Genomic DNA, 45440 nt, shown 5'->3' with positions numbered 1-45440 from the left:
GAGGCGGGCGAGGCTCCGCAGGAGGCGCGTGGACCCCGGCCCGATCGCGGCCCGCGCCGCGACCGCCCCTTCCCCGGCAAGGGCGGCCCGCGCCGCGAGGATCGGGGCGACCGTCCGCAGGGCGACCGCCCGCCGCGCCCCCAGGGCGAAGGCCCGCGCCAGGAAGGGCGCCGCGACGACCGCCCCCGGCGGGACGACCGGCCGCGCCGCGACCGCGACGACCGCTTCGGCAAGGGCGGGCCTGAGACGCGCACCTTCCACGAGGACCGTCCGGCCACCACGGCGGAGGACAGCCCCTTCGCGGCGCTGCTGAAGCTGAAGCTCAAGTGAGCTAGCGCGGAGGCGGATGGCGGCGCAGCGCTCCTCCAGCGCCCAGGCGCCGCGTCCCGCGCGGGGCAGGGGGCTTCCGTGTCCAGGAGGGGACCTCGGTGCCCGGCTGGAACAGCCGCAGGGCGAGAAGCAGGGGAACGAGCGCCCATTTCATCCGGCTCGCGCCGCAGGATCCTGCGTCGCGAAGCTGGACGAAGCCGGGCATCCCCGGGACAATAGGGGCGCATGGTCCCTGGGCAGGAAGGGGGCGCATCCCCGCTGGGGAGCAGCGCCGCGTGACGGAAGTCCCGGAGGATTTCCTGCGCCTCGACGCCTGGCTCTGGCATGCGCGCGTCGCCAAGACCAAGGGGGCCTGCGCCCGGCTGATCGAGGCGGGCGGGTTCCGGCTGAACCGTCAGACCGTTTCCAAGGCGCATGCGCGGGTGCGGGTGGGCGACGTGCTGACCTTCGCGCTGGGCGAGCGGGTGCGGGTGTGGCGCGTGCTGGACCTCGGCGAACGGCGCGGCCCCGCTTCCGAGGCGCAGGCGCTGTATGAGGAGATCGCGCAGGAGGGCTGACCTGCGCCCGCTGGACAGGCCCCGCGCGAGGGTCCAAATCACCCGCCATCGCCGCCTTCCCGGAGTGCGCCCGTGACCTATGTCGTCACCGAGAACTGCATCAAGTGCAAGTACATGGACTGCGTGGAGGTCTGCCCCGTGGACTGCTTCTACGTGGGCGAGAACATGCTGGTCATCCATCCCGACGAGTGCATCGATTGCGGCGTGTGCGAGCCGGAATGCCCGGCCGAGGCCATCCTTCCCGACAGCGACGACCGCGCGACCCCCTGGGCGGAGCTGAACCGCGACTACGCGCAGAGCTGGCCCAACATCACCCGCAAGGGCGAAGCGCCGCCCGACGCGGATGAATGGAAGGACAAGCCCGGCAAGAAGGCGCTGTTCAGCCCCGAGCCCGGCAAGCCCTGAGGGCAATGTCGCGCCGGGCGTGACCCGGGGCGGTTTTTGTGCTACCTTGGCTGGATGGCATGGCATGGTCCGGGGCAACCGGACCGGCCCCCCAATCCGTTCGGCACCCAAGGAGCAGAGAGCCCCATGGCCACCGCCCGCAAGGCCCCGAGCAAGACCGCCAAGGCCCCGCCCCCGCCATCCTCCCGGCGTCCCAAGCCGATGGCGCGGGCTGCCGCGCCCAAGCCTGCCACGAAGCCGGGCAAGCCGGCCAAGGAAAAGCTGAAGGCGCAGGCCGCGCCCGCCAAGGCCCCGTCGGCCAGGGCCCAGCCGGCCCCGGCCACCAAGTCCCCGGCGCCGAAGGCCGCGACGCCCCGGCCCACCCCGCCTCGCCCGGCGGCGAAACCCGCCGCCCCCGCCACCCGGACCACCCCGGCCAAGAGCGCCGCTCCGAAGCCCACTCCTCCGCACCCCGTCACCCCGAAGCCCGCCCCGGCCCCGCCGAAAGCGGCTTCGGTCCAGTCCAAGGCAGTTTCCCCACCCGTGACCCCTCCCAGGAAGACCGAGGCCCCTTCCCCCAAGCCCGCCCGCAAGGCCGAGGCGCCGAAGAAGCCCGAGGCGCCGATGCCGGAAGCCCCGGCCGCCGAGGCCGCGCCGCCTGAGGCGCCGCCCGCGCCGCGCCCCACCATCATCGTCGCGGCGCCGACCGGCCCCGCGCGGCCCGGCATGGGCCGCCCGGGCGCGCCGCCCTCCTTCGCCGTGCGCAGCCCCGGCCGTCCCGGCTTCGCCGAGGGCCAGGCCGCGCCGCCGCGCCCGCCCGCCGCCAAGGTGGAGCTGAAGGCGGGCGACCATGTCGTCTACCCGACCCATGGCGTCGGCCAGGTGCAGGGCATCGAGACGATCGAGGCCGCCGGCCACGCGCTGCAGATGGTCGTCGTCACCTTCGAGGAGAACCGGATGACGCTGCGCGTCCCGGTCAACAAGATCCCGACGGCCGGGCTGCGCAAGCTGTTCACGCCCGTGGAGTTCGAGGCGGCGATCGACACGCTGAAGGGCAAGGCGCGGATCAAGCGCACCATGTGGTCGCGCCGCGCCCAGGAATACGAGGCGAAGATCAACTCGGGCGATCCGATCCAGATCGCGGAGGTGGTGCGCGACCTCCAGCGCAATGCCGGCCAGCCCGACCAATCCTTCAGCGAGCGGCAGATTTACGAGCAGGCGCTGGAGCGTCTGGCGGCGGAATACGCGGCGATCGAGAAGATCGACAAGGCCGAGGCCAGCGAGCGCCTGGTGGCCTTCGCCAAGTCGGTTTGATGGCGCGCCCCACGGTCGAGGACACCGTCGCCGAGCTGGAGGAGAACCTGTCCTTCTTCGACGAGGAGGATGACCGCTACCGCTGGCTCATGGAACTGGGGCGGGAGCTGGAGCCCCTCGCGCCGGGAGAGATGGTGGAAGCCAACCGCGTGACGGGCTGCCAGTCGCGCGTGTGGCTGGTCAGCGGGGTCGAGGACGGGCGGCTGCGCTTCCGCGCCGCCAGCGACGCCGCCTTCGTGCAGGGCGTGCTGGCCATGCTGCTGCGCATCTTCGACGACCGCCTTCCGGAGGAGATCCTGGAGGCCGATCCCGGCTTCCTTGGGCGGCTGGGGCTGAGCCTGTCGCGCCGCAACGGCGCGCACGCGGTGTTCGGCCGCATGGCCTCGGCGGCGCGGGCGGTCCAGGCCGCCGGCTAATCCGGCTCAGCGGCGCCGGGACGCCGCAGCGTTGCCGCGCGGGATGTTGGTGGCCAGCCATTGCTCCAGCCGCGCGAAGGACTGGCCCAGGGCGGCCCGCATCGCGGTGGCCTCGTCCGAGGGCTCCGTGCCAGAAACGGGAACCTCGGCCTCCACCACGGTCTGGGCCAGGACCTGCGGCGCGGAGATCGGGTTGGCGCTGTTGCGCAGCAGCAGCGCGCCCATCCCGGCCCGCGCCACCGTGCCGAAGCGTTCCAGCCGCGTCAGCTCCGCCTCCAGCACCAGCGGCGCGGCGAGCCGCGTCCCCGGTGCCGCCACGGCGGGGAACAGGCCGCTTTCCCGCAGCCAGTCGCGCAGCGCCGACTCCGCCAGCTCCGCCGGCGGGCCGACCCATTCGTCATAGGGCGCGACCTCCAGCGAGTGATCGGGACGCAGCCGCCGCAGCCCACGTGAATCCAGACCCGGCCCCGCGGAAACCGAGCGCAGCAGCAGCGCCTGCCCCTGCGAGCGCCGCGGCCGCCCCTCGCGCTGGGGATCGAGGGCGTAGCGCCGCGTCTCGATATAGGGGCGGCTCGGCAGGACCGAGCAGCCCGAGAGAAGCAGGAGCAGGGGGAGGTGGCGTCGGTTCATCGTCTCCGGTCCGGCGGTGGCGGCGCGCCCAACAGCAACTGGGAGGGTGAGCGCCGCAGCGCCTCCGTGGTTTCGCGCAGGTTGGAAGTGGCGGCGCGAAGGTCGCGCAGGATGGGGGCGAGGTCGGCCTGCACGTCGCCGATCGTCGCATTGACGCGCCCCACCGTGCGCGGCAGCACCTGCGTGGTCCGGCGCAGATCGGCCATGGCGCCGTTGAGCGCCGCCAGCGCCTCGCGCACGTCGCGGCCCTCGGTCAGGCCGCGCACCCCGGCGGCGGCGCCACGGATCTCATCCACCGCCCCGGGCAGGTCCGCGCGCTGCGCCTGGCCGCGCAGCTCCGAAAGCAGCGCCGAGGCGTCGCGCAGCACCGCGGTGATGTCGCCCTCCTGCACGCGGGAGCGCAGATCGGTGAGGAGGCCGTTGAGGTTCTCCAGGATGCCGGTGACATCCACGTTCTCGAAGCGGCGCAGCAGCGTCTCCGCCGCGCTCTGCACCTGGGCGGTGGTGGAGGGCTGGGCCGGGATCACCGGGAAGCGCGGCTCCCACGGCACCCAGCCGGGCGGGAAGCGCTCCGGGTCCACGTAGTCCAGCTCGATGTAGACGACGCCGGTGATGCCCTGGGTGGCGAGGCGGGCGCGCAGTCCCTCGTTCACCGCATCGGGCAGGCTCGGGATGTCGCCGACCCGCGACAAATCCACGGCGAAGCGGACGAAGACCAGCTGGAAGCCGCTGGCGAAGGCCTCGCCGCGCGTGCGGCGATACTCGGCCGAGGCGAGGCCGATCTCCGTCACGCGCCCCACCTGCACGCCGCGGTACCGCACGGGCGAGCCGGTCTCGAGACCCTGCACGCTTTCGCGCGAATAGGTCTCGAAGACGCTGTCGCCGCTGCGCAGCCGGTCGCCGGTCAGGAACAGCACGACGCCGGTCAGCAGCGCAGCGCCCACGAGGACGAGCGCGCCGACCGAGGCCTGGATGCGCCGCATCGACGGCATCTACAGGGCCTCCCGGTGAAAGAAGGCGCGCACCGTGGGATGCGTGGATTCCTCCTTCAGCCGCTTGGGGTCGCCTTCCGCGATCATGCCGCGCGCCTCCTTGTCCAGCATGATGCAGCGATCCCCGATGGCCAGGATGGATTGCAGCTCGTGCGTCACCACGACAAAGGTCGTGCCGGTTTCCCGCGCCAGCGAGAGGATGAGTTCGTCGAGGCCCGCCGAGGTGATGGGGTCGAGCCCCGCGCTCGGCTCGTCCAGGAACAGGATCTCGGGGTCGAGCGCCATGGCGCGGGCGATGCCGGCGCGCTTCACCATGCCGCCGGAGATCTCTGCCGGCAGGCGCGTCGTGGCGTCGCCCAGCCCGACGAGGCCGAGCTTGGAGCCCGCGACCAGGGCGCGGGCGTCGTCGGGCAGGGCGGTGTGCGCCTCGATGGGCAGCATCACGTTCTCCAGCAGGTTGAGCGAGCCGAGCAGCGCGCCCGATTGCCACATCACGCCGATGCGGCGCAGCAGGTCGCGCCGCGCCTGTCCGGCCAGCCGCGCGATCTCCTCCTCCAGCACGGCGATGCGGCCCGCGCTGGGCGGCATCAGCCCGATCAGCAGCTTCAGCAGCGTGGACTTGCCGCAGCCCGAGCCGCCGAGGATGACGAAGATCTCGCCGCGCCGCACCTCGAAGGACACGTCCTGGAAGACGGTGTTGGTCCCGAAGCGCATGGCGACGTCCTCGGCCCGGATCACCGCTTCCGTCATCACCAGCCCAGCCGGAAGAAGAGCACGGCGAAGAGGCCGTCCAGCACCACGAGCGACACGATGCCGCCCACCACCGCCATGGTCGCCGCGTCGCCCACGGCGCGCGGCCCGCGCCCCGCCGAAAGCCCCGAGCGGCAGCCGATATAGCCGATGACTAGGCCGAACACGGCGGCCTTCGCGAGGCCGCCCGTCACGTCGCCCAGGCTCAGCCATTGCCGCAACTGGTTCGCCACCGCGACGGGCGGGTAGCCCAGCGTCGCCATGACGATGCCCATGCCGACGATGCCGGTGACGGTCATCACCAGCGCCAGCACCGGCATGACCATCATCGCCGCGGCGACGCGCGGCAGCACCAGCCAGGCGACGGGGTCGAGGCCCATGGTGCGGATCGCGTCCACCTCCTCGTTCACCTTCATGGTGCCAAGCTCTGCCGCATAGGCCGAGGCGGTGCGGCCCGCCAGCACGATGGAGGCGAGGAGCGGCCCGAGCTCGCGCGCCAGCGAGATGCCGACCAGCTGCGGGATGAAGATCTCCGCGCCGAACTGGCGCATGGGGATGGAGGACTGGAAGGCGAGGATCACGCCGATCAGCACGCCCAGCAGGACGCAGAGCGGAAAGGCGCGCGTGCCCGCCTCGTCCAGGTGGCGCACCACCTCGCGCCAGCGCAGGCGCCAGGGGCGCAGCGCGGTGGCGCTGCCCGCCAGCACCGTCTCGCCCAGGAAGCGCAGCCTTTCGCGAAGCCCGCCGGCCTGCGCCACGAAGGGCGCGCCGATCTGCGCCAGCCAGGGCAGGGGCTTCGGCGCGGCGGGCGGCGAGACGCGCTCGAGCCCGGCGCGGAACCGGCGCAGGACGAGGCGCGGCGCTTCCGCCTCCGGCTCCCGCCATTCCGCGCCTTCGCCCAGCCCGGCGAGCAGGGCGGCGCCGGCGGAGTCCATCGCCTCCACGCGCCGCGCATCCACCACGAAGCGCCCGCGCGCCGCGCGGTGCGCCGCCTGCCACGTGCTGGCGGCGGCGGCGGCGTCGAGCCGGCCGGAGAAGCGCAGGACCGGGACGCCGTTCTCCGTGTCCGTCTCAAGCATCAGGAGCGCAAGGCGTGCAGCAGCACTGCGGTTGCGGCGGCGACGTTGAGACTTTCCACCAGATCGGAACCCTGAAGGGTCACGCGCGCCCCGCAGGCCTCCAGCGTGCCGGGCAGCGGCCCGCCTTCCTCGTTGCCGAGCACGAGGGCGATGGGCTTGCTGCGCGGGATGGATTCGGGCGGGACGCCGCCGCGCGCCACGGCGGCGACGGCGAGGAACTGGCCCGACAGGCGGCGCAGCGTGGTGGGGAGGTCTTCGGCGCGGAACACGGCCAGGTGCTCCAGCGCGCCCTCGCTGGTGCGGAAGGCGGCGTCGGACAGGTCGGCCTGGCGCGCATCGCCGGAAAGCAGCATGGCGCGGGCGCCGAAGAAGGCGGCGGTGCGGGCGATGGCGCCGAGATTGTGCGGGTTGCCGATCCCGTCCAGCACGGGCAGCACCCGCCCGGCGAAGAGCACGGGCGGCGGCGGCATGGGCAGGGGCTCCGCCCTTCGCAGGGCCGCCAGGGCCATGATGCCGCCATGGTGCTCCGTCCCGGCGAGGCGCGCGAGGCGGTCCGGCGGAACCTCGTCATAGGGGCGGCGGTGGCGGGCGAGGTAGCGGCACAGCGGGCCGGCGACAGGGCGCCGCGCCTCCACGTAGTTCAGCGCCAGCACCTGCTCCGGCCGGCGCAGGAACAGGGCGCGCACGGCGTTGACGCCGCAGATGCGCTGGAAGTCGCGCTGCGCCGCGCGGCGCTCGGCGGGGTGGCGCTCCTCATGCATGGGCGAGCAACGCGTCGGGAACCGGGATGCCGTCGCGCGCGGCGGCCTCGCGCAGGGCGTCGCGGCGGGATCCGGGCAGGCGCACCCCCTCGTCACCCAGCATGGCGGAAACCAGCGCCTCCATCCGGTCGAGGAAGGCATCGGTCCCGGCCAGGGCGCCGGGGTCGATGGCCAGCAGGGCGTGGCCCAGGCGCGGCGGGTTGGGCGAGGGGGCGAAGAAGCTGTCCGCCTCGAAGCCGAAGGCGGCGCCGCCGAGGGCGACGCAGAGGATCTCCACCACCAGGGCCAGGGCCGCGCCCTTGGTGCCCCCCATGGCCAGCATGGCGCCGTCCAGCGCGGCCTTCGCGTCGGTGGTGGGTTGGCCCGCGCCGTCCAGCGCCCAGCCCTCCGGGATGGGGCGGCCTTCCTTGGCGGCGACCATGATCTTGCCGCGCGCCACCTCCGACAGGGCGAGGTCCACCACGAGCGGCGCGGCCGCGCGGCGCGGAAAGGCGGCAGCCACCGGGTTGGTGCCCAGCAGCGGCCGCTTCCCGCCCGGCACCGGCATGGCATAGGGCGAGTTGGTGAAGGCCAGCGCCACCAGCCCCGCCTCGGCGAGGCGCCGCACCGGAAGGGCCATGGCGCCGGCATGGTGGCTGTTGGTCACGGCGACAAAGGCGACGCCCTGGGCGCGGGCGCGCTTCTCTGCCTCCCGCTCCGCGAGGTCGAGGGCGGGAAAGGCAAGGCCGTTCCCCGCATCCACCAGTGCCGCCCCGCCCTTCTCGCGCACGACGCGCGGCACCGCCGCCCCGTCGGCGCGGCCTTCCTGGAGAAAGCCCGCATACTGGGCGATGCGCGACAGCCCGTGCCCGCCCTGCCCTTCAGCCTCGGCCGCCACGAGGGCAGCGGCGGCCGAGCGGGCCATGGCGGGGCTGGCCCCCGCCGCCTCAAGGGCGCGGGCGGCGAGGCGTTGGGCTTCGGCGAGGGGCAGGCGAACCATGCCGAAGCTTCAAGCGCGGATGCCGTCCCGCGTCCAGCGTCAGGCGTCGACCCGGATCCCGGCTTCGCGCACCAGCCGCCCCCAGCGCTGCACCTCTTCCGTCAGGAATGTCTTGGAGCGATCGCTGTCCCAGCCCAGCACGTCGAACCCGCCTTCCTCGGCGCGGCGTCTGGTGTCGGGGTCGCGGATCGCGGCCAGGGTGGCGCGCTCGATCTCCCCCAGCACCGGGCGCGGCACGGCGCTGTTGGTCAGCATGGCCGTCCAATTGGTCATGGCAAGGCCGGGCGCACCTGCTTCCGCCACGTGCGGGATGTCCGGGACGAGGCGGTGCCGCTCCGCCCCGGTGATGGCGAGGCCGCGCAGCCGCCCGGACTGGATCTGCGCCAAGCACTCCGGGAGGTTGGACACCATGAAGTCGAGATTGCCGGCGACGAGGTCGGTGACGCCTGGCGCGCCGCCGCGATACGGCACGTGGGTGATGTTGCCCCCCGCTTCGGCGACGCGGCGCACCAGCTCCAGCCCCAGATGCGGCGGCGAGCCATTGCCGGAAGAACCCGCATTGGTCTGCCGCGTGCGGACATGCTGCAGGAAATCCGGCAGGGTCCGCAGTGGTGAGTTGCTGTTCACCACGATGACGAGGGGCAGCGAGCCCAGCAGCGAGACGGGGGTGAAATCCTGCTCCAGCCGATAGGGCGCGTTGGGGAAGAGCGAAACGTTCACCGCATGGGTGAGGGTGATGGCGAGCAGCGTGTGCCCGTCCGGTGGCGACTTGGCGGCGGCATCGGCGCCGATCAGCGCGTTGCCCCCCGCGCGGTTTTCCACCACCACGGGCTTGCCCCAGGCCTCGCCGAGGCGCTGCGCAACGAGGCGCGCCATGATGTCGGTGAGGCCAGCCGGGGTGAAGGGCACGATGTAGCGGACTGCCCGGTCCGGGAAGTTCGTTTGCGCCCGCGCCGCAGGGGCGGCCAGGGCGAGGGCCGGCAAGGCGAGAAGCGTTCGGCGGTTTGCACGCATTGTCTTGTAGATTCCTCCTGGGGAAAAACAGCGATTTTCTGTCGTTGATTGGAGCCGGGCCTGCCGGCTCTTGTCCAGCCTAGCGCCTCCTGGCCTGATGCAGGCAAGCAGGAAGGACGCGCCCCATGGATTTTCCCCTCCCCGAGACCACGCCGGATGCGGTCGGGCTTGACGCCGCGCGGCTGGAGCGGATGTGCCGGCGTGTGGAGGCCGACATCGCGGAGGGGCGGCACCCCGGCGCGCAGCTGGCGGTGGCGCGGCATGGGAAGATCGCGCTGTTCCGCAGCTTCGGCGAGGCGGCGAAGGGCCGTGCCGCCACCGACGAGACGCTGTGGCTGCTCTACTCCAACACCAAGGTGGTGACGGCGGCCGGGCTCTGGGCACTGGCGGAAGACGGGGTGATCTCGCTGACCGACCCCATCGCGCGGCACCTGCCGGGCTTCGAGGCCGGGGGCAAGGGCGACATCACCTTCGTCCAGCTGCTGACGCACCAGGGGGGCTTTCCCTCCGCCGCCATCCCCGAGGAATGCTGGGAAGACCCCGAGGCGCTGCGCCGCACGGTCTGCGCCTTCCCGCTGGAGTGGGAGCCCGGGTCGCGGGTGCGCTACCACCCAGCCTCGGCGCATTGGGTGGCGGCGGCGGTGATCCGCGCCGTCGCCGGGGAGGATCATCGCGAATTCCTGCGCCGCCGGCTGATCGCGCCGCTGGGGCTGGAGCGGGAGTTGTTCGTGGGCCTGCCGAAGCGGGAACAGACCCGCGCCGCCGACATGCACGACCCGGACGGGACGCCGCGTCAGCCCGAATGCGGTGCGGCGCATCGCGCGGCCGGCGTGCCGGGCGGCGGCGGCTACGGCACGGCGCGGGCCATGGCCGCCTTCTATCAATGCCTGCTGGCGGGCGGCGCGCCGATCCTGTCGCGCCGGGTGATCCAATACGCGTTGCGGAACCGTACGGGCGACCGGGTGGACGAGTATAACGGCATCCCGATGCATCGCGGGTTGGGACCGCATCTGCGCGGCACCACGGCACATATCCGCGGCATCGGCACGCTGGCGCACCCCGACAGCTTCGGCCATGGCGGCGTCGGCTCGTCCTATTGCTGGGGCGACCCGGATTCCGGCGTATCCTTCGCCTTCCTGTCCAACACCCGCGCGGACGAGGAATTCCACGTCGCCCGCATGGAGCGGCTGAGCAACATGGTGCACGCCTCCATCAGGGAGTGAGGAGGCGGACGATCCCATCGAGCTGGTCGAGGTCGCGATAGGACAGGACCACCTGCCCACCCTTGCCGCCATGGCGGATGCTGACCTTCAGGCCGATCCGCATGGAGATGTCCCGCTCCAGCCGGCGCGTCTCGGCATCAGGCTCGGCGCGGGGCGCGCGGGGCGGCACTTCGCGAGAAGCGGCCAGCGCCTCGGCCTGGCGCACGTTCAGGCCGCGATCCACCACCGCCAGGGCCAGCGCCTCCGGATCGCGCGCCGTGAGCAGGGCGCGGGCATGGCCGGCGGTCAGCGCCCCATCGCGCAGGAGGTCGCGGACGCGCTCCGGCAGGTTGAGCAGGCGCAGCGTGTTGGCGACGTGCGGGCGGCTCTTGCCGACGATCTTTGCCAGGGCGTCCTGCGTCAGGCCGAATTGCTGCGTGAGTCGGCCATAGCCCTCCGCCTCTTCCAGCGCGTTCAGGTCCTGGCGCTGCAGGTTCTCGACCAGGCCGGCGGCCATCGCCTCGCGGTCGGAAAAGTCGCGCACCAGGGCTGGGACCTCGTGCAGCCCCGCGCGCTGCGCCGCGCGCCAGCGACGCTCGCCGCCGATGATCTGGAAGCGCGACGGATCACCCTTGGCAGGCCGGACCAGGATGGGCTGGAGGACGCCATGCTCGCGCATGGAGGCGGCGAGTTCCTCCAGCGCCGCCTCGTCCATCGCCTCGCGTGGCTGGAACGGCCCGGGCTCCATCGCCGAGACGGAAAGGTTGCGCAACCCGGTGCCGGGCGTGGTGGCGACAGCGGAAGCGGCCTCGCCCAAGAGGGCCTGGAGACCCTTGCCGAGGCCGCGCGGCTTCTGGCTCATGCCGGTGCCCCCTGCCTGAGGCGCGCGCGGTGGCGGCGCACCAGTTCCGTGCCCAGCTTGGCATAGGCCTCGGCGCCCGGGGAACGCGGGTCGTAGAGCGTCACCGGCATGCCGTGCGAGGGCGCCTCGGAGACGCGCACGTTGCGCGGGATCACCGTGTCGAAGACCTGCTCGCCAAACACGCCGCGCACGTCGCCCGCCACGGCCTCGGAAAGGTTGTTGCGGCGGTCGAACATGGTCAGCACGATCCCTTCCAACCGCAGCGCCGGATTGAAGCCGCGCCGCACGCGCTCCAGCGTCTGCACGATCTGCGACACGCCTTCCAACGCGTAGAACTCCGTCTGCAGCGGCACGAGAACGGAATCGGCGGCGACCAGCGCGTTGAGCGTGAGCAGGCCAAGCGAGGGCGGGCAGTCGAGCAGCACCCATTCGACGCCGCGAAGCGCCTCCGAGCCGGAGGTCAGCGCCCGGCGCAGGCGGGCCTCGCGCCCCTCCATGTCGGCCAGTTCCAACTCAGCCCCGGCGAGGTCCGGATCGGCGGGCACGACGGAAAGATTGGCGATGGCGGTGCGGCGCGTCACCTCGGCCAGGGGGCGACCTTCCGTCAGCAGCGCGTGGCTGCCTGGCGCGCGGTCGGAGCGCGGCAGGCCAAGGCCCGTGGAAGCATTGCCCTGCGGGTCGAGGTCAAGCAGCAGCACCTTGTGCCGCAGCGCAAGCGCGGCGGCGAGGTTCACCGCCGTGGTGGTCTTGCCCACGCCCCCCTTCTGGTTGGCGAGGGCAAGGATGCGGCAGGGTTTCGGGTCAGGCACCGGCAGGGCGGATCTCGCTGAGGCGGAGGAGGACGGAGTCGGGCGCGGCGCGGCTCGGGAACCGCTCCACCCGCATCAACCAGTGTGGCGCAGCCTCCGTCAACTCCGCATCGACGTTGCGGCCCTTCGGAAAGACCGCAATGCCGTCGGGCGCAAGGAGGCGATGGGCATGGCCCAGCAAAACGGCAAGCGGAGCCAGGGCGCGAGCGGTCACGGCGGCGAGCGGAGGCAGTTGGACGGCCTCGATCCGCGCAGGATGGACGGTGACATGCGGCAGGTCGAAGCGCCGCGCCGCCTCCAGCAGGAAGGCCGCCTTGCGACGGTCTGACTCGACCAGATGGAGTGGCGCCCTTCGCATCATCGCGATGACGATGCCTGGCAGTCCGGCCCCAGAGCCGAGGTCGGCGGCGGGGCCGTCAACCGGCAGGAGCGGCAGAAGCTGCAGACAATCTTCGATATGACGCGCACGCAGGCTCGGGACGTCGCGTGGGCTGACGAGGTTGATGCGCGGGTTCCATTCGCGGATCAGTGCCTCGTAGGCCTCCAACGCCCCCCCTGTTTCACGTGAAACGCTTTCAGGCTGTTTCACGTGAAACAGTCCCTTGTCGGCGGAGGTGGACGGCGAGTGCGGCAAGGGCAGCGGGCGTGATGCCCGGCAGGCGGCCTGCACGCCCCAATGTGTCCGGCTGGGCGCGGCTGAGGCGATCCTGCATCTCCCGGGAAAGTCCAGGAACCATGGCAAAGTCAAGGCCCCGGGGGATCGACGTCCGCTCCTCGCGCGCCAACCACTGCCGCTCCTGCTCCTGCCGCTCCAGATAGGGTGCATAAAGCGCCTCTGCCTCCAGCCAAGTCCGAACGCAGCCGTCCAGATCGCGAAGCCAGGGGAAGAGGCACTTAGCCGCCTCAGGCGTCACGCCGGGCAGCGACAGGGCCTCCAGCGCGCTGCGGCGGCGGCCATCCTGATTCACCAGGGCGCCGGCCGCGGAAAACTGCGTCGGCGTTGCCCCTTCCTGCCGCGCCCGTGTCAGCGCCTCCATGCAAGCCGCCGCGAACCGGCCGTGCGCGGCTCTCCGCTCCGATCCGATGCAGCCCCAGGCCTCGCCGTGGTGCGACAGGCGCATCGCCGCATTGTCGGCCCGCAGCGCAAGGCGATGTTCTGCTCGGGCCGTCAGCATGCGGTAGGGTTCGCTGACGCCGTGCAACGTCAGGTCATCCACCATGACGCCCGCATAGGCCTCGCCGCGCGCGAGGACCGCTGGAGGTTCCATGCTGCCGCCAGCCCGGTGCGCAGCGTTCACGCCAGCGAGCAGCCCCTGCGCTGCCGCTTCCTCGTACCCCGTCGTGCCGTTGATCTGCCCGGCCAGGAACAGGCCGACGAGGTTGCGGCATTCCAGCGAAGGATGCAGGGCCCGTGGGTCCACATGGTCGTATTCGATGGCGTAGCCGGGGCGCAGGATCACCGCGCGCTCCAGCCCCGCCATGCTCGCGATCATCGCCGCCTGCACCTCTTCGGGAAGGCTAGTGGAGATGCCGTTGGGATAGACGGTGCGGTCGTCGAGGCCTTCGGGTTCCAGGAAGATCTGGTGGCGTTCCTTGTCCGCGAAGCGCACCACCTTGTCCTCCACCGAAGGACAGTAGCGCGGACCGACCCCCTCGATCCGCCCGCCATAAACGGCGGAAAGATGCAGGTGTTCGCGGATGATGGCGTGGGTGTTCGGGTTGGTGTGGGTGATACCGCAGGCGACCTGCGGGTTGGTGATGCGCTGGGTGAGGACGGAGAGCGGCTCCGGCACCGCATCGCCCTCCTGGCGTTCCAGCGCCGCCCAGTCGATCGTGTCGCCATCCAGTCGCGGCGGGGTCCCGGTCTTTAGGCGACCGAGTGGCAAGCCGAGCCGCTCCAACGTCAGCGCCAGCCCGACCGAGGGCGCCTCATCTACGCGCCCGGCCGGAATGCGCTTTGTCCCGACATGGATCACGCCGCGGAGGAAGGTGCCGCTGGTGATCACGGCAGCCCCGCAGCGGATGCGTCGGCCCGATGCCGCCGCAACGCCCTCCACGCGCCCGTCGCGCAGGATCAGGTCCTCGGCCGCGTCGGCCTCGCAGGTCAGCCCGTCCTGCGCCGCCAGGAGCCCCTGGATGGCCGTGCGGTACAGGGCACGGTCCGCCTGGGCGCGCGGCCCGCGCACTGCCGGCCCCTTGGAGCGGTTGAGCAGCTTGAAGTGGATGCCGGCCGCGTCGGCCGCGCGACCCATCAGCCCATCCAGTGCATCCACCTCGCGCACCAGATGACCCTTGCCGATGCCGCCGATCGCAGGGTTGCAGGACATCTCGCCGAGGCGCGCGAGGTCGTGCGTCAGCAACAAGGTGCGGGCACCGCAACGCGCGGCGGCGGCGGCGGCCTCGCAGCCGGCATGCCCTCCGCCAATCACCACCACATCATACGCCGCGTCCCACATGGGCGCGGCATCTACCACATTCACTTGCCGATGCAGAACTCGCCGAAGACCTGATCCAGCACTGCTTCCACGTCCACGCGCCCGGTCAGCCGCGACAGCGCGCGCAGCGCCGCGCGCAAGGCTTCGGCGCGCAATTCGGGCAAGGGCGCCGTTTCCAAATGGGCAAGCCAGGACACCGCTTCGCCGATCGCGGCGCGGTGGCGTGGACGGGTGAGGCCCGCCGCCTCGTTCATTCCTGCCAGGCGCGCCGCCTCCCGCTCCAGCGCCGCGCGCAACAGCGGCAGGCCCTCGCCCGTGGTGGTGGAGACCGGCAAGGCACCCGCGAGCACCGGCGGGCCGAGGTCGCTCTTGCTGCCCACCAGCAGCGCATCCTCGTCGCGCAACGAAAGGGTCGCGGCGTCCGGGGCGGTGTCGGCGGCGAAGACCAGCAGGCGCAGGGCCGCACGCTCCGCACGCGCGAGGGCGCGGTGCACGCCCTCCGCTTCGATCTCGTCCGACGCCTCGCGCAGCCCAGCCGTGTCGGCCAAGGTGACGGGGACGCCGCCCAGCACCAGCCGCACCTCCACCACGTCGCGCGTGGTTCCGGCGCGGGCGGAAACGATGGCCGCCTCGTGCCCCGCCAGCGCGTTCAGCAGCGACGACTTGCCGGCATTGGGCGCACCCAGGATGGCGATGGACAGCCCTTCGCGCAGCCTTTCCTCGCGTGCGGACTCCGCCAGGGAAGCTTCCAGCTCGCGCCGCAGCGCTGCTGCCTCCGTCGTCACCCGGATGTCCAGGTCGTGCGGCAGATCCTCGTCCTCGAATTCGATGAAGGCTTCCTGGCGCGCCAGGAGACGCAGCAGCTGCCCCGTCCAGGCGGCCTCGCGCGTCGCCAGCCCGCCCTCCGCTTGGCGCAGCGCTTGACGCCGCTGCGCCTCCGTCTCTGCGCTGACCAGATCGGCGATGCCCTCGGCCGCGGTCAGGTCCAGCTTGCCATGCAGGAAGGCGCGGCGCGTAAACTCCCCCGGCTCCGCCGGTCGGGCACCGAGATCGGCCAGGGCCTCGGACACGGCGGCCACCACGGCGGGGCCGCCATGCAGGTGCAGCTCAACGGAGTCCTCGCCGGTGAAGGAGCCGGGGCCCGGGAACCAGAGCACCAGCGCCCGGTCCAGCGCCTCGCCGCGGTGGCGCAGCCGCCGCAACGTCGTCATGCGCGGCGCCGGCAGGCGTCCGGCCAGCGCTTCCAGCAACGCCGCGCTGCGCGGGCCGGAGATCCGCAGCACCGCCACCGCCGCCCGCCCCGCACCGGAGGCGAGGGCGAAGACGGTGTCAGGCGACATGCGTCTCCGTCAGCATCAGCCGCGGCACGCGCCCGCCCTTCACGAGATGCGCCTCCAGCACCTCGTCCACCTCCTCGCGGGTGCGGACCTGGTACCAGACGCCTTCCGGATAGATGACAAGGGTGGGGCCGAACTCGCAGCGATCCAGGCAGCCCGCCTGGTTCACGCGCACGCCTTTCAGTCCGAGTTCCTTGGCGCGCGCCTTCATGTAGTCGCGCAGCGCCTCGCTGCCGCGCGCGGCGCAGCTTCCGCGCTTGTGGCCGTCCGGCCTGCGGTTGCAGCAGACGAAGACATGGGCACGGAAGAAGGGGGGCGGGTCGGGCTGGTCCATGCCCCGATCTAGGTGCGGCGGCGTGTCCCGCCCAGCCCCGGCCTCCGTGTTCCTCACGCTTGACGCCCGGTGGGCGGCAGTGCTGCATCCGTGCCATGCCGCAGCTGTCGCTCCACACCCCGCTTGGCGAAATCACGGTCACGGAGGAGGAGGGCGCCATCGTCGCGCTCGACTGGGGCCGTGGGCGCGACCAGGAAGCGACGCCCCTCCTCGAGGCGGCGCGCGACCAGCTCCACGCCTATTTCGATGGCGAGAGGACGAGTTTCCAGTTGCCCCTCGCGCCCCACGGCACCGCCTTCCAGCGCCGGGTCTGGGCGGCTTTGTGCCGCATCCCCTCCGGCACCACCTGTTCCTATCTGGAGGTGGCGCGGGAGGTCGGCTCGGCCCCGCGCGCGGTGGGTCAGGCCAATGGCCGCAACCCCATCCCCATCATCATCCCCTGCCATCGGGTCATCGCCGCGGATGGCGGCGCGGGGGGCTATTCCGGCGATGGTGGGTTGGATACCAAACGATTTCTCTTGGCCTTGGAGGCCCAATCCTTGTCCATCACACGGGGAACCCCGGCATGAACCACGCGATCCGCATTCACGAAAATGGCGGCCCCGAGCAGATGCAGTGGGAGGAAGTGCCGCTCCCCCGTCCCAAGCCGGGCGAAGCGCTGGTGCGTCAGCACGCCGTCGGGTTGAACTACATCGACGTCTACTTCCGCACCGGCCTCTACAAGGCGCCCGCCCTGCCGGCGACGATCGGCATGGAAGCCGCCGGCGTGGTCGAGGCGGTGGGCGAGGACGTCAGCGAAGTCGCAGTGGGTGACCGCGTCGCCTACGCCACCGGCCCGATCGGCGCCTATGCCGAGGCGCGGACGCTGAAGGCGGATCGTCTCGTCAAGCTGCCGGACAACATCAGCTTCGAGCAGGCGGCGGCCTTCATGCTCCAGGGCATGACCGCGCAGTACCTGCTGCGCTCGACCTACCGAGTGAAGGAGGGGGAGACGATCCTGGTCCACGCCGCGGCGGGCGGCGTCGGCCTGATCATGTGCCAATGGGCCAAGCACCTCGGCTGCACGGTGATTGGCACCGTCTCGACCGAGGCGAAGGCGGAGCTGGCGCGCGCAAACGGCGCCGACCACGTGGTGCTGGCCGGCGAGGACCTGCCGGCGGCGGTGAAGCGCATCACCGGCGGCGCCATGCTGCCCGTGGTCTATGACAGCGTCGGGCGCGACACCTTCATCCCTTCGCTGGACTGCCTCGCGCCCTTCGGCGTCATGGTCTCCTTCGGCAACGCGTCTGGCCCGGTCCCGCCGGTGGATATCGGCATCCTTGCCGCCAAGGGGTCGCTCTTCCTGACCCGGCCGACGCTCGCCACCTACACGGCGAAGCGCGAGGATCTGGTCGCCGCGGCGCAGGACGTGTTCGACGTGGTCGGCTCGGGCGCGGTGAAGATCGCCATTAACCAGCGCTACCCGCTGCGCGAAGCCGCCCAGGCGCATCGCGACCTGGAGGCCCGGAAGACCACCGGCTCGACCATCCTTCTGCCGTAAAATTTCCGGCGGCGGCGAAACCCGTCATTCGGGGGAAAGATACCGGTAGCGGTAGCTTTCCCCAAACCCCATTCCGGTGTTGAGCGCGATGGACGCGTCATTCGTCGCGCTCACCTGCAAGTATGCGTGGGTGCAGCCCTGCCCGATGGCCCAGTCGGCGCCGGCTGCCACGATGCGCCGCGCCAGGCCCCGCCGCCGCGCCTCCGGCCGCACCGCAAGGTCGAAGATGCCGCAGAGCGGACCGTCAGCCACCACGAACAGGCTCGCCGCATCCTCCGGCAGCAGCCAGGCGCAGGGCACGGTCATCAGCGCCGCGCCTTCGCGCTTCTCGCGCCGACGCGCTTCCACTTGATGCTCCGCGGTGGCCAGCACGGCCATCCAGCGCTCCTCCGGCGCGGCCAGCACCTCCAGCGCCGCCTCCGGTCGCGCGACGGGGGCGAGCGGACCGTGCAGCACCAGGGATTCGTCGTATTCTCGCCATCCTGCCTCTCGCGCCGCCTCGACGAGGCCGGGCGGGTCGAGCGGCGTGGAGCGCAGGCGTGGGCGGATGCCCCACGCGCCATGGAAGCGCCGCACCTCCTCCAGCATCGCCGCCGGGTCGGAGACGGGGTCGGGAGAGAGCGAAACGGCGGCATTGGCGCGGCCGGTCCCGCCATGGAAGGCGCGCAGCACCAGCGGCCCCAGGAATCGCAGGCGCGGAGCCGGGACGGCATACAGCGTGGCGCGCTCGATGGCCAGGATGAGGCCAGCGAAGGAAAGGGTCGAGTGGATCGCGGGAGGAACTGGTGGCACGGCGGGAAGATGAAACAAGCTTGATGCAACCGGAACCCCTCCTGTGACATTATTGTCTCAGACGCGGGGTTGCCGTCGCTGCCCTCTCACTCTCCAGCGATCTGGCGCACTGCACCCCGATATGCCTGGCATCCCGCGTCGCCCTTCCTCCGACGATCACGTTCCGCCCTGGGGCCTGCGCATGCAGCGGGACCGCCGAAGCGGCCCCGCACGCCTTCAGTAGCGGCGCTGCGGCGTGGTCAGCACGCCCGTGGCCGCGCCCACCGCGCCGCCAGTCACCGCCCCGATCGCCGCACCCGAGCCGCCGCCGGCCAAGCCACCAACCGCCGCGCCCGCGCCCGCGCCAATCAGGCCGCCGCCGGCTGCGCGCTGGCCTTCGCTATAGGGGTTGGTGCAGGCCGCGGTGCCGAGAAGGGCCACCAAGCCGCCCGCCATGCAAAGCTTCTGGAACATACACATCCTCCAATCCAATGCTGACCCGGCAGTGAGCCGGCGCCTGGGGGCCTAACGCAGAAAGCCGCGCCAGGGCTGGCGCGGCTTTCCCGATACGGCCGGAAGGAAGGCGTCAGCCGCCCATCAGCCGCCTTGCGCGGTGGCGGCGAAGGCGAAGTTGTCGAAGGAGTTCTCGGCCACGCGGAACCACTGGAACAGCTCCGCGCGATAGGGGCGGTAGCTTTCCCAGATGGTGCGGAAGCGCTGGTTCTGCCCGGCGAGCTCGGCCATCAGCGCCTCGTTGGCGCGCCAGGCCGACTGCATCACCTCGCGCGGGTAGAAGCGCAGCTGCGCGCCCCCGGCGACGAGGCGGCGCAGCGCCTGCGGGTGCAGGTGGTCGTAGCGGCTCACCATCTCGCTATCCGCCTCGGCGCAGGCGATCTGCAGCGCGTCCTTGTAGAGCTGCGGCAGCGCCTCGTAGGCGCGGCGGTTGGTCATCATGTGCAGCCGCGCCGCCGGCTCGAACCAGCCCGGGGCGTAGTAGAAACGCGCCACGCGGAAGAAGCCCAGGCGCTCATCGTCGTGCGGGCCGGTGAACTCCGTCCCGTCGATCACGCCGCGCTCCAGCGCCGGGTAGATGTCGGCCGGGGCGGTGAGCTGCGGCGCCGCGCCCATTGCCTGGAAGACGCGCCCGGCGAGGCCGGAGATGCGGAACTTCAGCCCCTGCACGTCCTGCAGGGAGCGGATCTCGTTGCGGAACCAGCCGCCCATCTGCGCGCCCGTGTCGCCGGCCGGGAAGCCGACGATGTTGTAGTCGGCGAAGAGCTGGTCGGCGAACTGGTTGCCGCCGCCGTGGCGCAGCCAGGCCGTCAGCTGGCGGGTGTTCAGCCCGAAGGGAACGGCGGTGAAGAAGGCGAAGCCCGGCTCCTTGCCGATATACCAGTAGGAGGCGGTGTGGCCGCACTCGATGGTGCCGTTCTGCACCGCGTCCAGCACCTGCAGCCCCGGCACGATCTCGCCGGCGGGAAAGGGCGTGATGCGGAACCGGTTCTCCGTCAGCGCCGCGACGCGGTTCCCGATGCGCTCCGCCGTGCCGTAGAGCACGTCCAGGTTGCGGGGGAAGGAGGATTGGAAGCGCCAGCGCACCTCGGGATGGGTCTGGGCGACGGCAGGGGCCGCCAGGAGGGCGGCGGGGGCGGCCGCGGCGGCGGCGCCCAGGACGAGACGGCGATTCATGGAATTCGGTTTCCTCCAGGCGGGACGACTCGCGCCGCATTACCGAAATCCGCGTCCGCCCGGAAGGGCGTGCGCAACCGCGTCTCGGCTTCCCTCGTTCGGGCGGTTCGATACACCATGGTGGACAAGCAAGACGTGAAAAGCGCCCTTTCTCCCGAAACCCTGCCTCATGGCGACCCTGCTGAGGAGCAGGTCGTCGCCGACAGCCTGTCGCCCGACGAAATCCGTGACCTGATCGAGGAATGGATGGGCTAGAACGGCCCCCGCTTGTCGCGTCCCGGCATCCCTTGACGCCTACAGCAGCAGAACCCGCCGGAAATCATTCCAACCAGAGCCCCAGCTTGGTGCCGCTCTGCGGAGCGGGGTGCTTCGCGGCGGAAGCGAGTCCAGCCTTCCTGGTCGCATCACGCGCGGTGGCTGACATCGTGCCTCGAAAGGAGCGCGCGGCTTCTCGACGCATTGCCCTGGCCTAGAGGCGGGTCCGTCAGGCGAACTGCCTTTTCGTGACTCCCGCAGCGGCTTGTCTTTTGTGAGATTCGGCGCGCCCACGGCGGATCATCGCTGGATTACGATTATTCGCAAGGATGGAGTCGGATTTCTTTACGGTCCTCGCTGAATGGCTGGCTTGATGGGTTCAACTCCTTGCAAACCCTCGATTCCCGATCCTGGCACGGCTCTTGCTTAGTCTTCGGCATAGACCAGTCCACGCGACGCAGCCCAAAGCTTCGGGCCTGCCGGGAAAATTTGGGAGACTTGAAATGAACTTTCTGAAGACAGCCGCCTGCGCCGCTCTTCTGGCCACTTCCTTCGCGCTGCCCTCGCACGCCTCGCTGATCTATGCAGGCACCATCGATCTCACCGGCACGGGTCTCGGCAACGTGCCGACGGTTCTCACCCTGCAGTCGCCTGGCAACAGCACGTCCGAGACCGGCGCTGTCAGCTGGAACGGCACGCAGGACGTCCGCACCGGCGACGCCCTGACCGGCGCCTCGCAGACGAAGACGGTCGCCATCGGCAGCCTTGCCCCGATCACGGCGGCGGATCTGCGGATCGTCCTCAATGCCCAGGAGCCCGGCAACGCCGCTGCGAACAGCATCACCCTGTCCAACCTGGTGATGACCATCTACAGCTCCACCGGCACCGCCCTGTGGAACTCGGGCGCCTTCGCCTCGGTGGACTTCCCCCAGACCTTCACGGGTACTGGCAACTCGGGCTTCGCCTTCCGCCTCGATGCGCAGCAGGCGGCCGACGCCCAACAGTACTTCAACGACGGCACCAACCGCATCGGCCTGCTGGCGACGCTGAACAACGCCACCGGCGGCCCGGAGACCTTCTTCGCGCTCTCCCTGGCCGCGCCGACCCCGGTTCCGGCTCCTGCTGGCCTCGCCCTGCTGGGCGCCGGCCTGCTCGGCCTCGGCCTGGTGCGCCGCAAGGCCGTCTGAACAGTCCCCCCCGCTGGACCCTCCCCCCGGGGGTCCAGACAGAGCGCTCCGGCCCCACAAGGGCCGGAGCGTTTTTGTTTGGGGGGCCTCAGCCCCCCGGCCGCCATTCCCGGTGATAGGGATGGTTCGCGCGGATGCATTGCGCGCGGAACAGCTGCTCCGCCAGCAGCGCCCGCACCAGCAGATGCGGCCAGGTCAGCGGGCCGAGCGACAGCGCCGCCTCTGCCTGCGCGGTCACCGAGGGGTCCAGCCCCTCCGCGCCGCCAATGGCGAAGCAGACCGGCCGGGCAGTTTCCTCCCAGCGGGCGCAAAGCCGCGCCAGCGCTTCGGAGGAGGGTGCCTGCCCGCCCAGATCCAGCGCGACCAGCAGGGCGCGCGGCGGCAGGGCGGCAAGGATGGCCTGCGCTTCCCGCGCGCGGATCTCGGTCGGCGCGCCCCGCCCTTCCGGAAATTCCTGCAGGGTGAGGGGCGGACGCAGCCGCGCATTGTACTGCGCGAAAAGCGCCGCCTCCGCGCCGGCCTTGAACCGCCCGACGGCGAGGAGGCGCGCCTTCAGATCGGCGACACCTCGCCCGGGCCCGCCTCGCCGAGCGGGGAGTCGGGGCCCCACATCTTCTCGAGGTCGTAGACCAGCCGCGCCTCCGGCTTGAACAGGTGGATGACGAGGTCGCCCGCGTCGATCAGCACCCAGTCCTCGCTCGCCTGCACCGCGTCCTTGCGCAGCTTCAGCCCTTCCTTGCCCAGCGCCTCGTCCAGATGCGCGGCCATGGCCTGGATCTGCCGGTCGGCGAGGCCGGTGGCGATGACCATGCGGTCGGTGAAGGAGGCGCGGCCGGTGACGTCCAGCACCGTCACGTCCTCGGCCTTGTCGTCCTCCAGGCTCTTCACCGCGGCGACGACCAGCCGGTCCAGTCGGCCGGGATCGGCGGGCGGGCCCTTGCGTCGCGCGGCGCGCGGGCGAGGCCCCGCGGCGGAAGCGGCCTTGGTGTCCTTGGCGGGGCCGGGCGCGGGCTTCGCTGCCTCCGGCTTCGCGGCGCGGCTGCGCGGTGTGGCGCGCACATCGGCCGTGGTGGGGGCGAGGCGCGCGCGCTCCGGCTTCGCCGCCGTCTTGGTCGTGCCCGCGCGCTTGGCCGGCGCCTTGGCGGTGGCCGTCCGGCTGGACTTCGCCTTGACGGCCTTCGGCCGCCCGGAAGGCGTTCGGCTGGCGCCGGCCTGCTTGGCGGGCGCGGCCGCGGGCCTCGCCGTGCGCGACGCGCTCGGCTTGCGGGGCTTCGAATCGTCGGTGCTGCGCGCCATGCGGCCTCCCTGACCTCGTGTCTAACCTAACGCGCCCGAGCGGATCGCGGTGGCGGAAATGCTGCGCTCGGCGGCGGGCACCAGCGCCCATTCGCCGCCCTGGCGCAACAGCGCCGGTGGACGGCGCCCGTGCCGCAGGACGGAGGCGACCGGACCGCGCAGCGCCCGGCGCGTGTAGCCCGGCCGGGGCAGCACCGCCAGCGGGGCCAGGCGCAGCACCTCGCGCCAGCGGCGCCAGCGCGGCAGCTGGATCATGTTGTCGGCGCCGATCACCAGCACGAACAGGAGGCGCGGGAAGCGCCGCCGCAGCCGCGCCAGCGTCCGCACCGTGTGGCGCGTGCCCAGGCGACTCTCCAGGTCGCACGCCACGATACGCACCCCGTCGGCGATGCGCCGCGCGGAGGCGAGGCGCTCGCGGAACGGCGCCATGCCTGCGCGCGGCTTCAACGGATTGCCCGGCGAGACGAGCAGCCACACCTGGTCGAGCCGCGCCGCGCGCAACGCCACCTCCGCGACGTGGCGATGCCCGGAATGGGCGGGGTTGAACGACCCGCCCAGCAGCCCGATGCGCCTCAACGCGTCCGCACGGCCACGCTCACCGGCTGGGCCATCAGCCCCTCGTAGCGCACGGTGTAGGTGCGCCCCGCCTCCGTCGGCAGGGCCGGCGAGAAGCCGCCGAGCGAGATGAGGTCGCCGACGCGCAGCCGCTTCCCGCGGCTCGCGAGGTCCTGCGCCAGCCAGGGCAGCACGTTGAGCGGGTGGCCGAGCAGCGCGGTGCCGGGCGCCCGCGCCAGTTCGCGCTCGCCATTCTCCAGGACCACGGTCATGGCGGCGAGGCGGCGGGCGAAATCCTCGCTCGCCTCCACCGGGATCGGCTCGCCCACCACGCCGAGCCGCGCGCCCACGTTGATCGCCAGCAGGTTCGGCCCGTCCATGCCCTGCGCCAGCACGAGGTCCGGCATCTCGATGAAGGGGATCACCTGGTCGATGGCGCGCAGCACGGCCATGTGGTCGCGCGCGTCGTTGATCGCCTCGGAGGAGACGCGGACGATGAGGTCCGCCTCCACCGTCGGCACGGAGCCGAAGCGGGCCGGCACCTCGGCGCCCGAGCGGTTGCGCACCGTCGCCTCGTAGATGATTCCGGTGACGGGGTGCGAGACGCCGAAGCGCTGCTGCGCCGCCGCATTGGTCAACCCGACCTTGTAGCCCACCGGACGGCCCCACTCGCGCGACAGGATGGCGACCAGCCGGTCCTGCGCGCATTGCCCGTCGGGCAGGCCAGTCATGCCCGTGAGCGGCTGCGCCGGCTGGTTCGCCAGCAGCGAGCGCGCGAGGCCCTGGACCGCCGCGTCGTCGGGGCAGGCGGCGAAGGCAGGCGCCGCGAAGGCGAGAGCGGCGGCAGCGAGAAGCAATCGGCGCAAGGACGTTCCTCCGGTTTCCCGCGCGCAGCTTGCCGCGCGCAGGAATGGGAGGGAAGGGCGCGTCAGGGCCGGATCTGCCCGTTCCCCGTCACGCGGTAGCGATAGGTGCAGAGCTGCTCCAGCCCCACCGGGCCGCGCGCGTGCATGCGGCCGGTGGCGATGCCGATCTCCGCGCCAAAGCCGAACTCGCCGCCGTCGCAGAACTGGGTGGAGGCGTTCCACAGCCCCACGGCGGAATCCAGCCCCTCCAGGAACTGCTCCGCCGCCGCCGCATCCTCCGTGATGATCGCCTCCGTGTGCTCGGAGCCGAAGCGGCGGATATGCGCCAAGGCACCCTCCACCCCGTCCACCACCGCGATGCTCAGCATCGCGTCGAGCCATTCGGTGGCGAAATCCTCCTCCGTTGCGGCGGGGAGCTCGGGGCAGATCGCGCGGGCGCCCGCATCGGCCTTGAAGCCGCAGCCCAGCGCCGCGAGATCGGCGACCAGGAGCGGCAGCAGGGATTCCGCCACGGGCGCGTCCACCAGCAGCGTCTCGGTCGCGCCGCAGATGCCGGTGCGGCGCATCTTGGCGTTGGCGACGACCCGCCGCGCCATCTCCGGGTCGGCGGCGCGGTGGACGAAGCTGTGGCACAGCCCCTCGGCATGGGCGAGGACGGGCACGCGCGCCTCGCGCATCACCCGCGTCACCAGCCCCTTGCCGCCGCGCGGGATGATCAGGTCGATCAGCCCCGCGGCGCCGAGCATGGCGCCCACGAAGGCGCGGTCCTGGGTCGGGGCGAGCTGGATGGCATCCTCGGGCAGCCCGGCCTCGCGCAGCCCGTCGCGCAGGCAGGCCGCGATCGCGCGGGCGGAGTTCGCGGACTCGCTGCCGCCACGCAGGATCACGGCGGAGCCGGCCTTGAGGCACAGCCCGCCCGCATCGGCGGTGACGTTGGGGCGGCTTTCGAAGATCATGCCGATCACGCCCAGGGGCTGCGCGACGCGGCGGATGGCGAGGCCGTTGGGCCGCGTCCATTCCGCCAGCACGCGGCCGACCGGGTCGGGCAGGGCGGCGATCTCCTCCAGCCCTTTCGCCATCGCCTCCACCCGCGCGGGGTTCAGGGTCAGGCGGTCGGTGAAGGAGTCCGACAGGCCGGTCGCGGCGGCGAGGTCGGCGGCATTGGCCGACAGGATCTCCGCCGACTGGTCGCGGATCGCGGCGGCGGCCGCGCGCAGCGCCGCGTCCTTGGCCGGACCCGGGGCGCGCGCCAGGCTCGTGGCCGCCGCGCGCGCGGCGCGGGCGGTGGAATCGATGAGCAGGGCGGGGTCGGCGGCGTTCACGGCGTTCGGGCTCCAGCGGGGGCGGCGGACGATACGGCCTCGCCGCCCCGGCGGGAATGCCCGCTCAGCGCCAGACGGGGGTGGGGACCATGGGGGCCGGGCCGGCGGCGCGGATCAGCCGCGCGCGGTCGCCCAGGGAGATGGCGACGCGCTCGCCGACCTGGAACCCTTCCTCGTTGGTCTGCACCACGGTGACGTCGCTGCCCGAGCGGTCGAGGCGCACCACGAATTCGACGCCCTGGCCGGCGCCGGCCGCGCCCTCGATCAGCGTGCCGCCCACGGCGCCCAATGCCGCGCCCAGCACGCCGCCCACCGCACGAGCGCGCCAGTCGCCACCGATGGTGGAGCCGATCACGCCGCCCGCGACGCCGCCGGTCACGCCGCCAATGCCGGTGTTGGGCGCCTGCAGGTTCACCGGGCGCGCGCCGACGATGGTGCCATATTCCAGCCGCCCGACCTGGCCGACCGCGTAAGTGGGGACGGTGCTGTTCATCGCCTGCGGCGCGCAGGCCGCGGCGGAGAGCGCGAGGAGGGCGACGGGCAGGAGCAGGAGGTGGGACGGACGCGGCATCGAAGTTTCCTTGGCTGGGCGCCCGGCGTCGGCGCCCGGGCATGCCGCGGATTCTACGTCCTGTCGCCTGCCGGTGCCAGAACCCTTCGGTGGCCGCCCATCCCGCCCCCGGCCGCCCTTTGGGGCCGGTCTTCGCTCACCGCGTCCGCCCGGCCTCGCCCTCCACCCCCGACAGGAGCTTCCGCAGCAATCCCGCGAGCGCCTTGCGCTCCTTCGGCGTCAGATGCGCCAGGTGCTTCGCCTCGCTCGCCATGTCCTGCCGGAAGGCTTCCTCCGCCAGGCCGATTCCCGCATCGGTCAGCGTGACCTGGACGCTTCGCCCGTCCTGGGGCGACGGCTCGCGCCGGATCAGCCCCGCCTTCTCCAGGCGTCCGAGGCGGTGGGTCAGGCCGCCGGAGGAGATCATCAGCGTCGAGTACAGATCCGTCGGCGTGAGGCAGTAGGGGGGCCCGGCGCGGCGCAGGGTCGCGATCACGTCGAACTCGCCGCGATCCAGCCCGAACTCAGCGAAGTCCTGCTCGATGCCGTTTCGAAGCAGCAGCGTCAGGCGAAGCGCCCGGCCCAGGATCGCCATGGGCTCGGTGTCGAGGCCGGGGATCTCCCGTGCCCATTGCTCGCGCAGCCTGTCGACGTGATCCTTCACCCTTCGCCCGCCCATCGTCTTCCGAGCCGCCGGGATTACCGCTTCCGGCGGATGGCACGCCATATCTTGGCACCAAGGGGATTGTCTTGACGCCAAGATATCTGCCCCGCAAGTATCTTCACGCAAAGACAATAGGAGAGTCCGATGGGCATGGTCCGCGTGAGGCGCCACCGCGAAGCCGCGCCGGGGCAAAGCCGCACCGTCCGCTTCCAGGGCCGCGACTTCGGCGCGCCGGTCTCGATGTTCCTGACCGACAGCGCGCCGGGCACGGGGTCCAGCCTGCACCGCCACCCCTACCCGGAAACCTGGGTCGTCCGCGAGGGCGAGGCGGAGTTCTCGGTCGGCGAGCAGCGACACCGGGCCTCCGCCGGCGACATCGTCGTCGCCCCGGCCCATGTCCCGCACCGCTTCCTCAACATCGGCGCGGGAAGCCTGCGGCTCGTCTGCATCCATCCCAGCAACGTCATCGTGCAGGAGGAGCTGTGATGGCGCGGGCCCCGGAGTCCCCGGCGCCTGCAAAGGGCCCGGCCTCGTATTTTCCCTCCATCGAGAAGAAATACGGCCGGCCGATCGGCGAATGGCAGGCGCTAATCCGTGCCCATCCCGAGCGCGGGCACATGGCCCTGGTGAACTGGCTGAAGCAGGAGCACGGCCTGGGTCACGGCCACGCCAACGCCCTGGTTGCCCACACGCTCGCGGAAGACCGGTGAGGGTCGCATCGCTCCCCGGTGCCAGCCCGTAGCCGCCCGACGCTGGACTCGGCCCCCCGGCCGCGTCTAGGGTCGGGAGCTTGCGGCCGTCCTTGGGAAGGGCGGCCTGGGGCCGACGCGCCGGATGCCAGGGGGAATTGGCAACCGGGACCAAGCGGCGGCCGCGACAAATGGGGGATTTCGACGATGCGCCGATGGAACGCGAAGGCGGTGGCCCGGCCGGTGGCGGCTTTTGCCATGCTGGGCCTCCTGGCCGCTTGCGGGGGCGGGGGACAGGCCCCGACGACACGGTCGTCCGGCAGCTACACGCAGGCCCGCTCCTACGACCCGCCCGGGCCACGCACCGATCCCTGGGGGCCCTACATCCGCGAGGCGTCGCGCCGGTTCGACGTGCCGGAGGGCTGGATCCGCGAGGTGATGCGCCAGGAATCCGGCGGCCGCGCCACCGCCACCTCGCCGGTCGGTGCCATGGGGCTGATGCAGGTCATGCCCGGCACCTACCGGGAGCTCCAGGCCCGGCACGGGCTCGGCGACGACCCCTACCACCCCTATGACAGCATCATGGCCGGCACCGCCTATATCCGGCAGATGTACGACCTCTACGGCTCGCCGGCCTTTCTGGCGGCCTACAATGCCGGCCCGCGCCGGCTGGAGGACTACCTCTACAACTCGCGCGGCCTGCCCACCGAGACTCGCAACTACGTCGCCCGCGTCGGGCCTGGCGTCATCCGCTCCTCGCCCGTGCGCCGCGCGCCGTCCGAGGTCTACGCGGCCGCCGAGATCCCGCTGCGCGTTCCGCCCGGCCCGCGCCGCATGGACAGCACGACCCGCTTCGCCATCGCCGAGCAGCAGGCGATCCGCGAGGGCAACGCGCAATACGCCCGCCTCCCCGATCCCGAGCCCAGCTCCGGCCCCCGCATGATGGCGGCCGCCCCGGCCCCCGCGTCGCGCGGCGGCGTGGTGGCGATGGAGCCCATCCCTGACGGCTCGACGCCGCAGGGCGCGATCCGCCTCGCGGAGGCGGAAGGGCGCGCCTTGGCCGAGTCCGGCGGCGGCGCCTATGCCGCGCCCTCTGGCGACGTGCTGCCCGATGGCCGCATCGTCGTGGCGCGCATGGACCCCATCCCCGACGGCTCGACGCCCGAGGGCGCCGTGCGCCTCGCGGAAAGCAATGCCCGCAGCGAGGCGCCGTTCCAGACCGCCGCCCTGGGCGGTTCCTTCACCGCCCCGCCGTCGGCGCCGCTGCCGCCGCCCGCCGCGCGGGTGACCGCCCGCGCCCAGGCTGCGGCGCCCACCAGCGCGCAGCCCCTGCCGCCGCGCACGCTGGGCTTCATCTCGGTCGCGCAGGCGGGCACGCTTCCCGCCAGCTTCCGCCCCGCGGTGGCCACGAGCGCCGGGTCCTGGGCGGTGCAGGTCGGCGCCTTCAACAACCCGACCCAGGCGCGCGCCGCCGCGCAGGCCGCGCAGGGCACGGCGGGCGGGCAGGTCGCCGTCACCCCGGTGCAGGTCGGCCGCTCCACCCTGTTCCGCGCCCGGGTGACGGGGCTGAGCCAGAACAACGCCCAGCAGGCCTGCGAGCGCCTGCGGCGCAACGGCGCCTGCAACGTGCTGTCGCCCGACGCGCAGAGCTGAAGAACGGAAGGGAAGGGGTCCGCCCCTTCCCGATCCCCCTCAGGGCGAGGGGCGAAGCTCCCCGCCCCATTCGCCGAGGATGCGCTCCAGCGCCCCGTCCGTGTCGCAGGACACCATGACGTCGGGACGCAGGAGGCGCAGCATCTCCTCGCCAGGCGCGCCGCACACGGTGATCAGGTCCACCTCCGGCCGCTCGGCCAGCAGGACCGCGCCCTCATCCTCGCGCTCCACGCCCACCATCAGCCGGTCGCACCAGCGCCGTGCCTGTTCGGTCACCGATCCCGGGCAGGGCTCGGCGGCATGGAGGAAGCCGACGCGCCAGCCGCGATGGCGCCAGCGCTCCACCACCTCCACCGCCAGCGGCAGGGAAACCAGCTTGCGCAGGGCGCTGCGCCCGGGCGTCAGCCCTTCCAGCAGCTCATCCGCACGCGCCAGGGCGATGCCCGACTTGCGCGACACGATGCCCAGCGCCAGCGAGGCGAGGCGCGCCGCCGCCTCCAGCGACAGGCCGGACGCGAGGGCCGCGGACACCACCGCCACCACCGCGTCGCCGCCCCCCGCGGGGTCGTGCACCTCATTGGCCTCGGCGCGGAAATGCAGCACGCCCTCGGGGCGCACCAACGTCAGCCCCTCGGCGCCGCGCGGCACCAGCACGGCGCCAAAGCCATGCGCCGCCATCAGCACGCGCCCCGCCTCCGCCGTGCTCGCCTCGTCGCGCACCGGCAGGCCGGTGGCGTGGCTCAGCTCCTCCGGCTCGGGGATGATGAGGTCAGCGCCGGCGAAGCGGCCGTGGTCGCCGCCCTTGGGGTCCACGATGACGCGGCGCCCGGCGTCCCGCGCCGCCTGGATCAGCCGTCCCGGGATGTCGCCCGCCAGCACGCCCTTGCGGTAGTCGCTCAGCACCAGGACCGTCGTCACCGCCACCGCGTCGGAGGCGATCTTCACCATGCGGTCGGCGAGGCGCGGATGGATGGGCGAGGGCTGCTCGTGATCCGTGCGCAGCATGTGCTGCCCGGCAGAGAGGAAGCGCGTCTTGACCGTGGTCAGCCGCCCGCCCTGCACCAGCAGCCAGGGCTCGACGCGCGGCTGCCCGCCGATCAGCCCGGTGAGGTCGGAACCCGCGGCATCGTCCCCGATCACGGACACGAAGGCGACGGCGGAACCCAGCGCGGTGAGGTTGCGGACCACGTTGCCCGCGCCGCCCGGCAGCGCCACCTCGCGCTCCACCGACAGCACGGGAACGGGCGCCTCGGGGCTGATGCGGCCGACATGGCCGTAGACGTAGCGGTCCATCATGGCGTCGCCGACGACCAGGACGGTGGCCCGGCCCAGCGCCTTGACCGCCTCCGCCAGTTCGCTGGGCGTGCTCGCCTCGCGCTGGGGCGGGGCGCTGGTGTCGTGCGGCATGGGCCCCGCGTAGCCCAGCGGGGGCCGGTTCGGCAACCTGGGCGGGCGCAAGGCTGCGTTAACCAGCGTCGCGATAGGCACATGGCGCGGCCAGAAGGGCCGTTCCGCCGGGACCGCGCCCGCCCATGACCCATCCTGCCACGACGCCCGCCCCCGATCCCCTCCACCAGCCCCTCGCGGCGGCACCGCCCGGCACGTTGGCCGTGGCGGCCGATGGCGCCCTCGCGCGCGCCCTGCTGGAGGAGGCGTCCTGGTCCGCGGGCGGCGTCCTCCTGCCCCTGCCCGGCGGGGGCTGGGCGCTGGTGGGCGCGGCGGAGGCGCCGGCGCGCCGCGCCGCCGGGTTCATCGCCGGGCTGGGAGGGGCGCCGCCCCGCCTGCTTGCCCTGCCGGAGGGTGGCGCTTCCCTGCTCGCCCCGTCGCCCGCGCCCCCGCCGCCCGTCCTTCCACGGTTGCGCCTCCTCCTGGACGCGGAAGGCGTCGCGTGGGGCCAGCTCCTGTCCCCCGGTGCCGGCGAGCGGGAGGAGGCCTGCCGCGCCCTGCTGCGCGGCTTGGCGCATGACCCGCCCCCGCTGCGGCCCGGGCTGCGCCTGTTCCTCGAGTGCCCGGAAGAGGATCGCGCCGATGCGCCCGGCGGCCAGGGCGGAAGCGGGGGGCGCGCCCCGGTGGCGGTGCTGCCGCTGGTGGCGCTGTCCCGCCCGGCGGCGCTGCGGGCACGCCGCGACGTCCTCGCGCGCTCCGGCTGGGACCACGGGCTGATCGGCCCGGATGCGGAGGCGCTGGGCTGGATGGATGGGGGCGAGCCCTGGGCCCTGGCCCCGCCCGGCCCGGTCCCGCCGGCCGTGCTGCCGCAGCGCCTCGTCCTGCTCGGCCCGCGCCCCGCCTGGGCGCCGCGCGACGCCCTGCACGAAGCCGCGACATGAATGCGCGGACCGGCACGGCGGAGGCGTGGCGCGACGCCCTCGCCCTCGCGACGTTGCTGCGCGACTGCGCCGCCTCGGGGGTGGAGCGGCGGGCGCTGCATCTGCGCCTTTCCGCCCTGCCGCGCGACGGGCGGGAGGACCGGCACCGCCATTTGCTGCGCGAGGCGATGGCGCCGGTGCTGCGTCCCACCCGCGCCCGGCTCTTTACGCTGCCGGGCGGCGACCTCGTCGCGCTTTCGCCACCGCCCGGTGAGCATCTGGCCGAGGCGCGCGAGGCGCTGGCCCGCCTCCTGCCGGAAGCGCTGCTCGACACCCATGCCGCCCTGCTGCGGCTTCCCGCCGAGGCCGCCACGCTGCTGACGGCGGTGGAAACGGCGCTGGGCCTCGACGCCAGGCCACCCGCCGAGGCGCCGCCGCCCGCCCTGCCGCCCCCTTCGGCAACGGAGCTGGAAACGGCGCTGCGCGGCCTTCGTCACGCCGACCTCGCCGCGCATCTGCGCCGCCGGCCGCAATGGCGCCTCGGCCCCGGGGAGGAGGAGCCCCGCCCGGCGGAGGAGGCGCTGCGGCTGGACGCGGAAGGGCTGTGGCGCCTCCTGCTGCCCGGCACCGCGCCCACCCCTTCGCAGCGCCGTCGGTTCCGCCACGAGGCGGAGCGCCGCGCCCTGGCCGGGCTGGCGCGGCCGGAGGAGGCGCGGCAGCTTGGCCCTCTCCTCCTGTCGCTGTCCCTCGCGGTGCTGGAGGAGGGGGAGTTCCTGCGCCTCGAAGCCCTGCTGGGCCCGCTCGGGCGCGCCGACCTCGCCGTCGCCGTGCCGATGGAGGATGCGCTGGCGGAACCGGGGCGCCTTGCCCGGCTGCGCCGGTTCGCCGGCGCGCGCGGCTGGGCGCTGGGGCTGGACGCGGTCACGCCGGCGCAATGCCGGTCCCTGCCGCTGGCGCGGCAGGGCTTCCCGCTGCTGCGCCTGCGCTTCGAGCCCGCGCTGCTCGCCCTCGGCGCGGCGGAGCGTGCGGCGCTGGACGCCTCCCTGCCGGAGGCGCGCGATGGCATCGTGCTGCTGGACGCGGACCGCCCGGCCGCGGTGGCCTGGGGCTGGCGGCGCGGCATCACCCGTTTCTGCGGCGCCCTGTTCCTGGGGTGACACTTCCGGGGTCCGGGCGCATTTCCCACCCCATGACCCTCGCCCTGACCGTCGAGGCGCTGAGCAAGAGCTACGCGCCGGGACGCCCCCCTGCCGTCGATTCCCTGTCCTTCAGCATCGGGCGCGGCCGCACCCTGGGGCTGCTGGGCGGCAACGGCGCCGGCAAGACCACCACCATCGCCATGCTGCTCGGCCTGCTGGTGCCCAGCGCCGGGCGCGTCGTCGCGCTGGGCCATGACATGGCGACGGACCGCTTCGCGGCGCTGGCGCGGATGAACTTCTCCTCGCCCTACATCGCCCTGCCGCACCGGCTGAGCGTGGAGGAGAACCTGCGCGTCTATGGCCATCTTTACGGCGTGCCGCGCCTCGCCGCGCGTATCGCGGAACTGGCGCGCGACCTGGAGCTCGCCGATCTGCTGGACCGGCCGGCGGGGCAGTTATCCGCCGGGCAGAAGACCCGCGTGGCGCTGGCCAAGGCGCTGATCAACCGCCCCGACCTCCTCCTGCTGGACGAGCCGACGGCGAGCCTCGATCCCGACACGGGCGACTGGGTTCGCTCGCGGCTGGAGGCGTACCGGGCCGAGACGGGCTGCGCCATCCTGCTGGCCTCGCACAACATGGCCGAGGTGGAGCGGCTCTGCGACGAGGTGCTGATGCTCAAGCAGGGCAAGGCGGTGGATCGCGGCACGCCGGCGGAGTTGCTGTCGCGCTACGGCCGCGACGACCTGGAGCAGGTCTTCCTCGACATCGCACGCGGCACGCGGGCCGAGGAGGCGCTGGCATGAACGGCGCCTCCTCCACCCGCCGCGTCTGGGGGCTGGTGTATCGCCACCTCGCCCTCTACCGCCGCTCGCCGCCGCGGCTGATCGAGCTGATGTACTGGCCGGTGCTGCAGATGGTGGTGTGGGGCTTCATCACCGCCTACCTCGCCGGGGTGCAGAACAACGTCGCCTCGGCGGCTGCGGGCGTCCTGCTCGGCGGCGTGCTGCTGTGGGAGGCGGCGCTGCGCTCGCAGATGGGGTTCAGCATCTCCTTCCTGGAGGAGATCTGGTCGCGCAACCTCGGCCACATCTTCGTGTCGCCGTTGCGCCCGTGGGAGCTGGTGGCAGGGCTGATGACCCTGTCGGTGCTGCGCACGCTGGTCGCGGTGATCCCGGCCATGGCGCTGGCCTGGTTCCTGTACAGCTTCAACATCCTGCGGCTGGGGCCGATGCTGGTGCTGTTCTTCGCCGCGCTGGTGATGATGGGCTGGGCGGTGGCGATGGGCGTCACCGCGCTGATCCTGCGCTTCGGCGCGGGGGCGGAGGCGCTGGCCTGGAGCATCCTCTTCGGCCTCACCCCGTTTGCCGCCGTGTTCTACCCCGTCTCCATCCTGCCCGATTGGCTGGAGCCGGTGGCCTATTCCCTGCCCGCCGCCCATGTCTTCGAGGGGATGCGCGCCGCGCTGCTGGAGGGGCGCGCCGAGTGGGGCCACCTCGCCGCAGCCTATGGATTGAACGTGGTGTGGCTGGGCCTGATGGCGCTGCTGTTCCGCGGGCAATTCCAGGCGGCGAGGGTCAAAGGGGCCCTCCTAAATATTGGCGAATAGCACCACGTCAACCAAAGGTCCGGCCGCGAAATATACACAAATTTACATTTCATCTGCATGTGCCAGCATGGTTGCCTTCGGTTCGCGCCCAGAATGGCGCGACAGGAGATGATCACGATGTCCCCTCAAAAGCTCACGGCGGAGTTCATCGGCACCGCATGGCTGGTGCTGGGTGGATGCGGTTCCGCCGTGCTGGCGGCCGCCTTTCCCGAGGTCGGGATCGGATTGCTGGGCGTGTCTCTCGCCTTCGGCCTCACCGTGCTCACCATGGCCTTCGCCATCGGGCACATCTCGGGCTGCCACCTGAATCCCGCCGTGACGCTCGGGCTCGTTTCCGCCGGGCGCTTCTCGGCCGGCGAGGCGCTGCCCTACATCGCCGCGCAGGTGCTGGGCGCGGTGTGCGGCGCCGCCATCCTCTACGGCATCGCCAGCGGCAAGCCGGGCTTCGAGCTGGGCGGTTTCGCGGCCAATGGCTATGGCGCGAACTCGCCGGGCGGCTACGCCATGTCCTCCGCTTTCCTGGCCGAGGCGGTGCTGACCGGGCTGTTCCTGCTCGTCATCCTCGGCGCCACCTCGCGCCGCGCGCCCGCCTCGCTGGCGCCGGTCGCGATCGGTCTGTGCCTCACCCTGATCCACCTGATCAGCATCCCCGTCACCAACACCTCGGTGAATCCCGCGCGCTCCACCTCCCAGGCGCTGTTCGTGGGCGGCGCGGCGCTGGGCCAGCTTTGGCTGTTCTGGGTGGCGCCCATCATGGGCGCGGTGATGGGCGGCATCCTGCATCGCTGGCTCGACCGCGACGCGCCGGAGCCGGCGGACAGCGCGCGGGTCGCGGTGGAACAGCCTTCGAGCTAGGCGGGTTCCGCCCTGCTGGTCCTGGGCGGCAACGCCCAGGATTTCCGCGTTCTCCTTCTCTCCGATGATAGGATCGGCCGGTCCGATGGAGGCCTTCCCGAGATGGCGCTCGACCTTCCTGTCCGCGAACCCGTCTGGCTGCGGGACTTCAAGGCCTTCCTCATGCGCGGCAGCGTGGTGGAGCTCGCGGTCGGCCTCGTCATCGGCGCGGCCTTCACGACCATCGTCACCTCCTTCGTGGAGGATCTGATCAACCCGATCATCGGCCTGCTGGTGGGCGGGGTGGATTTCTCCAATGTCTTCGTGGTGCTGAGCGGCGAGCGCCGCGCCTCGCTGGAAGCGACGCGCGAGGGCGGGGCGGCGGTGCTGGCGATCGGACGCTTCGTCAACACCATCATCAAGTTCGTGATCGTCGCCTTCGCGATCTTCTGGGTGGTGCGGGTGCTGTCCGCGCTGCGGCTGAAGGAGCTGGGCAAGGCGGCGCCGCCCGCCGCGACGCCGACGGAAAAGCTGCTGGCGGAGATCCGCGACGAGCTGCGCGCCGCGCGGCCGCAAGCCTAGGCTTCGATCACCCCGGAATCCCGCAGGTAGTGCAGCAGGGGCAGCAGCGGCATCCCCAGGATCGCCCAATGGTCGCCCTGCACGTCGCGCATCAGCCCGATCCCCGGCCCCTCGATGCGGTAGGCGCCGACGGAGCGCGTGACGTGCTCCGCCTCGCGCGCGAGATAGGCGTCCAGATAGGCCTCGGAAAAGTCGCGCATGACGAGGCGCGGCGTGGCGACGTGGTGCCAGGCGCGCTCGCCGTTGCGCCACACCACGGCGGCGGTCACCAATTCGTGCCGGTGCCCGCGCAGCCGCAGCAATTGCCGCCGCGCCGCCTGGAGGTCCTCGGGCTTGCTGAACCATTCGCCGCCGCAGACCAGGAGCTGGTCGGCGCCGATCACCACCGCGTCCGGGTGCTTGCGGGCGATGCGCGCCGCCTTGGCGTCGGCCAACAGCGTCGCGGCATCGGCGGGCGGGATCTTCTCGGCCTGCGCGCCCTCCTTGATCGCCTCCTCGTCCACCGCGGCGGGCAGCGCCTCGAAGCGCAGCCCGGCCGCTTCCAGCATGTGCCGCCGCGCGGCGCTCTGCGAGGCGAGGATCAGCCTCATCCGCCGCGGCGGGCCGGGTTGGAAGGGATGGTGGAATGGGTGACGACACGCGCGCCCTCGGCCGGGGCGCCGATGATGGCGGCCGCCGGGTCTTCCGGCTTGGGCGTGACGGTGCCGTTCCGCCGCGCGTGCCACAGGTCCACCTGCTGCAGGATCAGTGCCGCCGTTTCCTCGATGGAGCGGCGGGTGACGTCGATCACCGGCCACCCGCGCGAGGAGCAGAGCCGGCGCGCCGCCAGGATCTCCGCCTTCACCGCGTCCGGGTCCACGTATTCGTTCTCGCCCTGGCGCACGCCGCCGGCGCCGATGATCTTCAGCCGGTTGCGGCGGATGTCGATCAGCGAGCCGGCGTCGATGGTTAGCCCGATCACCGGGCAGGGCGGGTTTTCCAGCTCCGGCGGCAGGGAGGCGCCGGGCACGAGCGGGATGTTGGCCGCCTTGATGCCCCGGTTGGCGAGGTAGAAGCAGGTCGGCGTCTTGGAGGAGCGCGACACCCCCACCAGCACGAGGTCGGCATGGCGGATGCCGGCCGTGCCCTGGCCGTCATCGTGGCTCAGCACGTAGTGCATCGCGTCGATGCGGCGGAAATAGTCCGCGTCCATCACGTGCTGCGCCGCGCGCCGCTCCTTGGCCCGCGCGCCGATCTCGGCCTGAAGCATGTCGGTCATCGCGTCGAGCGGCGAAAGCGACGGCACGCCGAGGCGATGGCACGCTTCCTCCAGCGAATGGCGCAGGGAGGAATCCACGAGGGTGAAGACCACCGGCCCCGGCTCGTGCTCGATCCCCTCGATCACGCGGTCGAGGTTGAGGCGCGAGCGCACGAGGAACCAGCGATGCTGGATCACCCCCGGCGCGTCGAACCGCGCCAGCACGGCGCGGGCCATGGAGTTCAGCGTCTCGCCCGTGCTGTCGCTGACGAGGTGCAGGTTGGTGTTTCGGCCGGGCATGGGGGGCCTGTGGACGGGCTGGGGAAAGGAATGGGGATTGTGGGGACTCTTTCGCCCTTCCGCCAGGGCACGGGGGAAGCCGGGGACAACCGGCACAAATCTTCCACCGCGGGATGGAATCCCCCGCAGGGTTGTGGATGGCGCGGCCATCGCCGCGAAACCCGCCACGGGCCTGGGCTTCTTCCCCTGCCGCTTCTGGGGATGACGCTGTGGACAAGCCGGGGACAGGCTGCATCCCCGTTATCCACACCCCCCAACAACCACCTACACCCTTCTTATTTTTCCTTTTTGAAAGGATAAGCCCGGGCATGTCGGATAAGTCCCTGCTCCGTGTCCTGGCCGGCGAGGCCGTGTCGCCCCCTCCGGTCTGGCTGATGCGCCAAGCGGGTCGGCACCTTCCCGAATACCGGGAGGTGCGGGCCCGGGCCGGCTCCTTCATGGCGCTGTGCCTGGATCCCGAGGCGGCTTCCGAGGTCACGGTGCAGCCGGTGCGGCGCTACGGCATGGACGCCGCGATCCTGTTCTCCGACATCCTGGTCGTGCCCTGGGCCATGGGGCAGGAATTGCGCTTCGTGGAGGGCGAGGGGCCGCGCCTGCCGCCCATCACCGACCGCGCCGGGCTCGACGCGCTGGACGTGGCGGGGGCCACGGCAAAGGCGGCGCCGGTGATGGAGACGGTGCGCCGCACCCGCGCCATCCTGGAGCGCGACCACCCCGGCGTCACGCTGATCGGCTTCGCCGGTGCGCCCTGGACGGTGGGCTGCTACATGATCGAGGGGCGGGGCGGGCGCGAATTCCACCTCGCGCGCCGCATGATGCACGCCGAGCCGGAGCTTTTCGCCGATATCCTCACCCGGCTGGAGGAGGCGACGATCGCCTATCTGCTGGCCCAGGCCGAGGCGGGGGCGGAGGCGCTGATGCTGTTCGATTCCTGGGCCGGCCAGTTGCCGCCCTCCGCCTTCCGCCGCTGGGTGATCGGGCCGGCGCGCCGCATCCGCGCGGCGGTCCGGGAGGCCTATCCGGACCTGCCGATGATCGGCTTCCCGCGCCTCGCCGGGGCGCTGCTGCCCGAATACGCGCGCGAGGCCGGGATGCAGGCCGTGGCGATGGACACGGGTATGGAGCCGGCCTGGGCCGCGGCGAACGTGCCGGAGAACATCGCCCTGCAAGGCAATCTCGACCCGGAGGCGCTGATCGCGGGCGGCACGGCGATGGAGGTGGAGGCGCGGCTGATCCTCCAGGCCATGCGCGGGCGGCCGCACATCTTCAACCTGGGCCACGGGGTGGAGCAGCCCACCCCCATCCCGCATGTCGAGCGCCTGCTGGAGATCATCCGCGCGGCTTGATTTGCGCCCGCGCGGGGGTATCTCCCCCCCATGCCCCCCAAGAAGCCGCGCCGCGTCGCCCTGATCCTGTTCAACCTCGGCGGCCCGGATCGGGCCGAGAGCGTGCGCCCCTTCCTGGTGAACCTGTTCACCGACCCGGCCATCCTGCGCGTGCCGGGCTTCGTGCGTCCCTGGCTGGGCCGGCTGATCGCTTGGCGCCGCACCGCGCCCGCACAGGAGAACTACGCGGTGCTCGGCGGCAAGTCGCCGCTGCTGGAACTGACGGTGGAGCAGGCGCGAAGCCTCGACGCCGCGCTGAACGCCGGGGGCGGAGAGGCCGAGTACCGGTCCTTCGTCGCCATGCGCTATTGGCACCCGATGAGCGAGGAGGCCGCCCGCGCCGCCAAGGACTGGGCGCCGGACGAGGCGGTTCTCGTGCCGCTCTACCCGCAATACTCCACCACCACGACGGGCAGCAGCGTCGCGGCCTGGGAGGAGGCGTGCCGGAAAATCGGGCTCGACGTGCCCACCACCACGCTGTGCTGCTTCCATTCGGATGAGGGCTACGCCGCCGCCACCGCGCGCCTCCTGCGCGCCTCGCTGGAGGAGGCGCGGGCGAAGCTGCCGGGAGGCGCGAAGCTGCGCGTGCTGTTCTCCGCGCACGGCCTGCCCGAAAGCATCGTGAAGGCAGGCGATCCCTACCAGTGGCAGGTGGAGCAGACCGTCGCCGCCGTGCTGCGGGCGCTGGACGAGCCCGGCCTCGACCACGTCACCTGCTACCAGTCGCGCGTCACGCCGCAGAAATGGATCGGCCCTTCCACGGAGGACGAGATCGAGCGCGCGGCGCACGAGAAGGCGGCCGTGCTGATCTGCCCCATCGCCTTCGTGTCCGAGCACTCGGAAACGCTGGTGGAGCTGGACGTGGAATACCGCGAGGAAGCGGAGAAGCTCGGCATTCCCGGCTATTTCCGCGTTCCGGCGCAGAACAGCGACGCGGGCTTCATCGCCGCCCTGGCTGGGCTGGTGGAGCGCGCGCGGGGATCGGGCCGCGCCCTTTGTTCCTTCGCCGGCGCGCGGCAATGCCCGCGCGAGCATCGCGACTGCCCGCATGCCCGCGCCACCGAAAGAAAAGCTGCCTGATCCGCGCCGTCCTCCTCGATTGCGACGGGGTGCTCGCCGACAGCGAGGGCCTGGTGAACGAGATCGTCGCACGCGCATTGACGGCGCGCAGCTGGGCGATGACGGCCGAGGAGGCGGAGCACGAATTCCTCGGCATCGCCCTGCCCGACATGATCCCGCGCATCGAGCGCCGCACCGGCCCCCTGCCCCCGGGCTGGGCGCATTCCTTGTCGCGCGACATCCAGGCGGAGCTGACGCGCGCCCTCCAGCCCATTCCCGGCGCGGCGGAAAGCCTCGGCTTGCTGGCCGCGCGCGGCATGGCGATGGCCGTGTGCTCCAACTCCTCGCGCATCGAGCTGAGGCTGAAGCTGGAAACGCTGGGCTTCCTCCGCTTCTTCGGCGGCCGTGTCCTGTCCTTCGAGGATGTGGCGAGCCCCAAGCCGGCGCCCGACCTCTACCTCCGTGCCGCCGCGCTGTGCGGCGCCGCGCCGGAGCATTGCCTCGTCGTCGAGGACAGCGATGCGGGCGAGGCGGCGGGGCGCGCCGCCGGCTGTCCCGTGCTGCGGGTGCGCGGGCATCTCGACCCGCAGGCCCTCGCCGCGCGGATCGGAATGGCCACGAAGGACGCGGTCCGGGGCGCCCTCCGGTAAATCCCTGATCTGGAAGGGGCAGACCAACGCTGCGACAAGGTGCCTGGAGGAAAAATCCGTGCCCTTCACCGCGACGCCCAACGACCCCCTTTTTCCGCTCGCCTGGCATTTGCGGAACACCGGCCAGGCCGGTGGCACGCCCGGCGTGGATCTTCGCCTGCTCGACGCCTGGGGGCATTGGAGCGGCCGCAACATCCTCGTCGCCGTGATGGACGAGGGGGTGGAGAAGACCCACCCCGACCTCCTCGCCAACATTTGGACCCGGCCCGCCGGCGCCCCGGTTCCGGGCGACCCGAACCTCGCCGGCGGCCTCCCCGTGGCGCCGGGCCGGGGCTCGGAGGGCGACAATCACGGCACCTCGGTGGCGGGAATCATCGCCGCGACGGGCAACAACCTCACGGGCGCGACCGGCATCGCCCCCGATGCGCGCATCGTTTCCTATCGCGTGCTGGGCGAGAACGCCGCCGGGATCCCGGACGCCCTGAAGCAGGGCCTGGTCGACGGGGCCGCGATCTTCAACGCGTCCTTCGGCACCTCCATCGGCTTCGCGCCCGAGGGCGGCTCGATCGCCGCGCTGGAAGCCGTGGCGCGCGAGGGGCGCGGCGGCCTCGGCGGCATCATCCTGAAGAGCAACGGCAATGAGCGGCTGGAGCTCGGCGCCCCCTCCCCGGCCGATGGCGGGTCGGAGGCGTTCAGCGCCAGCCGCTTCACCGTCGCCGTGGCCGCGGTGGATAATCGCGGCGTCGTTTCCTCCTACAGCAACCCGGGCGGCAACCTCTTCATCTCCGGCTTCGGCGGGCCGGGCGACGACCTGCTGCTGACCGGCGACAGCGTCGTTTCCACCGACCGCGTCGGGACCGTGAACGGCTACAACACCGACCCGGCCCGGTACGGCGCCGCCTATACGGGCTTCAACGGCACCTCCGCCGCCGCGCCCACCATTGCCGGCGTGGTCGCGCTGATGCTGGAGGCCAATCCCGCCCTCGGCTACCGCGACGTGATGGAGATCCTGGCCTACACGGCGCGGATCACCGACCCGCTCGCCGGAACGGCGGGCCATGACAGCTGGCACCGCACGCCTTGGCTGGAGAATGCCGCGGGCAACAAGAATGGCGGCGGCCTGAACTTCTCGCATGATTACGGCTTCGGCCTGGCCGATGCCGGCGCCGCCATCCGCCTCGCCGAAACCTGGACGGCGCAGCGCACGGAGCACAACCTCGTCACCTCCGTCACCCAGGCCAAGGGCGCGGCGGGGGCGAGCTTCGCCTCGGGCACGCCGCTCATCGTCACCTTCGACATCCTGCAGCCGACGGGCGCGCAGCCCGGCTTTCGCCTCAACGCGCTCGAGCTGACGCTGGACCTCAGCGCCGCACGCCCCTCCGACCTCACCGTCACGCTGATCTCGCCGGAGGGCACGGCGATCCGCCTCCTCACCACCTCCGGCAACCTTTTCCAGCCGAATGCGGATTGGGAGCCGGACTACGCGAATCCTGCCCCCTGGCCCGGCCCCTCGCTGCTTGGCACTCCGGGCTTCTGGGGCGAGAGCGCCGTGGGCACCTGGACGCTGAAGGTCGCGACCAACGAGGGCGGGGTCGGCGGCGCCTTCAACGGCGCCTCGCTGCTGCTGACCGGCGACTCCCTGTGGGCGGCTTCCCTCGGCACGGTCCCGGCCGCCGACCTGCGCACCCAGGCGATCTACACGGACGACTTCGCCACCGCCGTCGCGGCGGACCTGGGCCGCGCCGTGCTGGGCGCGCCGGGGGTGGACACGATCAACGCCGCGCCGATGACCGGCCGCGTCGTGCTCGACCTGTCGGCCGGCACGGGAACGCTGGGCGGCGTCGCCGTCACCCTGGCGGCGGAGCGCGCGCTGCGCCACGCCTTCGGCGGTGCGGCGGGCGACGACCTGCGCGGCTCGGCCGAGGCGAACATGCTGGATGGCGGCTGGGGCGACGACTTGCTGATCGGCTTCGGCGGCCATGACACGCTGCGCGGCGGCTTCGGCAAGGACACGCTGATCGGCAACGAGGGGAATGACCAGCTGGACGGCGGCGTCGGGCGCGACTTCGCCATCTTCGGCGTCAACCGCGCCGATGCGACGATCGAGCGCCTGGCCGACGGCACGATCCGCGTTTCCTCCGCCGAGGGGGTGGACCACCTGTCCTCGGTCGAGACGCTGGTCTTCCTGGACGGGCTGCGCGCCATGGGCATGGCCCGGCCCACGGATTTCTCCGGCGACGGCTATGGCGACCTGCTGTTCCGCGACGGCAACGGGGCGCTGCAGATCTGGCGCCTCCATGGCGACGGCGTGCAGGCGGTGTCCGGCTTCGCGCCGGGCGGCGCCGCGATCGGCGCCACCGACACGCTGGTGGCCACCGGCGACTGGTCGGGCGATGGCCGCGCCGACATGCTGTGGCGCGGCGCGGATGGCAGCCTGCGCTTCACCGTCAGCATCGCGGATGCCTGGACCACGGTGGATCTGGGCATCGTGGAGGGCTGGACGGTGCGCGCCCTGTCCGACCTGGATGGTGATGGCCGCGCCGACATCCTGTGGCAGCACGAGACGGGGTTCCTCGCCGGCTGGACCGCGACGGAAGCCGGATTCCTCACGCTGGGAGGCGGGGTTGCGGCCGGGCTGGGCGCGGGATGGGAATGGCTGTCCGCCGCCGATGCCACCGGCGACGGCCGCGCCGACCAGATCTTCTGCGCCCCGGCCGGCGAGGTCTTCTTCTGGGCCTGCGAGGGGCTCGCGATCACCGACACGGTCTTCCTCGGCACGCGCAACGCCGGCTGGGACTTCGTCGGCTCGGGCGACCTCGACGGCGATGGCCGCGCCGACCTCCTCTGGTGGGACCCGGCCGAGGCCGGGCTGCGCCTGTGGCTGCTGGACGAGACCGGGCGGCGCGCCGAGGCGACGCTGGACGGCCCGGGCGCGGGGTGGAGCTTCGCCGCCGTCGCTGACTACAGCGGCGACGACCGCGCCGACATCCTGTGGCGCTCCGGCGAGGGCGAGTACCGCCTGTGGGAGATGGGCGGCACGACGCGGCTCTGGTCAGGCAGCCTGCCGGCCCAGCCGGAAGCCTGGAGCCTGCTGGCGTAGTTTTCGCCGGAAGGCGCTGACCGGCCCGCTGCGTCCCTAGAAGCGGCGCAGCAGCCGGTCGATGTAGTCCAGCTCCTCCGCCGGGCGGGCGCGTTCGGCGCCGCGGCGGCGCAGCTCGTCCTGCAGGCGGCGGGTGCGCAGCAGTTCGGCCTCGTCCGGAACACGGGTGTCGGAGCCGTTATCCGCCTGCCCCGTCGCCTCGCGGCCGCGGCGGCCCAGCGGGTCGCGCCCCTCGCCCATCTCCTGCTCGCTGTCCTGGCTGCCGTTCTCGGCCTCGCCAGTCATGTCGTCGCCGCCCTCGCCCTCGCCCTGGCCGCCGAACTGGCGCTGCATCTGCTGCGCCATCTGCCGCCCGCTTTCCTGCAGCCGCCGGATCGCCTCCTGCTGCGAGGGGCGGGCATCGCCGCCCTGGCTCAGCGCCTCCTGCGCGTCGCGCATCGCCTGGCCGGCGCGGCCGAGCCCCTCCGGCACCTCGCCGGTCAGGTCGCCATGCTGCTGCATCAGCTCGCCCAGGGCGCGGCGCAGGGCGCGCTGCTGCCGCGCCTCCTCGCGCCGCTGCCGCTCCGCCTCCGGGTCCGCGGGGGGCGGGGGCTGGTTGCGGCGGGTCTGCGACCGGCGGCGATCCTCCTCGTCGGCGCGGCGCTGGGCCCCGTCCAGCATTTCCGTCTGGCGGCGCAGCAAGTCCTGCACGGCGCCCATCTGCTGCTGGCCGCGCTGCCGCTGGCCCTGTCGCTGCGGACTTTCGCCCCGCGCGACACGTCCCTCCTGCAAGGCGCGCAGCATCTCCTCCAGCTCCGCCAGCTCGCGCCGCGCATCCTCCGTGCGGCCCTCGCGCGCCGCCTGCTCCATGCGGCGGGTGCGGCGCTCCATGTCGCGCCCGTCCATCATGCGCTGCTGCGGGTCATAGGGCAGCGCCTCGGCATTCTCGCGCTGAAGCCTTTCCGCCAGCGCCTCCAGGTGGCGGCGGATCGCCTCGCGCAGCTCCTCGATGCGCTGGCGCAGCTCCTCGCGCGCCTGCTGGTCGCCCGGCTCGCGCTCGCTCTGCTCCAGCGCCTCGCGCAGGGCTTCCTGCGCCTCGGCCAGGGCGCGGGCGGTGCGGCCGTCGCGGCCTTCCTCCAGCGCCAGCGCCGCTTCCCAGAGGAGTTCCTGCACCTCGCCCACCGCCTCCTCCCGCCGGTCGCGCCCCAGCTGGGTGCGGGCGGTGCGGAGCGAAAGCTGCGTAGCGGCGTCGTGCTCGAAGGCTTCCGGCTCGGCCACGATGCGGTCCAGGGCGCGCATCGCCGCCAGCCGCTCCCCCGGCGCGACGGACAGCGCCTTGCGCACGGCGATGATCGCGCGGGAAACCGGGTGGTTGAAGGAACGCTCAGGCAATTCGAGCGACGCCTCCTCCGACAGGCCCTCCTGCCCCGCCCCGTCGCGCGCCACGAGGCGCAGCGTGACCGGCAGCCCGGCCCAGGGATGCGCCGACAGCTCCGCTGGCATCTGCCCACGCGCCTGGCGCGGCGCGGCGGCGGGCAGGGCGACGTCCAGCACCACGGGCGCGGCGTCCGGGCGCGCGGCGAGGCGGATCTCCGCCCGCAGCGCCAGCACGCCCCAATCATCCTCCACCTGCCAGGGCAGGCGGATGCCGAGGCCGCGCGGGGCGCGCGAGGGCGCCTCCGGGAAGCGCGCCACGGGCGGCGCGTCCCCCTGCACCGCCAGCGACCAGGTCGCCACCTCGCGCCCGCCGTCGCGCAGCGTGACGCGCGTGCCCTCCTCCAGCACCGCCTCGCCGCCATGGGAGGTGCCGCCGAGCGGCTGCAGCGCGATGCCCTCGACGGCGGGCGAGGCGGCGTTGGACACGGCGAGTTGCAGCCGTGACCCGGCCGGCACGGTGGCCGAGCCGCCCCCGGCCGGCAGGAAGACCGGCGGCGCGCCGGTATAGGCGGGCGGCGTCACCCAGGCCTCGACCCGCAGCGCCGGCGCGGCGGCCAGCGGCGCGGCGAGGCGCGGCTGCACCCCGCGCAGCAGCAGCGCCGGC

51 protein-coding genes are annotated in these 45440 nt (G+C 72.6%); 23 read left to right on the top strand and 28 right to left on the bottom strand.

Annotation, left to right across the window (positions count from 1 at the left end):
- The 3 genes from OF850_RS21375 to fdxA all read left to right on the top strand — a co-directional run.
- The coding region (locus tag OF850_RS21375) for a hypothetical protein (RefSeq protein WP_456314600.1) at positions 1–330 on the top strand (330 nt) is incomplete at its 5' end.
- Between the two features lie 275 nt (positions 331–605).
- Entirely contained in the window at positions 606–887 is a 282-nt protein-coding gene (locus OF850_RS21370) for an RNA-binding S4 domain-containing protein (protein WP_301592355.1), read from the top strand.
- Positions 888–959: 72 nt separating this feature from the next.
- Positions 960–1292 (top strand): ferredoxin FdxA, encoded by a 333-nt coding sequence (gene fdxA / locus OF850_RS21365; protein WP_301592354.1) that lies wholly within the window; start codon positions 960–962, stop codon positions 1290–1292.
- A 41-nt stretch (positions 1293–1333) separates the two neighbouring features.
- Here the strand turns inward: fdxA and OF850_RS21360 are convergent, their stop codons facing one another.
- Positions 1334–1798: a hypothetical protein gene (locus OF850_RS21360; RefSeq protein WP_301592353.1), complete on the bottom strand. Its 465-nt coding sequence runs from the start codon at positions 1796–1798 to the stop codon at positions 1334–1336.
- A gap of 16 nt (positions 1799–1814) precedes the next feature.
- On the opposite strand from OF850_RS21360, the gene OF850_RS21355 reads away from it, so the two are divergent.
- Positions 1815–2585: a CarD family transcriptional regulator gene (locus tag OF850_RS21355; RefSeq protein ID WP_301592352.1), complete on the top strand. Its 771-nt coding sequence runs from the start codon at positions 1815–1817 to the stop codon at positions 2583–2585.
- Entirely contained in the window at positions 2585–3001 is a 417-nt protein-coding gene (locus OF850_RS21350; protein WP_301592351.1) for a SufE family protein, read from the top strand. The genes OF850_RS21355 and OF850_RS21350 overlap by 1 nt, the downstream gene beginning before the upstream one ends.
- A gap of 6 nt (positions 3002–3007) precedes the next feature.
- On the opposite strand, the gene OF850_RS21345 is transcribed toward OF850_RS21350, so the two are convergent.
- From OF850_RS21345 to OF850_RS21315, 7 genes are read right to left on the bottom strand one after another with little or no spacing between them, the layout of a single operon-like run.
- Positions 3008–3631, bottom strand: coding sequence for an ABC-type transport auxiliary lipoprotein family protein (locus OF850_RS21345; protein ID WP_301592350.1), 624 nt, complete (start codon positions 3629–3631; stop codon positions 3008–3010).
- On the bottom strand, positions 3628–4623 hold the full coding sequence (locus tag OF850_RS21340) for an MlaD family protein (protein WP_301592349.1): 996 nt from the start codon (positions 4621–4623) through the stop codon (positions 3628–3630). The genes OF850_RS21345 and OF850_RS21340 overlap by 4 nt, the downstream gene beginning before the upstream one ends.
- Complete coding sequence (locus OF850_RS21335; protein ID WP_301592360.1) at positions 4624–5373, bottom strand: ABC transporter ATP-binding protein; 750 nt, start codon at positions 5371–5373, stop codon at positions 4624–4626.
- Positions 5373–6452, bottom strand: coding sequence for an MlaE family ABC transporter permease (locus OF850_RS21330; protein ID WP_301592348.1), 1080 nt, complete (start codon positions 6450–6452; stop codon positions 5373–5375). The genes OF850_RS21335 and OF850_RS21330 overlap by 1 nt, the downstream gene beginning before the upstream one ends.
- Positions 6452–7213, bottom strand: coding sequence for a TrmH family RNA methyltransferase (locus tag OF850_RS21325; protein ID WP_301592347.1), 762 nt, complete (start codon positions 7211–7213; stop codon positions 6452–6454). Before OF850_RS21325 ends, OF850_RS21330 begins: the two co-directional genes overlap by 1 nt.
- Positions 7206–8192: an Ldh family oxidoreductase gene (locus OF850_RS21320; RefSeq protein ID WP_301592346.1), complete on the bottom strand. Its 987-nt coding sequence runs from the start codon at positions 8190–8192 to the stop codon at positions 7206–7208. The genes OF850_RS21325 and OF850_RS21320 overlap by 8 nt, the downstream gene beginning before the upstream one ends.
- 39 nt (positions 8193–8231) lie before the next feature.
- Positions 8232–9206 carry a Bug family tripartite tricarboxylate transporter substrate binding protein gene (locus OF850_RS21315; protein WP_301592345.1) on the bottom strand — a complete coding sequence of 325 codons (975 nt, stop codon included), beginning with the start codon at positions 9204–9206 and terminating at the stop codon, positions 8232–8234.
- A 125-nt stretch (positions 9207–9331) separates the two neighbouring features.
- On the opposite strand from OF850_RS21315, the gene OF850_RS21310 reads away from it, so the two are divergent.
- On the top strand, positions 9332–10429 hold the full coding sequence (locus OF850_RS21310; RefSeq protein ID WP_301592344.1) for a serine hydrolase domain-containing protein: 1098 nt from the start codon (positions 9332–9334) through the stop codon (positions 10427–10429).
- On the opposite strand, the gene OF850_RS21305 is transcribed toward OF850_RS21310, so the two are convergent.
- From OF850_RS21305 to OF850_RS21280, 6 genes are read right to left on the bottom strand one after another with little or no spacing between them, the layout of a single operon-like run.
- Complete coding sequence (locus tag OF850_RS21305) at positions 10419–11270, bottom strand: ParB/RepB/Spo0J family partition protein (RefSeq protein WP_301592343.1); 852 nt, start codon at positions 11268–11270, stop codon at positions 10419–10421. The genes OF850_RS21310 and OF850_RS21305 overlap by 11 nt on opposite strands.
- Positions 11267–12085 (bottom strand): ParA family protein, encoded by an 819-nt coding sequence (locus OF850_RS21300; RefSeq protein ID WP_301592359.1) that lies wholly within the window; start codon positions 12083–12085, stop codon positions 11267–11269. The genes OF850_RS21305 and OF850_RS21300 overlap by 4 nt, the downstream gene beginning before the upstream one ends.
- Complete coding sequence (rsmG, locus tag OF850_RS21295) at positions 12072–12626, bottom strand: 16S rRNA (guanine(527)-N(7))-methyltransferase RsmG (RefSeq protein ID WP_301592342.1); 555 nt, start codon at positions 12624–12626, stop codon at positions 12072–12074. The genes OF850_RS21300 and rsmG overlap by 14 nt, the downstream gene beginning before the upstream one ends.
- 28 nt (positions 12627–12654) lie before the next feature.
- On the bottom strand, positions 12655–14535 hold the full coding sequence (gene mnmG, locus OF850_RS21290; protein WP_301592341.1) for a tRNA uridine-5-carboxymethylaminomethyl(34) synthesis enzyme MnmG: 1881 nt from the start codon (positions 14533–14535) through the stop codon (positions 12655–12657).
- Positions 14536–14555: 20 nt separating this feature from the next.
- Positions 14556–15854: a tRNA uridine-5-carboxymethylaminomethyl(34) synthesis GTPase MnmE gene (mnmE, locus tag OF850_RS21285; protein ID WP_301592340.1), complete on the bottom strand. Its 1299-nt coding sequence runs from the start codon at positions 15852–15854 to the stop codon at positions 14556–14558.
- Positions 15844–16242 (bottom strand): (2Fe-2S) ferredoxin domain-containing protein, encoded by a 399-nt coding sequence (locus tag OF850_RS21280; protein WP_456314594.1) that lies wholly within the window; start codon positions 16240–16242, stop codon positions 15844–15846. Before OF850_RS21280 ends, mnmE begins: the two co-directional genes overlap by 11 nt.
- A gap of 38 nt (positions 16243–16280) precedes the next feature.
- On the opposite strand from OF850_RS21280, the gene OF850_RS21275 reads away from it, so the two are divergent.
- A complete protein-coding gene (locus tag OF850_RS21275; protein ID WP_301592339.1) occupies positions 16281–16754 on the top strand; it encodes a methylated-DNA--[protein]-cysteine S-methyltransferase in 474 nt (157 codons plus the stop codon).
- Positions 16751–17725 carry a quinone oxidoreductase family protein gene (locus OF850_RS21270; protein ID WP_301592338.1) on the top strand — a complete coding sequence of 325 codons (975 nt, stop codon included), beginning with the start codon at positions 16751–16753 and terminating at the stop codon, positions 17723–17725. Before OF850_RS21275 ends, OF850_RS21270 begins: the two co-directional genes overlap by 4 nt.
- A gap of 24 nt (positions 17726–17749) precedes the next feature.
- Here the strand turns inward: OF850_RS21270 and OF850_RS23810 are convergent, their stop codons facing one another.
- From OF850_RS23810 to OF850_RS21255, 3 genes are all read right to left on the bottom strand, one after another.
- Positions 17750–18517, bottom strand: coding sequence for a GNAT family N-acetyltransferase (locus tag OF850_RS23810; protein ID WP_301592337.1), 768 nt, complete (start codon positions 18515–18517; stop codon positions 17750–17752).
- A 216-nt stretch (positions 18518–18733) separates the two neighbouring features.
- Complete coding sequence (locus tag OF850_RS21260; protein ID WP_301592336.1) at positions 18734–18970, bottom strand: hypothetical protein; 237 nt, start codon at positions 18968–18970, stop codon at positions 18734–18736.
- Between the two features lie 123 nt (positions 18971–19093).
- Positions 19094–20185 (bottom strand): TRAP transporter substrate-binding protein, encoded by a 1092-nt coding sequence (locus tag OF850_RS21255; RefSeq protein WP_301592335.1) that lies wholly within the window; start codon positions 20183–20185, stop codon positions 19094–19096.
- Positions 20186–20254: 69 nt separating this feature from the next.
- Here OF850_RS21255 and OF850_RS21250 point away from each other — a divergent pair, with 69 nt between their 5' ends.
- Entirely contained in the window at positions 20255–20440 is a 186-nt protein-coding gene (locus OF850_RS21250) for a hypothetical protein (protein WP_301592334.1), read from the top strand.
- A 503-nt stretch (positions 20441–20943) separates the two neighbouring features.
- Positions 20944–21627 carry a PEP-CTERM sorting domain-containing protein gene (locus tag OF850_RS21245; protein ID WP_301592333.1) on the top strand — a complete coding sequence of 228 codons (684 nt, stop codon included), beginning with the start codon at positions 20944–20946 and terminating at the stop codon, positions 21625–21627.
- An 88-nt stretch (positions 21628–21715) separates the two neighbouring features.
- Here OF850_RS21245 and OF850_RS21240 read toward each other — a convergent pair whose 3' ends face one another.
- From OF850_RS21240 to OF850_RS21210, 7 genes are all read right to left on the bottom strand, one after another.
- Positions 21716–22183, bottom strand: a complete 468-nt coding sequence (locus OF850_RS21240; RefSeq protein WP_301592357.1) for a 23S rRNA (pseudouridine(1915)-N(3))-methyltransferase RlmH — start codon at positions 22181–22183, stop codon at positions 21716–21718.
- The gene (gene rsfS / locus OF850_RS23805; protein ID WP_368044716.1) at positions 22180–22923 is read right to left on the bottom strand and encodes a ribosome silencing factor; all 744 of its coding nucleotides are present in this window, start codon (positions 22921–22923) and stop codon (positions 22180–22182) included. Before rsfS ends, OF850_RS21240 begins: the two co-directional genes overlap by 4 nt.
- A gap of 21 nt (positions 22924–22944) precedes the next feature.
- Positions 22945–23499 (bottom strand): nicotinate-nucleotide adenylyltransferase, encoded by a 555-nt coding sequence (locus tag OF850_RS21230; protein ID WP_301592332.1) that lies wholly within the window; start codon positions 23497–23499, stop codon positions 22945–22947.
- A complete protein-coding gene (locus OF850_RS21225; protein ID WP_301592331.1) occupies positions 23496–24344 on the bottom strand; it encodes a 2-keto-4-pentenoate hydratase in 849 nt (282 codons plus the stop codon). Before OF850_RS21225 ends, OF850_RS21230 begins: the two co-directional genes overlap by 4 nt.
- A gap of 62 nt (positions 24345–24406) precedes the next feature.
- A complete protein-coding gene (locus OF850_RS21220) occupies positions 24407–25666 on the bottom strand; it encodes a glutamate-5-semialdehyde dehydrogenase (protein WP_301592330.1) in 1260 nt (419 codons plus the stop codon).
- Positions 25667–25730: 64 nt separating this feature from the next.
- Positions 25731–26237, bottom strand: a complete 507-nt coding sequence (locus tag OF850_RS21215) for an outer membrane lipoprotein (protein WP_301592329.1) — start codon at positions 26235–26237, stop codon at positions 25731–25733.
- Positions 26238–26373: 136 nt separating this feature from the next.
- The gene (locus OF850_RS21210; protein ID WP_301592328.1) at positions 26374–26880 is read right to left on the bottom strand and encodes a MarR family winged helix-turn-helix transcriptional regulator; all 507 of its coding nucleotides are present in this window, start codon (positions 26878–26880) and stop codon (positions 26374–26376) included.
- A 144-nt stretch (positions 26881–27024) separates the two neighbouring features.
- Between OF850_RS21210 and OF850_RS21205 the strand changes: the two genes are divergently transcribed.
- The 3 genes from OF850_RS21205 (at position 27025) to OF850_RS21195 (ending at position 29222) form a co-directional block, all read left to right on the top strand.
- Positions 27025–27366, top strand: a complete 342-nt coding sequence (locus tag OF850_RS21205) for a cupin domain-containing protein (protein ID WP_301592327.1) — start codon at positions 27025–27027, stop codon at positions 27364–27366.
- Complete coding sequence (locus OF850_RS21200; RefSeq protein WP_301592326.1) at positions 27366–27590, top strand: DUF4287 domain-containing protein; 225 nt, start codon at positions 27366–27368, stop codon at positions 27588–27590. The genes OF850_RS21205 and OF850_RS21200 overlap by 1 nt, the downstream gene beginning before the upstream one ends.
- A gap of 186 nt (positions 27591–27776) precedes the next feature.
- Complete coding sequence (locus OF850_RS21195) at positions 27777–29222, top strand: lytic transglycosylase domain-containing protein (RefSeq protein WP_301592325.1); 1446 nt, start codon at positions 27777–27779, stop codon at positions 29220–29222.
- A 39-nt stretch (positions 29223–29261) separates the two neighbouring features.
- On the opposite strand, the gene OF850_RS21190 is transcribed toward OF850_RS21195, so the two are convergent.
- Positions 29262–30629: a bifunctional heptose 7-phosphate kinase/heptose 1-phosphate adenyltransferase gene (locus OF850_RS21190; RefSeq protein WP_301592324.1), complete on the bottom strand. Its 1368-nt coding sequence runs from the start codon at positions 30627–30629 to the stop codon at positions 29262–29264.
- 125 nt (positions 30630–30754) lie between these two features.
- Between OF850_RS21190 and OF850_RS21185 the strand changes: the two genes are divergently transcribed.
- The 6 genes from OF850_RS21185 to mscL all read left to right on the top strand — a co-directional run bounded on the left by OF850_RS21185 (position 30755) and on the right by mscL (position 35689).
- Positions 30755–31549: a hypothetical protein gene (locus tag OF850_RS21185; RefSeq protein ID WP_301592323.1), complete on the top strand. Its 795-nt coding sequence runs from the start codon at positions 30755–30757 to the stop codon at positions 31547–31549.
- On the top strand, positions 31546–32685 hold the full coding sequence (locus tag OF850_RS21180; RefSeq protein WP_301592322.1) for a hypothetical protein: 1140 nt from the start codon (positions 31546–31548) through the stop codon (positions 32683–32685). The genes OF850_RS21185 and OF850_RS21180 overlap by 4 nt, the downstream gene beginning before the upstream one ends.
- Positions 32686–32717: 32 nt before the next feature.
- Entirely contained in the window at positions 32718–33470 is a 753-nt protein-coding gene (locus tag OF850_RS21175) for an ABC transporter ATP-binding protein (protein WP_301592321.1), read from the top strand.
- A complete protein-coding gene (locus OF850_RS21170; protein ID WP_301592320.1) occupies positions 33467–34273 on the top strand; it encodes an ABC transporter permease in 807 nt (268 codons plus the stop codon). Before OF850_RS21175 ends, OF850_RS21170 begins: the two co-directional genes overlap by 4 nt.
- A gap of 117 nt (positions 34274–34390) precedes the next feature.
- Positions 34391–35128: an aquaporin Z gene (gene aqpZ, locus OF850_RS21165; RefSeq protein WP_301592319.1), complete on the top strand. Its 738-nt coding sequence runs from the start codon at positions 34391–34393 to the stop codon at positions 35126–35128.
- A 102-nt stretch (positions 35129–35230) separates the two neighbouring features.
- Positions 35231–35689, top strand: coding sequence for a large conductance mechanosensitive channel protein MscL (mscL, locus tag OF850_RS21160; RefSeq protein ID WP_301592318.1), 459 nt, complete (start codon positions 35231–35233; stop codon positions 35687–35689).
- On the opposite strand, the gene OF850_RS21155 is transcribed toward mscL, so the two are convergent.
- Both OF850_RS21155 and OF850_RS21150 read right to left on the bottom strand, forming a co-directional pair.
- Positions 35686–36279, bottom strand: coding sequence for a Maf family protein (locus tag OF850_RS21155; RefSeq protein ID WP_301592317.1), 594 nt, complete (start codon positions 36277–36279; stop codon positions 35686–35688). The two genes, mscL and OF850_RS21155, sit on opposite strands and share 4 nt — an antisense overlap.
- Positions 36276–37226: a pyruvate, water dikinase regulatory protein gene (locus tag OF850_RS21150; RefSeq protein WP_301592316.1), complete on the bottom strand. Its 951-nt coding sequence runs from the start codon at positions 37224–37226 to the stop codon at positions 36276–36278. Before OF850_RS21150 ends, OF850_RS21155 begins: the two co-directional genes overlap by 4 nt.
- 308 nt (positions 37227–37534) lie before the next feature.
- Between OF850_RS21150 and hemE the strand changes: the two genes are divergently transcribed.
- The 4 genes from hemE to OF850_RS21130 are packed head-to-tail and all read left to right on the top strand — an operon-like array spanning position 37535 to position 43420.
- Positions 37535–38572 carry a uroporphyrinogen decarboxylase gene (gene hemE, locus OF850_RS21145; protein WP_301592315.1) on the top strand — a complete coding sequence of 346 codons (1038 nt, stop codon included), beginning with the start codon at positions 37535–37537 and terminating at the stop codon, positions 38570–38572.
- A 30-nt stretch (positions 38573–38602) separates the two neighbouring features.
- Complete coding sequence (hemH, locus tag OF850_RS21140; protein ID WP_301592314.1) at positions 38603–39691, top strand: ferrochelatase; 1089 nt, start codon at positions 38603–38605, stop codon at positions 39689–39691.
- On the top strand, positions 39631–40320 hold the full coding sequence (locus tag OF850_RS21135; protein ID WP_408906485.1) for an HAD family hydrolase: 690 nt from the start codon (positions 39631–39633) through the stop codon (positions 40318–40320). The genes hemH and OF850_RS21135 overlap by 61 nt, the downstream gene beginning before the upstream one ends.
- Positions 40321–40378: 58 nt before the next feature.
- Positions 40379–43420, top strand: a complete 3042-nt coding sequence (locus OF850_RS21130; protein ID WP_368044715.1) for a S8 family serine peptidase — start codon at positions 40379–40381, stop codon at positions 43418–43420.
- 36 nt (positions 43421–43456) lie between these two features.
- On the opposite strand, the gene OF850_RS21125 is transcribed toward OF850_RS21130, so the two are convergent.
- Positions 43457–45440: DUF4175 family protein (locus OF850_RS21125; RefSeq protein ID WP_301592312.1), on the bottom strand; the 1984-nt coding region annotated here is incomplete at its 5' end.

The organism is Sabulicella glaciei, from assembly GCF_026183895.1.
Lineage (GTDB): Bacteria > Pseudomonadota > Alphaproteobacteria > Acetobacterales > Acetobacteraceae > Roseococcus > Roseococcus glaciei.
The sequence above is the reverse complement of the archived record's forward strand: the minus strand, read 5'-3'. Positions and strand labels throughout refer to the sequence as shown.

Excerpts from the sequence above, each read along its gene's own strand:
- OF850_RS21155 (WP_301592317.1), bottom strand. The coding sequence starts at position 36,279 with ATGAGGCTGATCCTCGCCTCGCAGAGCGCCGCGCGGCGGCACATGCTG.
- rsfS (WP_368044716.1), bottom strand. The coding sequence starts at position 22,923 with ATGGCGCGCAGCACCGACGATTCGAAGCCCCGCAAGCCGAGCGCGTCG.
- OF850_RS21185 (WP_301592323.1), top strand. The coding sequence starts at position 30,755 with ATGACCCATCCTGCCACGACGCCCGCCCCCGATCCCCTCCACCAGCCC.
- OF850_RS21180 (WP_301592322.1), top strand. The coding sequence starts at position 31,546 with ATGAATGCGCGGACCGGCACGGCGGAGGCGTGGCGCGACGCCCTCGCC.
- OF850_RS21270 (WP_301592338.1), top strand. The coding sequence starts at position 16,751 with ATGAACCACGCGATCCGCATTCACGAAAATGGCGGCCCCGAGCAGATG.
- OF850_RS21325 (WP_301592347.1), bottom strand. The coding sequence starts at position 7,213 with ATGCATGAGGAGCGCCACCCCGCCGAGCGCCGCGCGGCGCAGCGCGAC.
- OF850_RS21260 (WP_301592336.1), bottom strand. The coding sequence starts at position 18,970 with ATGTTCCAGAAGCTTTGCATGGCGGGCGGCTTGGTGGCCCTTCTCGGC.
- OF850_RS21135 (WP_408906485.1), top strand. The coding sequence starts at position 39,631 with ATGCCCGCGCGAGCATCGCGACTGCCCGCATGCCCGCGCCACCGAAAG.
- hemH (WP_301592314.1), top strand. The coding sequence starts at position 38,603 with ATGCCCCCCAAGAAGCCGCGCCGCGTCGCCCTGATCCTGTTCAACCTC.
- OF850_RS21255 (WP_301592335.1), bottom strand. The coding sequence starts at position 20,185 with ATGAATCGCCGTCTCGTCCTGGGCGCCGCCGCCGCGGCCGCCCCCGCC.
- OF850_RS21205 (WP_301592327.1), top strand. The coding sequence starts at position 27,025 with ATGGGCATGGTCCGCGTGAGGCGCCACCGCGAAGCCGCGCCGGGGCAA.
- OF850_RS21345 (WP_301592350.1), bottom strand. The coding sequence starts at position 3,631 with ATGAACCGACGCCACCTCCCCCTGCTCCTGCTTCTCTCGGGCTGCTCG.
- OF850_RS21170 (WP_301592320.1), top strand. The coding sequence starts at position 33,467 with ATGAACGGCGCCTCCTCCACCCGCCGCGTCTGGGGGCTGGTGTATCGC.
- OF850_RS21335 (WP_301592360.1), bottom strand. The coding sequence starts at position 5,373 with ATGACGGAAGCGGTGATCCGGGCCGAGGACGTCGCCATGCGCTTCGGG.
- OF850_RS21175 (WP_301592321.1), top strand. The coding sequence starts at position 32,718 with ATGACCCTCGCCCTGACCGTCGAGGCGCTGAGCAAGAGCTACGCGCCG.
- OF850_RS21350 (WP_301592351.1), top strand. The coding sequence starts at position 2,585 with ATGGCGCGCCCCACGGTCGAGGACACCGTCGCCGAGCTGGAGGAGAAC.
- OF850_RS21305 (WP_301592343.1), bottom strand. The coding sequence starts at position 11,270 with ATGAGCCAGAAGCCGCGCGGCCTCGGCAAGGGTCTCCAGGCCCTCTTG.
- OF850_RS21245 (WP_301592333.1), top strand. The coding sequence starts at position 20,944 with ATGAACTTTCTGAAGACAGCCGCCTGCGCCGCTCTTCTGGCCACTTCC.
- OF850_RS21330 (WP_301592348.1), bottom strand. The coding sequence starts at position 6,452 with ATGCTTGAGACGGACACGGAGAACGGCGTCCCGGTCCTGCGCTTCTCC.
- aqpZ (WP_301592319.1), top strand. The coding sequence starts at position 34,391 with ATGTCCCCTCAAAAGCTCACGGCGGAGTTCATCGGCACCGCATGGCTG.
- OF850_RS21310 (WP_301592344.1), top strand. The coding sequence starts at position 9,332 with ATGGATTTTCCCCTCCCCGAGACCACGCCGGATGCGGTCGGGCTTGAC.
- OF850_RS21195 (WP_301592325.1), top strand. The coding sequence starts at position 27,777 with ATGCGCCGATGGAACGCGAAGGCGGTGGCCCGGCCGGTGGCGGCTTTT.
- OF850_RS21215 (WP_301592329.1), bottom strand. The coding sequence starts at position 26,237 with ATGCCGCGTCCGTCCCACCTCCTGCTCCTGCCCGTCGCCCTCCTCGCG.
- OF850_RS21340 (WP_301592349.1), bottom strand. The coding sequence starts at position 4,623 with ATGCCGTCGATGCGGCGCATCCAGGCCTCGGTCGGCGCGCTCGTCCTC.
- OF850_RS21190 (WP_301592324.1), bottom strand. The coding sequence starts at position 30,629 with ATGCCGCACGACACCAGCGCCCCGCCCCAGCGCGAGGCGAGCACGCCC.
- OF850_RS21320 (WP_301592346.1), bottom strand. The coding sequence starts at position 8,192 with ATGGTTCGCCTGCCCCTCGCCGAAGCCCAACGCCTCGCCGCCCGCGCC.
- OF850_RS21275 (WP_301592339.1), top strand. The coding sequence starts at position 16,281 with ATGCCGCAGCTGTCGCTCCACACCCCGCTTGGCGAAATCACGGTCACG.
- mnmG (WP_301592341.1), bottom strand. The coding sequence starts at position 14,535 with ATGTGGGACGCGGCGTATGATGTGGTGGTGATTGGCGGAGGGCATGCC.
- mnmE (WP_301592340.1), bottom strand. The coding sequence starts at position 15,854 with ATGTCGCCTGACACCGTCTTCGCCCTCGCCTCCGGTGCGGGGCGGGCG.
- mscL (WP_301592318.1), top strand. The coding sequence starts at position 35,231 with ATGGCGCTCGACCTTCCTGTCCGCGAACCCGTCTGGCTGCGGGACTTC.
- OF850_RS21150 (WP_301592316.1), bottom strand. The coding sequence starts at position 37,226 with ATGCCCGGCCGAAACACCAACCTGCACCTCGTCAGCGACAGCACGGGC.
- OF850_RS21315 (WP_301592345.1), bottom strand. The coding sequence starts at position 9,206 with ATGCGTGCAAACCGCCGAACGCTTCTCGCCTTGCCGGCCCTCGCCCTG.
- hemE (WP_301592315.1), top strand. The coding sequence starts at position 37,535 with ATGTCGGATAAGTCCCTGCTCCGTGTCCTGGCCGGCGAGGCCGTGTCG.
- OF850_RS21200 (WP_301592326.1), top strand. The coding sequence starts at position 27,366 with ATGGCGCGGGCCCCGGAGTCCCCGGCGCCTGCAAAGGGCCCGGCCTCG.